Annotated in this window: 54 protein-coding genes, 1 tRNA gene and 1 pseudogene (1 of these 56 only partly in view); 20 read left to right on the top strand and 36 right to left on the bottom strand. The window is 56.8% G+C overall.

The window, feature by feature from the left end; all coding sequences use genetic code 11:
- The 6 genes from ACEQFP_RS07685 to ACEQFP_RS07660 form a co-directional block, all read right to left on the bottom strand.
- Window positions 1–186, bottom strand: the beginning of a protein-coding gene (locus ACEQFP_RS07685) for an aspartate-semialdehyde dehydrogenase (protein WP_370546482.1). Its footprint begins 825 nt before the window's first position; 186 of the gene's 1,011 nt are visible here — the first part of the coding sequence; its start codon is at window positions 184–186; its stop codon lies off the left edge, out of view.
- A 114-nt stretch (window positions 187–300) separates the two neighbouring features.
- Complete coding sequence (gene pdxB, locus ACEQFP_RS07680; protein ID WP_337977735.1) at window positions 301–1,428, bottom strand: 4-phosphoerythronate dehydrogenase PdxB; 1,128 nt, start codon at window positions 1,426–1,428, stop codon at window positions 301–303.
- Between the two features lie 138 nt (window positions 1,429–1,566).
- Window positions 1,567–2,070, bottom strand: a complete 504-nt coding sequence (locus tag ACEQFP_RS07675) for a protein disulfide oxidoreductase (RefSeq protein WP_370547285.1) — start codon at window positions 2,068–2,070, stop codon at window positions 1,567–1,569.
- Window positions 2,067–2,666, bottom strand: coding sequence for a DsbA family protein (locus ACEQFP_RS07670; protein WP_370547284.1), 600 nt, complete (start codon window positions 2,664–2,666; stop codon window positions 2,067–2,069). The genes ACEQFP_RS07675 and ACEQFP_RS07670 overlap by 4 nt, the downstream gene beginning before the upstream one ends.
- 3 nt (window positions 2,667–2,669) lie before the next feature.
- Complete coding sequence (locus tag ACEQFP_RS07665) at window positions 2,670–4,679, bottom strand: protein-disulfide reductase DsbD family protein (RefSeq protein ID WP_370547283.1); 2,010 nt, start codon at window positions 4,677–4,679, stop codon at window positions 2,670–2,672.
- 51 nt (window positions 4,680–4,730) lie between these two features.
- A complete protein-coding gene (locus ACEQFP_RS07660; protein WP_035599385.1) occupies window positions 4,731–5,099 on the bottom strand; it encodes a hypothetical protein in 369 nt (122 codons plus the stop codon).
- A gap of 137 nt (window positions 5,100–5,236) precedes the next feature.
- On the opposite strand from ACEQFP_RS07660, the gene ACEQFP_RS07655 reads away from it, so the two are divergent.
- Together ACEQFP_RS07655 and asr are read left to right on the top strand one after the other, a co-directional pair.
- On the top strand, window positions 5,237–5,623 hold the full coding sequence (locus ACEQFP_RS07655; RefSeq protein ID WP_005288355.1) for a DUF4186 domain-containing protein: 387 nt from the start codon (window positions 5,237–5,239) through the stop codon (window positions 5,621–5,623).
- 130 nt (window positions 5,624–5,753) lie between these two features.
- A complete protein-coding gene (gene asr, locus ACEQFP_RS07650) occupies window positions 5,754–6,248 on the top strand; it encodes an acid resistance repetitive basic protein Asr (protein WP_396464109.1) in 495 nt (164 codons plus the stop codon).
- Window positions 6,249–6,333: 85 nt separating this feature from the next.
- Here asr and ACEQFP_RS07645 read toward each other — a convergent pair whose 3' ends face one another.
- Together ACEQFP_RS07645 and fabB are read right to left on the bottom strand one after the other, a co-directional pair.
- Entirely contained in the window at window positions 6,334–7,080 is a 747-nt protein-coding gene (locus ACEQFP_RS07645) for a trans-aconitate 2-methyltransferase (protein WP_047059421.1), read from the bottom strand.
- A gap of 293 nt (window positions 7,081–7,373) precedes the next feature.
- Complete coding sequence (fabB, locus tag ACEQFP_RS07640) at window positions 7,374–8,585, bottom strand: beta-ketoacyl-ACP synthase I (protein WP_005288367.1); 1,212 nt, start codon at window positions 8,583–8,585, stop codon at window positions 7,374–7,376.
- Window positions 8,586–8,756: 171 nt separating this feature from the next.
- Between fabB and mnmC the strand changes: the two genes are divergently transcribed.
- Window positions 8,757–10,856, top strand: coding sequence for a bifunctional tRNA (5-methylaminomethyl-2-thiouridine)(34)-methyltransferase MnmD/FAD-dependent 5-carboxymethylaminomethyl-2-thiouridine(34) oxidoreductase MnmC (mnmC, locus tag ACEQFP_RS07635; RefSeq protein WP_370547281.1), 2,100 nt, complete (start codon window positions 8,757–8,759; stop codon window positions 10,854–10,856).
- Window positions 10,857–10,930: 74 nt separating this feature from the next.
- Here the strand turns inward: mnmC and ACEQFP_RS07630 are convergent, their stop codons facing one another.
- The 6 genes from ACEQFP_RS07630 to prmB all read right to left on the bottom strand — a co-directional run bounded on the left by ACEQFP_RS07630 (window position 10,931) and on the right by prmB (window position 15,928).
- Window positions 10,931–11,203, bottom strand: coding sequence for a YfcL family protein (locus ACEQFP_RS07630; protein ID WP_005294498.1), 273 nt, complete (start codon window positions 11,201–11,203; stop codon window positions 10,931–10,933).
- A gap of 38 nt (window positions 11,204–11,241) precedes the next feature.
- The gene (locus ACEQFP_RS07625; protein WP_370547280.1) at window positions 11,242–11,790 is read right to left on the bottom strand and encodes an elongation factor P hydroxylase; all 549 of its coding nucleotides are present in this window, start codon (window positions 11,788–11,790) and stop codon (window positions 11,242–11,244) included.
- 87 nt (window positions 11,791–11,877) lie between these two features.
- The gene (locus tag ACEQFP_RS07620) at window positions 11,878–12,678 is read right to left on the bottom strand and encodes a sulfite exporter TauE/SafE family protein (RefSeq protein WP_005288383.1); all 801 of its coding nucleotides are present in this window, start codon (window positions 12,676–12,678) and stop codon (window positions 11,878–11,880) included.
- 309 nt (window positions 12,679–12,987) lie between these two features.
- On the bottom strand, window positions 12,988–13,809 hold the full coding sequence (gene mepA / locus ACEQFP_RS07615) for a penicillin-insensitive murein endopeptidase (protein WP_370547279.1): 822 nt from the start codon (window positions 13,807–13,809) through the stop codon (window positions 12,988–12,990).
- Between the two features lie 13 nt (window positions 13,810–13,822).
- Window positions 13,823–14,908, bottom strand: a complete 1,086-nt coding sequence (aroC, locus tag ACEQFP_RS07610) for a chorismate synthase (RefSeq protein ID WP_005288389.1) — start codon at window positions 14,906–14,908, stop codon at window positions 13,823–13,825.
- A gap of 87 nt (window positions 14,909–14,995) precedes the next feature.
- Complete coding sequence (prmB, locus tag ACEQFP_RS07605; protein WP_068870614.1) at window positions 14,996–15,928, bottom strand: 50S ribosomal protein L3 N(5)-glutamine methyltransferase; 933 nt, start codon at window positions 15,926–15,928, stop codon at window positions 14,996–14,998.
- Between the two features lie 216 nt (window positions 15,929–16,144).
- On the opposite strand from prmB, the gene smrB reads away from it, so the two are divergent.
- On the top strand, window positions 16,145–16,690 hold the full coding sequence (gene smrB / locus ACEQFP_RS07600) for an endonuclease SmrB (RefSeq protein ID WP_005288395.1): 546 nt from the start codon (window positions 16,145–16,147) through the stop codon (window positions 16,688–16,690).
- 41 nt (window positions 16,691–16,731) lie between these two features.
- On the opposite strand, the gene sixA is transcribed toward smrB, so the two are convergent.
- The gene (gene sixA, locus ACEQFP_RS07595; RefSeq protein WP_005294491.1) at window positions 16,732–17,208 is read right to left on the bottom strand and encodes a phosphohistidine phosphatase SixA; all 477 of its coding nucleotides are present in this window, start codon (window positions 17,206–17,208) and stop codon (window positions 16,732–16,734) included.
- Between the two features lie 382 nt (window positions 17,209–17,590).
- Window positions 17,591–17,887, bottom strand: coding sequence for a YfcZ/YiiS family protein (locus tag ACEQFP_RS07590; RefSeq protein WP_005294489.1), 297 nt, complete (start codon window positions 17,885–17,887; stop codon window positions 17,591–17,593).
- Between the two features lie 399 nt (window positions 17,888–18,286).
- Here ACEQFP_RS07590 and fadL point away from each other — a divergent pair, with 399 nt between their 5' ends.
- Entirely contained in the window at window positions 18,287–19,606 is a 1,320-nt protein-coding gene (gene fadL, locus ACEQFP_RS07585) for a long-chain fatty acid transporter FadL (protein WP_005288411.1), read from the top strand.
- Between the two features lie 244 nt (window positions 19,607–19,850).
- On the opposite strand, the gene mlaA is transcribed toward fadL, so the two are convergent.
- The 10 genes from mlaA to ccmA form a co-directional block, all read right to left on the bottom strand.
- Window positions 19,851–20,618 carry a phospholipid-binding lipoprotein MlaA gene (gene mlaA, locus ACEQFP_RS07580; RefSeq protein ID WP_005288417.1) on the bottom strand — a complete coding sequence of 256 codons (768 nt, stop codon included), beginning with the start codon at window positions 20,616–20,618 and terminating at the stop codon, window positions 19,851–19,853.
- Window positions 20,619–20,689: 71 nt separating this feature from the next.
- Entirely contained in the window at window positions 20,690–21,904 is a 1,215-nt protein-coding gene (gene ccmI, locus ACEQFP_RS07575) for a c-type cytochrome biogenesis protein CcmI (RefSeq protein ID WP_370547278.1), read from the bottom strand.
- A complete protein-coding gene (locus ACEQFP_RS07570) occupies window positions 21,901–22,401 on the bottom strand; it encodes a cytochrome c-type biogenesis protein (protein WP_005288424.1) in 501 nt (166 codons plus the stop codon). The genes ccmI and ACEQFP_RS07570 overlap by 4 nt, the downstream gene beginning before the upstream one ends.
- Entirely contained in the window at window positions 22,398–22,952 is a 555-nt protein-coding gene (locus tag ACEQFP_RS07565) for a DsbE family thiol:disulfide interchange protein (RefSeq protein ID WP_005288427.1), read from the bottom strand. The genes ACEQFP_RS07570 and ACEQFP_RS07565 overlap by 4 nt, the downstream gene beginning before the upstream one ends.
- On the bottom strand, window positions 22,949–24,913 hold the full coding sequence (locus ACEQFP_RS07560; protein WP_068870612.1) for a heme lyase CcmF/NrfE family subunit: 1,965 nt from the start codon (window positions 24,911–24,913) through the stop codon (window positions 22,949–22,951). Before ACEQFP_RS07560 ends, ACEQFP_RS07565 begins: the two co-directional genes overlap by 4 nt.
- Before the next feature lie 6 nt (window positions 24,914–24,919).
- Window positions 24,920–25,405: a cytochrome c maturation protein CcmE gene (gene ccmE / locus ACEQFP_RS07555; protein WP_035595120.1), complete on the bottom strand. Its 486-nt coding sequence runs from the start codon at window positions 25,403–25,405 to the stop codon at window positions 24,920–24,922.
- Entirely contained in the window at window positions 25,405–25,638 is a 234-nt protein-coding gene (ccmD, locus tag ACEQFP_RS07550) for a heme exporter protein CcmD (protein ID WP_005288434.1), read from the bottom strand. The genes ccmE and ccmD overlap by 1 nt, the downstream gene beginning before the upstream one ends.
- Window positions 25,635–26,387: a heme ABC transporter permease gene (locus ACEQFP_RS07545; protein WP_005294483.1), complete on the bottom strand. Its 753-nt coding sequence runs from the start codon at window positions 26,385–26,387 to the stop codon at window positions 25,635–25,637. The genes ccmD and ACEQFP_RS07545 overlap by 4 nt, the downstream gene beginning before the upstream one ends.
- Window positions 26,388–26,564: 177 nt before the next feature.
- Window positions 26,565–27,224 (bottom strand): heme exporter protein CcmB, encoded by a 660-nt coding sequence (ccmB, locus tag ACEQFP_RS07540; protein ID WP_005288437.1) that lies wholly within the window; start codon window positions 27,222–27,224, stop codon window positions 26,565–26,567.
- Window positions 27,221–27,844, bottom strand: coding sequence for a cytochrome c biogenesis heme-transporting ATPase CcmA (gene ccmA, locus ACEQFP_RS07535; RefSeq protein WP_035595123.1), 624 nt, complete (start codon window positions 27,842–27,844; stop codon window positions 27,221–27,223). Before ccmA ends, ccmB begins: the two co-directional genes overlap by 4 nt.
- A 736-nt stretch (window positions 27,845–28,580) precedes the next feature.
- Here ccmA and ACEQFP_RS07530 point away from each other — a divergent pair.
- The 5 genes from ACEQFP_RS07530 to cspA all read left to right on the top strand — a co-directional run bounded on the left by ACEQFP_RS07530 (window position 28,581) and on the right by cspA (window position 32,499).
- On the top strand, window positions 28,581–28,790 hold the full coding sequence (locus ACEQFP_RS07530) for a DUF1656 domain-containing protein (RefSeq protein WP_005288440.1): 210 nt from the start codon (window positions 28,581–28,583) through the stop codon (window positions 28,788–28,790).
- An 11-nt stretch (window positions 28,791–28,801) separates the two neighbouring features.
- On the top strand, window positions 28,802–29,791 hold the full coding sequence (locus ACEQFP_RS07525) for an HlyD family secretion protein (RefSeq protein WP_068870607.1): 990 nt from the start codon (window positions 28,802–28,804) through the stop codon (window positions 29,789–29,791).
- A gap of 8 nt (window positions 29,792–29,799) precedes the next feature.
- A complete protein-coding gene (locus ACEQFP_RS07520) occupies window positions 29,800–31,464 on the top strand; it encodes an FUSC family protein (RefSeq protein ID WP_370547277.1) in 1,665 nt (554 codons plus the stop codon).
- 214 nt (window positions 31,465–31,678) lie between these two features.
- Window positions 31,679–31,753 (top strand) — tRNA-Arg (locus tag ACEQFP_RS07515).
- A gap of 530 nt (window positions 31,754–32,283) precedes the next feature.
- On the top strand, window positions 32,284–32,499 hold the full coding sequence (gene cspA / locus ACEQFP_RS07510) for an RNA chaperone/antiterminator CspA (protein WP_005288610.1): 216 nt from the start codon (window positions 32,284–32,286) through the stop codon (window positions 32,497–32,499).
- 173 nt (window positions 32,500–32,672) lie between these two features.
- On the opposite strand, the pseudogene ACEQFP_RS07505 reads toward cspA, so the two are convergent.
- Window positions 32,673–33,205, bottom strand: a pseudogene (locus tag ACEQFP_RS07505) (DDE-type integrase/transposase/recombinase); the annotation flags it as partial.
- 273 nt (window positions 33,206–33,478) lie between these two features.
- Between ACEQFP_RS07505 and ACEQFP_RS07500 the strand changes: the two are divergent.
- Window positions 33,479–34,723, top strand: coding sequence for a phospholipase D-like domain-containing protein (locus ACEQFP_RS07500; protein ID WP_370547276.1), 1,245 nt, complete (start codon window positions 33,479–33,481; stop codon window positions 34,721–34,723).
- A 364-nt stretch (window positions 34,724–35,087) separates the two neighbouring features.
- Here the strand turns inward: ACEQFP_RS07500 and ACEQFP_RS07495 are convergent, their stop codons facing one another.
- The 4 genes from ACEQFP_RS07495 to aphA form a co-directional block, all read right to left on the bottom strand.
- Complete coding sequence (locus tag ACEQFP_RS07495; protein ID WP_097364452.1) at window positions 35,088–36,437, bottom strand: hypothetical protein; 1,350 nt, start codon at window positions 36,435–36,437, stop codon at window positions 35,088–35,090.
- Between the two features lie 21 nt (window positions 36,438–36,458).
- Entirely contained in the window at window positions 36,459–37,484 is a 1,026-nt protein-coding gene (locus tag ACEQFP_RS07490; RefSeq protein ID WP_005288618.1) for a phospholipase D-like domain-containing protein, read from the bottom strand.
- 8 nt (window positions 37,485–37,492) lie between these two features.
- Window positions 37,493–38,866 (bottom strand): hypothetical protein, encoded by a 1,374-nt coding sequence (locus tag ACEQFP_RS07485; RefSeq protein WP_035600071.1) that lies wholly within the window; start codon window positions 38,864–38,866, stop codon window positions 37,493–37,495.
- Window positions 38,867–39,129: 263 nt separating this feature from the next.
- Window positions 39,130–39,846 (bottom strand): acid phosphatase AphA, encoded by a 717-nt coding sequence (gene aphA, locus ACEQFP_RS07480; protein ID WP_047059406.1) that lies wholly within the window; start codon window positions 39,844–39,846, stop codon window positions 39,130–39,132.
- A gap of 1,039 nt (window positions 39,847–40,885) precedes the next feature.
- Between aphA and ACEQFP_RS07475 the strand changes: the two genes are divergently transcribed.
- Both ACEQFP_RS07475 and ACEQFP_RS07470 read left to right on the top strand, forming a co-directional pair.
- Complete coding sequence (locus ACEQFP_RS07475; protein ID WP_005288633.1) at window positions 40,886–41,482, top strand: DUF1345 domain-containing protein; 597 nt, start codon at window positions 40,886–40,888, stop codon at window positions 41,480–41,482.
- Between the two features lie 111 nt (window positions 41,483–41,593).
- On the top strand, window positions 41,594–42,301 hold the full coding sequence (locus ACEQFP_RS07470; protein WP_068870593.1) for a GntR family transcriptional regulator: 708 nt from the start codon (window positions 41,594–41,596) through the stop codon (window positions 42,299–42,301).
- 59 nt (window positions 42,302–42,360) lie between these two features.
- Here ACEQFP_RS07470 and ACEQFP_RS07465 read toward each other — a convergent pair whose 3' ends face one another.
- Entirely contained in the window at window positions 42,361–43,035 is a 675-nt protein-coding gene (locus ACEQFP_RS07465) for a DUF3313 domain-containing protein (RefSeq protein WP_370547275.1), read from the bottom strand.
- Window positions 43,036–43,491: 456 nt separating this feature from the next.
- Here ACEQFP_RS07465 and ACEQFP_RS07460 point away from each other — a divergent pair, with 456 nt between their 5' ends.
- The 3 genes from ACEQFP_RS07460 to nifJ all read left to right on the top strand — a co-directional run bounded on the left by ACEQFP_RS07460 (window position 43,492) and on the right by nifJ (window position 50,033).
- Window positions 43,492–44,418, top strand: coding sequence for a LysR family transcriptional regulator (locus tag ACEQFP_RS07460; RefSeq protein ID WP_005294405.1), 927 nt, complete (start codon window positions 43,492–43,494; stop codon window positions 44,416–44,418).
- Window positions 44,419–44,817: 399 nt separating this feature from the next.
- Window positions 44,818–46,455, top strand: coding sequence for an NAD(P)-binding protein (locus tag ACEQFP_RS07455; RefSeq protein WP_005288648.1), 1,638 nt, complete (start codon window positions 44,818–44,820; stop codon window positions 46,453–46,455).
- On the top strand, window positions 46,452–50,033 hold the full coding sequence (nifJ, locus tag ACEQFP_RS07450) for a pyruvate:ferredoxin (flavodoxin) oxidoreductase (protein WP_047059402.1): 3,582 nt from the start codon (window positions 46,452–46,454) through the stop codon (window positions 50,031–50,033). The genes ACEQFP_RS07455 and nifJ overlap by 4 nt, the downstream gene beginning before the upstream one ends.
- Before the next feature lie 56 nt (window positions 50,034–50,089).
- Here nifJ and ACEQFP_RS07445 read toward each other — a convergent pair whose 3' ends face one another.
- The 3 genes from ACEQFP_RS07445 to mltB all read right to left on the bottom strand — a co-directional run bounded on the left by ACEQFP_RS07445 (window position 50,090) and on the right by mltB (window position 52,195).
- On the bottom strand, window positions 50,090–50,623 hold the full coding sequence (locus tag ACEQFP_RS07445) for a rhodanese family protein (protein ID WP_035598790.1): 534 nt from the start codon (window positions 50,621–50,623) through the stop codon (window positions 50,090–50,092).
- A gap of 12 nt (window positions 50,624–50,635) precedes the next feature.
- Window positions 50,636–50,944 (bottom strand): helix-turn-helix transcriptional regulator, encoded by a 309-nt coding sequence (locus ACEQFP_RS07440; RefSeq protein ID WP_005288659.1) that lies wholly within the window; start codon window positions 50,942–50,944, stop codon window positions 50,636–50,638.
- Window positions 50,945–51,106: 162 nt separating this feature from the next.
- Window positions 51,107–52,195 carry a lytic murein transglycosylase B gene (gene mltB / locus ACEQFP_RS07435; RefSeq protein WP_005288662.1) on the bottom strand — a complete coding sequence of 363 codons (1,089 nt, stop codon included), beginning with the start codon at window positions 52,193–52,195 and terminating at the stop codon, window positions 51,107–51,109.
- A gap of 479 nt (window positions 52,196–52,674) precedes the next feature.
- On the opposite strand from mltB, the gene ACEQFP_RS07430 reads away from it, so the two are divergent.
- The 4 genes from ACEQFP_RS07430 (at window position 52,675) to ACEQFP_RS07415 (ending at window position 56,683) form a co-directional block, all read left to right on the top strand.
- Window positions 52,675–52,866, top strand: a complete 192-nt coding sequence (locus tag ACEQFP_RS07430) for a hypothetical protein (RefSeq protein WP_005294393.1) — start codon at window positions 52,675–52,677, stop codon at window positions 52,864–52,866.
- Window positions 52,867–53,192: 326 nt separating this feature from the next.
- A complete protein-coding gene (gene cstA / locus ACEQFP_RS07425; protein WP_047059397.1) occupies window positions 53,193–55,307 on the top strand; it encodes a pyruvate/proton symporter CstA in 2,115 nt (704 codons plus the stop codon).
- Between the two features lie 45 nt (window positions 55,308–55,352).
- Complete coding sequence (locus ACEQFP_RS07420) at window positions 55,353–55,550, top strand: YbdD/YjiX family protein (RefSeq protein WP_005288677.1); 198 nt, start codon at window positions 55,353–55,355, stop codon at window positions 55,548–55,550.
- 89 nt (window positions 55,551–55,639) lie between these two features.
- Window positions 55,640–56,683 (top strand): GTP-binding protein, encoded by a 1,044-nt coding sequence (locus ACEQFP_RS07415; RefSeq protein ID WP_370547274.1) that lies wholly within the window; start codon window positions 55,640–55,642, stop codon window positions 56,681–56,683.
- Window positions 56,684–56,869: 186 nt separating this feature from the next.
- Here the strand turns inward: ACEQFP_RS07415 and ACEQFP_RS07410 are convergent, their stop codons facing one another.
- Entirely contained in the window at window positions 56,870–57,109 is a 240-nt protein-coding gene (locus ACEQFP_RS07410) for a branched-chain amino acid transport permease (RefSeq protein ID WP_370547273.1), read from the bottom strand.
- Window positions 57,110–57,251 lie beyond the last annotated feature (142 nt).

Raw genomic sequence — 57,251 nt, 5'->3', positions numbered from 1 at the left:
GAAACCGGCGGCATCCTGCACCAGGATCTGGCGACCATCGACGCGAATGCTCTCTCCGGCACTGCGCTCACTGGCCAGCAGATACAGTTCTCCCAACGGGAACTCACGCGCCTGGAGCTGCTCCAGTAACGCTTCCCCAACGGCGCCCGTCGCGCCCAATACGGCAATATTCCAGCCTTCGCTCATTTTCACTCTCCTCGGACGGCTAACGCGAACCACGCCGTCCTCTCCATAACCATCAAAAATCGCCAGTGCGTATCTCGACGCACTGGCGATAAAATGTCACTGTCCGCACGCCGTTCAGGCGACGCGCGCGCTAAATCCCAACGCCGTCAACAGCTCAGCCGTGGCGCTATCGTCGCATATCACCAGGAGCGACGACCACTCCCGCCGCGCCGGATAGTGTTTACGCAGACGATCGAACGCCCCCTCCTGCCCGGCGACGCGGCGCAACGGCGCATCGTCACGGCGCACATCATACACCAGATGCATCAGACGTTTGAGCATCGCCTGATCGAGCGCGCCCTGAATACGCACCTCCGCCACCGGCGGCGGCGGCAACAACTCGGCCAAGGCGACCCGCTCCGGCCGCCCGAGGAAGGCACTAAAGGCCTCGAACACCTGAGTGGTACCACGCGCCTTGCCTTCCAGGCTATAGCCGGCGATGTGCGGGGTGGCGATATCGACATGCGCCAATAGCGGCAGCGACAGCATCGGCTCCGGCTCCCACACGTCCAACACCACGCGGAGATCCTGCCCCGCCTGCAAGGCGCATAACAGCGCCGCATTGTCGACGATGGCGCCACGCGCCGCATTGATCAGGATACGCCCCGGCGGCAACGCCGCAAGGAACGCCTCGTCCACCAGATGCCAGGTACGGTAGGGGCCGGACTTATTCAGCGGAGTATGGAAGGTGATGATGTCCGCCTCGCGTTGCAGATCCGCCAGACTATGGAAGATCTCGTTATCGCCCCGATCGGCACGCGGAGGATCGCACAGCAGGGTCCGGATGCCCAACGCCGCCAAACGGTGTTGCAAGCGGCTGCCCACATTGCCCACCCCAACAATCCCTACCGTCTTATCGCGCAGCGCGAAGCCATCGCGCTCCGCCAACATCATCAAGGCCGAAAAAACATACTCCACCACGGCGATGGCATTGCAGCCGGGGGCGGCGGAGAAGCCGATACCCGCCTGCGCCAACCAGTCGGTGTCCACATGATCGGTACCGGCGGTAGCCGTGCCCACAAAACGCACCGCCTGATCGGCCAACAACGCCTGATTGACCGAGGTCACCGAGCGCACCATCAACGCATCGGCCCCGCGTAACGCAGCGGCGGGCAACGGACGGCCCCGCACCGCATGTACCTGGCCGAGGCGGCCAAACAACGCCTCGGCATACGGCATATTCTCATCGACTACAATCTTCATCGTTTCTCCTACCCGCTATGCAGCTTGGATTGAGCTGTGCTAATTCTGCCACTAAATCAACCGCAGGCCTAACCACAGCCGGTCACACATCGTGGGGACAGTGGCCCGACGCCCTGCTCAACGCTGGGCCAACACGGACTAGGCGAACCACTGCGCCCAACGCAGGCGTAACCATAAGCCGGGGTAGCTGCTCCAGCCCGTGGTACTGGCGACGACCTGCCCGCGCACCAGGACGATGAAGGTCGGCGTGACGCCGACTCGCCACGCTGCGCTCAAGCGGCCATCGGCATCGTTGATCACCGGGAAGTGCAGCTCGCGGCGCGCCAGATACTGCGTCAGGCGGGCGTCATCGCCCGAACGCAGCGCCAGCGTCACCACGTTCTCGCCATTGCGCGCCAATGTATCGACCGTCGGGCTGGTCACCCGGCAGATCCCACACCAACTGGCCCAGACATAGATCAACAGCGGACGCTCGGTGCTGAGTGCCGCCAGCGCTACCGGGCGTCCCGCCAGATCGGTTAACTGTGTGGGTAGCGTCGCCGGCAACTGAGGACGGCGCAGAAAGTCCATCACGCCGACAACCACTGCCAACAGTAGCAACATCACTAACGCCTGCCGCACCCAGCGGCCCCAGCGCCTCATGGCCGCTGCGCCAGCGCAGTCTCGACCGCCTGCGTCAACTGGTCGTAGTCGATCGCCCCGGGGATCAATTGGTTACCGATCACCAACGTCGGCGTCCCCTGCACCCCCAACACCTGTGCCAACAGCAACGAATCGCGCAACTCCTGAATCGTCCCTTGACTATCCGCCTGGAGATCGGCGTTGCCGCTGCGCTGTAACGCCGCCTGTATCGAGCGCGTCGAGTGATAACCGCGTTTGGCCATCAAGGCCCGATGTAACGCCAGAAAACGCTCGGGCTGTTGACGCCACAGGGTCAGCGCAAGCTGCGCCGCCTGGTGGGAGCTCTCGCCCTTGAAGGGCAACAGCTTAAAGGCGACCGCGACCTGCGGATTACGCTCGACGAGCTGCTCCAACAGCGGATCGAGGCGCTTGCAGTAGGGGCAGTTATAGTCGGTAAACACCACCACCGTCAGCGCCGCATCGCTAGCACCCAGGCGCGGCGTAGCCGGGTTATGGAATAGCAGCGTCTCCGCCTCATCCACCGCCATCGCCCCCGGTGCCGCCAGCGTTAATAGCAACAGCATCATCGTCATCATAGAATGCAATCTGATCTTCATCGCTTACTCCTTGGCTGCCGCCAATTGGGCCAGCAGTTGCTGGCGATCGAGCAGTGAGGGCAACACCACGCCCTGAGGGAGCGTCGGGCCATAAATTTGATTGAAAGGCACCGCCACCGCGCCCCGCTGGCGCAAGAAGGCCTCCAGCGACGGCGAGGGCAGCGTCCAGTCGCCGCGCAGCGCCACCACATCCTCGGCACTCAGCGCCTGCTGCACGTCGTCACGCAGTAACACATTCACCTTGTTAGCCTTGCAGGTCACACACCAGTCGGCGGTCACGTCGATAACCACACGCTTGTGCTGCTGTAACGCCTGTTGCAACGCCTGCTCGCTCAGCGGCCGCCAATCGACGCGGTCGCGTAGCGGTGTCAGCGCCGCGCCCCCATACATCACCCCCGGGACGACGGACAGCAAGGCCGTCACCAACAGCGCCCATCCCACTCCGCGTATGCCGTAACGGCGCCAGCTCGCCGCTAACAGCAACAGCGCCAATACGCCCATCGACATCATGATGATCGGCCAGCCGACATGGGCCGCCAGCAGTGACAGCAACCATAGGCTGGAAGCCAGCAGCATCCCCCCCAGGATCGCCCGCAGATGCAGCATCCAGCGGCCAGGGCGTGGCAGCCAGGTCGCCAGGCGCGGCCAGGCGGCGATGGCCAGCCAGGGCGCGCTCATCCCCACGCCCAGCGCCAAGAACACTAACCACAGTTGCGCCAGCGGAGCCGCCAAGGCGAAGGCCAGGGCCGTCCCCATAAAGGGCGCCGAGCATGGCGTCGCCAGCAGCGTGGCGAACATCCCCTGCCAAAAGTGCCCCTGTGAGGGGCTGGCCAATCGAGTCATCAACCGACTGGACAGCGTCACCGAGAAGAAGCCGAACAGATTGAGGGCAAACCCTAAGGTGATCACGCTCATCAGCGCGATAAACCACGGGCTCTGGAACTGGATCCCCCAGCCGACGGCCTGCTGAGTGAGGCGCAGGATGCTCATCAGGCCAGCCAGTAGGCCGAAGGAGGCGATGATCCCCGCCGCCGAAAGCAGAAACTGGCGACGTAACGACGCGACCGCGCGCGTAGGGGCATGCAGCACACTCCCCAACTTCAGCGCCAAGACCGGCAACACGCAGGGCATCAGATTCAGGATCAGGCCACCGGCCAGCGCCAGGAGCAGCGCACTAAGTAGCGTCGTACTCGATCCGCTTGGCAGCGGTGGTGCGACAGGCGTCGCCTCCGGAGTAACCGTGATCTCGCGCGCCACACCGGCGTCGCTAATCACCAGCGCCAACGGCACGCCACGCAGATCCGGTGCGGCCCCTTGCCAGCCGTCGCTGACGGCGACACGAGCATACAGCGTCTCCGCCTGGTGCCACAGCCGTGGGGCTGCGAACTCCGCCCCCTCGGGGCCCGCCAGGAAGATCGCAGGCTGTTGCCAGCCGCCGGGCCGCTCGACGCGTAGCGTCAAGCTTCCGGCGTCATAACCCGCACTAACCCGCGCCACCATGCCGTGGCTCAGCGGTAAAGCCCCCTCCGCCTGCGCCAGGGTATGGCGGAACGCCGCCGTCGGAGGAGCCGTGAGATCTAAATCGAAGGGGTAATCATGCAGCACGCATACGTTGCTGCACAGCGGCAGGGTCAATACCCCTTGTAAGCGCAGGGCCGAGGTATCAACCTGCAGAGGAAAGCTGACATCCTGGGTATACCCCTGCGCCGTCAGCCCCGCAACCGTAAAGCGCTGCGGCACCGGCCAGCGCCAATTCACCGATGCCGGCGGCGTACGCCACGCGATACTGGGGGCGACGCCTCCCTCACCGGGCGCGCGCCAATAGGTCTTCCACCCCGCAGCCAGCGCCACCTGCACCACCAGATCGACCCGCTGTATATCCTGTCGGGCGGCGCTGAAGCGTACCCGAGCCTGGCCGCTACTGTCACCCCGTAGCCAGCCGCTATCCGCCGCCCAACCCAGGGGCAGCCAGAGGCACAGGCCGATGGCCAGTACCCGAAAAATCAAAGACATAATTATTCTCCGCCAATAAACGTAAGAGAGGACGCGTACTCACGTCCGACGTTATTCGCGGAAGACACACAACCTAAGATGGAGACGCCGTTGCGCCGGTGAGCAGACCGGTGGCCGATGGCCGATGAGATCGCTAAGACGACGCAATGGGCAGAGAAGCAGGAGCAGGAAGGTCAGCAAGGCGAGCGCCAGATGCTCGACGGCTAGCGGTGGCGCACTCAGCAACATCTTGACCCCCAACGAACAGGCGGCCGGCGCGCTTCCCTCTTCTTGACTGTCCGAGAGAGAGAACGACGAGGCGGCCCAGGGCGGCGACACGCTAAGCTGAGGTACGCCCGCCATACGCTGACTGGTGCAGACCAGCACCACCAGGCAAGCAAGCGCCAACAACACTTTCGCCATCCTTGTCTGTCGCACCATCGCCACCCCCATGATTTACTGAGGTTATCTTACCCGAGCGAGCGTAATTCACAATCCTCTGTCTGAATACGCCTCGGCCAAACGCACAGATTGTCATCCCTGCGTAAAAGGGGCATGGTAATAGCTCCTTATCTGGCATGGAGGTTAGCGTGTTACCCCTCTCCGCCGACGTCTGGCAACGGCTACAACGCTCGAGGTTCCGACGCCGCTTTCGCCTCGGCAACGCCGAGTGGCGCTACCTGGAGCGCCAAGGCATGACTCAGGTATTGCGCCACGCTCACGACTTTATTGATGCACGCCTCGCTCCGGCTCAACCGCCCAACGATGGCCGCCAAACCCCGATGCGAGGACACCCGGTCTTTATCGCCCAGCATGCCACCGCCACCTGTTGCCGCGGTTGCCTCGCGAAGTGGCACCACATCCCGGCCGATCGCGCGTTAACAGGCGGGGAGAAGCTGTACATCTTAGCCTTGCTGGCATACTGGCTGGCCATTCAGACGCCTCCCGAACCACCAGCACGCTAACTCGAGCGTTTGTACATACGGTTACTTACCGACACCAAACACACACGGACAATCGTAACGCCAATACCTAACATATCCTCAACGGCTCCACTGCGGGGCTAATCAAACAGCGAATATTGAGGATAGCAAAATGAATAAAGTATTAGCTCTGGTTGTTGCTGCTGCGATGGGCCTCTCTTCTGCCGCGTTCGCTGCCGAACAGACTGCCGCCCCGGCCGCCTCCCCGGTCGCACACAGCGCCACCCCAGCCGCTCAGGATGCTGGCGCGGTCAAACATCACAGCAAGAAGCATCATAAGAAGGCGACGACTGAGCAGAAAGCCCAGGCCGCCAAGAAAGTCCATCACAAGAAGGCTGCCGTAGAACAGAAAGCCCAGGCCGCCAAGAAAGTGCACCACAAGAAGGCTGCCGTAGAGCAGAAAGCCCAGGCCGCTAAGAAAGTGCACCACAAGAAGGCTGCCGTAGAGCAGAAAGCCCAGGCCGCCAAGAAAGTGCACCACAAGAAGGCTGCCGTAGAACAGAAAGCCCAGGCCGCCAAGAAAGTGCACCACAAGAAGGCTGCCGTAGCTCAGAAAGCCCAGGCCGCCAAGAAAGTCCATCACAAGAAGGCCGCTGCCAAAGCCTAAACGCGCGCTCAGCATGCCCCCCCTCGACACCCGACCATCAGGCTCGGGTGTCTTTTTTTATCTCACCTCGGTCGCACGCCGATCCTCAACGACGGAGGCGGCAGATAAAGGCCGTCACGTCGAAGTTAACCCGCACATCGCGCTCCCCGCTGGCGGAGAGCAATGCCAACAAGCGTTTGGCATACTCCGGGCCCCCCTGCTCCGCCATATAGCGTGTTACATAACTGGTCGACAGGAAAAACGTCGCCAATTGCGCCACGCTCAAGGTCAAAATATTGGGGAATAGCTGACGCTGACTGTGTTGTAGATTGGGCTGGATCTGCATCAGCTCCAGCGTGTCATCGTAGTCCACTAAACGCCGATCGCGGAACGGCGCCCAACGCGTCGCCAGCTCATACTCCACCACGTCGCGCAGCGGCCCGTAGACCAACGGAAACTCATAACGGTAGGCGCAGAAGATCCCTCCCGGCTGCAACAACTGCGCCATCCGCGACAGCATCAATGGCCGATCCATCCAGTAGAAGGCGGTCGCACAGGTCAACAAGTCGACCGGTTGCGGCGGGGTAAAGAGCTCGGCCTTCGCCACATCGAAGGTCAACTGCGGGTAATTCTGCCGTGCCAACGCGACCAGTGCCTCATCGCGATCGCAACCCGCGACCTGGGAAAAATAGGTCTGCAAACGCGCGCTGGAGAAACCACTGCCACAGCCCAGATCTAACGCGCGATCATGGTGGGTACACTGGCGCGCGAGAAACTGATACAGCGCCTCGGGATAACGGATCAACGCCCGGATTTGTTGATAGGCAATAGCGTAATGGTTGAGCTGTCCCATAGTTTTTCCTTTGGGTGATGACGCCGGCGTCATCGCGCCGTGGTTATGAGTGTACCGATCCCGACGCCGGATACCAGGCATAAAAAACGCGGTTTGGCGCACAAAGTGACGTAAACAGCTAAACCGTATTCTCCCCTTGAGATCACTCCCTCACCGTGTGGTTAGCCATAAAAAGAGCGACAACAGCAGAGGCAGAGGCGTTGAAAAGAAAAACCCCCTTGCCGACAACGCGGTCGACAAGGGGGAGATATCATTACGCTACCCGCCATCGCGGGTAGGCTTGGCCGATACGCTTACTTATGCTTACGCATCACCAGCGTGGCGTTGGTGCCGCCGAAGCCGAAGCTGTTGGACATCACCACATCCAGCTCACGCTCGGTCATCTCGGTGACGATGTTCATCCCGGCAGCCTGCTCATCCAGCTCTTCGATGTTGATGCTCGGTGCGATAAAGCCATGCTCCAGCATCAACAGGGTATAGATAGCCTCATGAACCCCCGCCGCACCCAACGCATGACCCGTCATGGCCTTGGTTGAGGAGATAGCCGGCGTCTGATCGCCGAAAACTTCGCGGATGGCACCCAGCTCTTTCACGTCACCAACCATGGTGGATGTACCGTGTACGTTCAGGTAGTCAACCGGCTTATCCAGATCCTGCATCGCCATCTGCATGCAGCGTGCCGCACCTTCGCCTGACGGGGCAACCATGTCGTAACCGTCAGAGGTCGCACCGTAGCCGACGATCTCGGCATAGATGTGCGCGCCACGCGCCAGTGCATGCTCCAACTCTTCCACGACCACGATGCCGCCGCCACCGGAGATGACGAAACCATCACGCTTGGCGTCGTAGGTACGGGACGCTTTTTCCGGCGCATCGTTGTAATGGGTAGACAACGCCCCCATGGCATCAAACTCACACGCCAGCTCCCAGCACATCTCTTCCCCGCCGCCGGCGAAGACCACGTCCTGTTTACCCAGCTGGATCATCTCTACCGCATTGCCGATACAGTGTGCCGAGGTGGCGCAAGCGGAGCTGATGGAGTAGTTAACACCACGGATCTTAAACGGCGTCGCCAGGCAGGCAGAGACACCCGAAGCCATCGCCTTGGTGACCATGTAAGGGCCAACGCCACGAATACCGCGAGAACGCATGCCATCGGCACCGGCAACCTGGTTACGCGGAGAACCGCCGCCAGAGCCGACGATCAGACCGGTTCGGTTATTGGAAACCATCTCGTCCGTCAGGCCAGAATCTTTGATCGCTTCCTGCATCGACAGATAAGCATAGATCGATGCATCGCTCATAAAACGCATCACCTTGCGGTCGATCAGACCAGTGGTGTCCAACTTGATGTTGCCCCACACCTGGCTACGCATACCGGCTTCCTGCAATTCAGGCGCAAAGGTGATCCCCGAACGCCCTTCTTTCAGAGACGCCAGCACCTCCTGTTGGTTGTTACCGATACTGGAAACAATACCCAAGCCAGTAATCACTGCACGTTTCATTCATTACCTCGTGAAAAAATTATGTCATTCGGGATACGAGTCGCACTTTAGCGTACACCTGTACGCCGAGGCAAGTCCGATCAGCGCTGGTAAAACCAGATCGCGTGAAATTTGCTGCCCCGTCCACAGACCGTTAAAATCATGCACTGGCTGATTTCGCGGTAAAAAAATGTGAACCATACATCGATACAGGGTGCATCGCTGAGCTGGAATCAACAGGGTACCCCTGTTTCACAGCAGTTTGACGACGTCTACTTTTCCAATCAGGATGGACTGGCGGAGACGCGCCATGTCTTCTTACAGGGCAATGCGCTACCTCAGCGCTGGCAGGAGCCGGGCCGAGCGAGCTTTACCGTCGCCGAAACCGGATTCGGTACCGGACTCAACTTCCTCACCCTGTGGCAAGCCCACGCGGCCTGCCTACAAGAGGCGCCCGAGCACGCGCCGCGCCGCCTGCACTTCATCAGCTTCGAAAAGTATCCGCTGCAACGCGACGATCTGCGGGCGGCGCACGCCGCCTGGCCGGAGTTAGCCCAATTCAGCGCACAACTGTGCGCTGTATGGCCCGATGCCTTGCCCGGTTGCCACCGCCTACATCCGGCGCCGCACATCACCCTGGATCTGTGGTTCGGCGATATCAACACGCTATTGCCACAGTTACCCGATGGGCTAGATGGCCACATCGATGCCTGGTTTCTCGATGGCTTCGCCCCGGCGAAAAACCCAGATATGTGGACCCAGACGCTGTTCGACACCATGCTGCGGCTGGCGCGTCCCGGCGCCACCTTCGCCACCTTTACCGCCGCCGGTTTCGTGCGGCGCGGTTTGTTACAGGCCGGCTTCGAGGTCAACAAGGTCAAGGGATTCGGGCAGAAACGTGAGTGCCTGGCGGGTCGTCGCCCCCTGGCGCTCCCCGCCGCGCCCGCCCGCGCGCCCTGGTATGCCCGTCCGGCGGCGACACGCCCGGATGAGGTGGCCCTGATCGGCGGCGGGATCGCCTCGGCCCTGTGCGCCTTGGCGCTATTACGCCGTGGTAGCCGCGTCACCCTGTACTGCGCGGATGCCCGCGCTGGCGAAGGGGCTTCCGGTAATCGCCAAGGGGCGCTCTATCCCCTGCTTAACGGGCGTGGCGATGCCTTAGAGCGTTTCTATGCCCGCGCCTTTCCCTACGCCCGGCGCTGCTATGATGCGCTGGCCGAGCAGGGCATGACGTTCGCCCATCAATGGTGTGGCGTGAGTCAACTGGGTTACGATGACGCCAGCCGACGCAAGATTACGCAGCTGCTGGCCGCCGGTTGGCCTGCGTGGCTAGTCCAAGGCGGCGATGCCGCCGCCTTGAGTGAGCGCTGTGCCCTGCCGTTACCCCACGGCGGCGTCAGCTACCCGCTCGGCGGCTGGCTGGATCCGGGGCAATTGACCCGCCAGGCGCTGGCATTGGCCGAACAACAGGGCGCCGTCTTGCACTTCAACCAGCGCGTGACGCAACTGCAACGCGAGCCACAAGGTTGGCTGCTACAACTGGCCGACGGCGCGCAACGGCGGCATGGCTGCGTAGTACTGGCCGCGGGCGCCGAGATGGATCAATTTAGCCAAAGCCGTGCACTGCCGCTCTATCCGGTGCGTGGCCAAGTCAGTCATATTCCCAGCGCGCCGGCACTGGCGGGGCTACGTCAGGTGTTATGCTACGACGGTTACCTGACGCCCTGTAGCCCGGACTACGGTAGCCATTGTATCGGCGCCAGCTACCGACGAAACTGCCGTGACCTCGCCTATAGCCCACAGGAGCAACAGGAGAATCGCCAACGGCTGATCGACTGCCTGGGGCAGAGTCGCTGGCCCCAACAGGTCGATGTCAGCGCTGGCGAGGCGCGGGTCGGCGTGCGTTGTGCCGTGCGCGACCATCTTCCCTTAGTCGGTGCGTTACCGGATCAGCCTGCGCTGCAAGCCTGTTACGCCCCCGACGCGCGCTACGACGCCACGACGGCGCCATTAGCGCCCACTCATCCGGATCTGTTTATTCTCGCCGCGCTCGGCTCGCGCGGTTTGTGCAGCGCGCCGCTGTGCGCCGAACTGCTGGCCGCCCAGATCCACGATGAGGCGCTGCCGCTGGAGCAGGATCTGCTGGCGGCACTCAGCCCCAACCGTTTCTGGGTACGTAAGTGGTTAAAGGGAAAGGGAAAGGGAAAGGAGCAGCGCGAGTCCCGCGCCGTGTCAGCGTCAGCGTCAGCGTCAGCCAGCGATAGCGATGACGCTACCCGCGTACAGCGCTGATGTGCGACGGCGTTGACGCGCGCCAACGGCAACGCAGGCGGGGGAGATCATTCACCCCGCCTCAATCTCTGCCGTTATTGCGCGCGCTGGTAGAGGTCTTGCCACAAGTTATATACCAACGCCTGATCGGGTGGAGAGAGTTCACCGGCATGAATGGCGCGGGCCAAACTGGCGCGCACCGCCGCGTCCAGCTGGGCTGGCGTCGCCTGCGGCAAGGGCTCCACCTCCGCCACCGCCAGGGTCAGATGGCCGCGCAGGTAGCCGCCGGCAAACAGGTCATCGTCGCTGGCATGCTCAACCATCTCGTCGATCAGTGCCAGAATACGGCATTCAAACTCTGCAATCATTGCGTTTCCTTGGATTGGGGGATCGATTACGCCCGCCGTCACTGCAACGCTTCCGGGTAAGGGAAGGCGTCCGGACTCAGCGCTGGGGTATTGTAAAACGATTGTAACGCCTGGACAAAGCGCGCCGCACGCGGCGGGATCCCCTGCGCCAGGTAGGCCAAGACTTGCTCACGAACCCGACGCTGAAAGGCGATCCTATCGGGATCAAAATTCCCCTCCAGATTATCGCAACTCACGTTGAAAGGGTAACCGGCCGCAACGCAGAACAGCCAGTCCAACGCCTGCGGTTTCACCTCGACCACCTCGAACTGCGCCTGCGTCGCGGCATCGCGTCCGTCGGGGCAGTACCAGTAGCCGTAGTCCTCCAGACGACGTCGTGCCTCACCGGCGATACACCAGTGGGAGATCTCATGCAGGGCGCTGGCATAATAGCCATGGGCGAAGATGATTCGGTGCTGCACATCCGTCTCATCGGCGGGCAGGTAGATGGGTTCCTCCTCGCCGGCCACCAGGCGAGTCTGATACTCCTGACCGAAGGTCTGCGCGAACAGATCGATTAACTGCTGATAATGATGGGTTACAGACATGGATATCTACGACTCTCATAAAGAAGTAAGGGACGGCGCCGTGCCGTGCGCGGCGATTGTCGCACAGGCGGCAGCGGCTTGCACCCGTTACCCCCATTGCCGCAGCCAGGTCAGGATTTCATCGCCATGATTGTCAAACAGCAACTTCGCGCTCATGATCAGCGACATCGTCACGATCATCGGTCGGATCAGCTTCTGCCCCTTGGTGAGCACCATCCGTGCGCCGAGGCGCGCGCCGATCACCTGCCCCACCAGCATCAATAATCCGACGACCCAGACGACATTCCCGCCGAGGATAAAGAACAGGAGCGAGGCCGCATTGGAGGTGAAATTAAGGACCTTGGCGTGCGCCGTCGCCTTGGGGAGGGTCAAGCCAAGCAGCATCACATAGGCCAGGGCGTAGAATGACCCCGCCCCGGGGCCGAAGAAGCCATCATAAAAGCCGACGCAAGCCCCCCCGACGACAGCGAATAGCGCTATCCCGATACGCGGTATCCCCTCGCTTGCACCCAACGACGGGGTCAACAGGAAGTAAATACCGACGCAGATAACTAAGTAGGGTAACAACTGGCGCAGAATATCAGCCTGGAGGCATTGCACCAGCACGGTACCGATGGCGGAGGCCAGAAAGGTCAGTAAGATGACCCACTTCTGCTGGGCCAGATTCACCACCCGACGGCGCACAAAATAGAGACTGGCGGAAAAAGAGCCTCCCACCGACTGCAACTTATTGGTGGCCAGCGCCTGTGCCGGCGGCAGGCCGGCGGCCAATAATGCCGGCACCGTCAGCAGGCCACCGCCGCCGGCGATGGCATCGATAAAACCGGCGAATAACGCCACGCAAAACAGAATCCCGATCAACTCGGGGGAAAGCAACAGTGTTTCCATAATCCTTGCCTAAACCGTCACATCGTGTTGTGTCTGTCCTGTATCACACCGGCATTATCAGGCATAAAAATCATATGCAGCGTTATGTGATTTAGACCGCTAATTAGCGCGTTATCATGACAAACTATTTATACGACGTAACTGACTTTTATCATGTCGCCGTGTCCGCCGCTGGCTAGCGGCGCTATGCGGCTGTCGCCGAGGAGGATCTGAGGCGGAAACAGGCTGGCATCACGTCGCGCCGCGGCTTAGCGCGCGCAGTAACCTGCGCACGCCGGCTCATCAGGCCGACGTGGCGATGCCGTATGCTTAGTCGTGCAATTGTGCCAGTAACGCCTGACAAGCCGGCGGCAACGGCGGTGGGGTGCGCGGTTTAGCCGGTGCGCTGGGCGCCGACGGCGGCAAGAACCAGCTAGCCAGCTCTGCGCCGCAGCCATCACCCGGCGGGGGTGGCACCTGCGCCTCACAGGTCGTACTGCCCGGTGGACAATTCAACCGCACATGCATATGCGCCCGATGGGCGAACCAGGGACGCACCTTATGCAGCCACTGGCGATCGTCGCCCGCCGTGTCGCAAAGTTGGCGCTTGATCGCCGGATTGACGAAGATGCGTGACACCTGCGCATCCTCGGCGGCCAGCTTAATCAGCTCACCAATCTTGGGCGACCAGCGCGAGGGGATCACCCGCTCCCCGCCGACCGCCACCAGATCCTGCGGCACCGGCTGGCGTAACTGTTGTTGACTCCAGCGCTGCTGAGGCAGTTGCAGCCAAATATCCACATCTAGCCCCGACTGATGGCTGGCATGACCGCCGTTGAAGCGCCCGCCTGCCGGCATCGCCATGTCGCCGATCAGCACGGTACCCAGATGTTGCACCTTGGCCTGCTCGCTCAAGCGCTCGATAAACGCCAGCAACGTCGGATGGCCGAAGTAACGCCGCTGTTGGCTACGCATCACCTGGTAATCCGGCGAGGCCAACGGCAACGCCTGGGCGCCGATGATACAGCCGTTAGCATAACTGCCGATGGCCTGAGCGGGTCCCACCACCGGTTGAGTGATGCGCTGCCAAGGCGTCTGAGCGCATACCGGCCAGACGCAGAGCGCCAGTAATAATCCCCAGCCACATCTCATCGTCCGCACTCCTTTACCAACGCGGTACCGTGCAGACCACATCCGCACACTGCGCCCGCTGGCGCAACAGGTGATCCATCAGCACCAGGGCCATCATTGCCTCGGCGATCGGCACCGCACGGATCCCGACACAGGGATCGTGGCGGCCACGCGTCACCATGGTCGTCGCCTCCCCTTCACGCGTGATGGTTTGCCCCGGCACCATAATGCTTGAGGTTGGCTTCAGCGCCAGACGAGCCAACAGCGGCTGACCGCTACTGATCCCACCCAAGATGCCACCGGCATGGTTGCTCAAGAAACCCGCCGGCGTGATCTCGTCGCGATGCTCGCTGCCGCGTTGCGCCACCACCGCGAAACCGTCACCGATCTCCACCCCTTTCACCGCGTTAATGCTCATCAACGCATGAGCCAAATCGGCATCCAGGCGATCGAACACCGGCTCGCCCAATCCAGGCGGCACGCCCGTCGCCATCACCATCACTTCGGCGCCGATCGAATCGCCGCTTTTCTTCAGATCACGCATCAACGCGTCCAGCGCCGCCAGTTGTTGCACATCGGGACAGAAGAAGGGATTGTGCTCAACCTGCTCCCAGTCATACTGCTGGCAGGCGATCGCCCCCATGCGCGATAGGCAGGCGCGGATGGTAATGCCATGCTGCTGGCTGAGGTATTTTTTGGCGATGGCGCCGGCGGCCACACGCATCGCCGTCTCGCGCGCCGAGGAGCGGCCACCGCCCCGGTAGTCGCGCAGGCCATATTTCTGCTCATAGCTGTAGTCGGCATGCCCCGGGCGAAACAGATCCTTGATGGCGCCGTAATCCTGCGAGCGCTGATCGGTATTCTCGATCAACAGGCCGATGCTGGTACCGGTCGTGACCCCGTCGAAGACACCGGAGAGGATGCGTACACGATCCGCCTCCCGTCGCGCAGTGGTGTAGCGCGAGCTGCCGGGACGACGACGATCGAGATCGTGTTGCAGATCCGCTTCGCTCAACGCCATGCCCGGCGGCACACCGTCCACGATGCACCCCAGCGCCGCACCATGCGACTCGCCGAAGGTGGTGACCCTAAATACCTGCCCAATGCTGTTTCCCGCCATGTCACTCTCCTGGTTACCCTGACACCATCAGGGGACTGCCTCTCTTTGCACTCGGTTTAGGGGCAGGCATAGCGCCTGCGCGACGGATCAGCTGCGATAAAGCGCGAAGTGATCGGCACACGCCAGCAACTGCTGACGGGTCAACATAAATACCCCGTCGCCGCCGTTATCGAACTCCAACCAGACGAACGGGATGTCCGGATACTGCGCCATCAGATGTACCATGCTGTTACCGACCTCGCAGATCAGCACCCCATCGTCGCTCAGATAGTCCGGCGCGCAAGCCAGGATACGGCGGACCAGCTTCAGGCCATCGCTGCCAGCGGCCAGGCCCAGTTCCGGTTCATGACGAAACTCATCCGGCAGATCGGACATGTCTTCTTCGTCGACGTAGGGGGGGTTGGTGACGATCAGGTCATAACGCAACGCCGGCAGCTCACGGAACAGATCGGAGCGGATCGGCGTAACCTGTTGCTCCAGGCCATGCTGCTGGATGTTGTGCTCGGTCACCTCCAACACCTCACCGGAGATATCCACCGCGTCCACCTCGGCCTCGGGGAAGGCATAGGCACAGGCGATGGCGATGCAGCCGCTACCGGTACACATGTCTAAAATATGTTGCGGCGAGCCGCTGAGCAGGCCGGCGAAGCGGTTGTCGATCAGCTCACCGATCGGCGAGCGCGGTACCAAGACCCGCTCATCGACATAGAATTCATGCCCGCAGAACCACGCCTTATTCGTCAGGTAGGCAACCGGGATACGCTCATTGATTCGGCGGATCACCCGCTCGACGATGCGATGGCGCTCACTCAGGGTCAGGCGCGCATTGCGCATCTCTTCGGGGATATCCATCGGCAGGTAGAGGGTCGGTAGCACCAGTTGCACCGCCTCATCCCAGGGGTTATCCGTGCCGTGGCCGTAGTAAACCTCCGCGGCGTTAAAGCGGCTGACGCTCCAGCGCAGCATATCCTGAATGGTGTGCAGTTCGTTTACCGCTTCGTCGACGAAAATTTTGTCCAAAGTAGCCTCCAGCAGCGCTCGGAAAGTCATGCCTCACGGCATGGATTACAGATAGAATTGACTCGTGCCCAGGCGGGCACCGTAACGGCGTAGTGTGCCATGAAGCCACGGACAAATCAGCAAGGAATCCATTAAGACCGCGGTTTTACTTAGCGTCGCGCCCATCTGCGGTTACACTATTCGCTCTAGGTCAGCCATCAGCGAATACTCACAGCAATGAGCAAGAAACATTCCATCAGCAGCGATGACGCGGCGCTGTTCCGTACCTCTATCGCCGGAACGCGCCGATTCCGTCAAGATACCGTCACGCACCGCCCTGCACGTATTACGCGTCAGGCCGCACCGCAGAAGGTATTACAGGAGCAGATCGATGCCAGCTTCTATTTTTCCGATGAGTTTCAGCCCAATCTGAGTAGCGAGGGACCGACCCGCTACGTGCGGCCAGACATCAGCCATTTTGAGCTCAAGCAATTGCGACGGGGGGACTATTCTCCAGAGATGTTCCTGGATCTGCACGGTTTGACCCAACAGCAGGCCAAACAGGAGCTAGGGGCCTTGATCGCCGCCTGTCGGCGGGAGCATCTGTGCTGTGCCTGCGTCATGCACGGTCACGGCAAGCACGTGCTCAAACAACAAACCCCACTCTGGTTAGCCCAGCACCCCGATGTGCGCGCCTTTTATCAGGCGCCGCGCGAATGGGGCGGCGATGCCGCACTGCTGGTATTGATCGACGTTGACGAGCGGGAGACGCCGCGCCGCTAAAGGGAATGGCGGCGTCGTCATCGGGCCAAGCACACAGACGATTAGGCGATATCCGCGATCTGCGCCGGGCTGACCTGCCATTCGAAGACCCCGCCATCTTCCGCCAGGGTAACGGCTGCGATCGCCGAGGTAGAGAACATCGGTGGTGCTTCCTGTGGGCACAGGGATGAGACCAGGTAACCGACCAGCGGAAGGTGAGAGATGATCAGGACGTGCTGCGATTCTTGCGCCGCCAATGCCTCGAGGTAACTGGCGGTCACATCGGCATCACCGCCGGGCACCAGCTCGTTCAATACCTCGACCTCTTGCGGCAGCGCCAAGACTTCCCGCAATGCGGCCAGCGTCTGTTGCGCGCGGAGGTAGGGACTGACTAATACGCGATCGATTCGCGCCACTCTGTGCGCCAGCCACGCCGCCATACGTACCGACTCATCATGACCCGCCAGCGTCAACGGACGTTGCGCATCGCTTGCCGCTTCAAGCGCCGCCTCGCCATGACGCATAATAAAAACTTGCATATTGCACCGCTACTATGGGTAAACACCGACGCTACCGTGCGTGGCCCTTACACCCTGATGGAAAGAAAATATCGTTGCTCAATGCATCCTTTACCGGCATTCACCGGAAGAGCAAAGGATAACTATCGGGTCGTCGCCTGGTTATTGTGGTTGCGCGGCGCGACCGCTTGATACTGCCGGCAACGTTCTAACTCCGTGCCGTAGGAAGGGAAACTACCCCGTTCACCCACAGCTGTACAGCATTGCCGGGGAAAAGAGTTGCAGCCAGTGATCCGCCTCTCATCCACGCGTCATAACGTGCGACTGTACTGACGAGGCGAGATTCATGCGACGATAAAAAACGCACGGTTTCCCGTGCGTCCGTGATTCTGCTGAGGCTAACTTAGCGCAGACCCAGTTGGAAAATCAGCGTCTCGGCTTGGCAGCAAAATACAAAGTCGATGTTCAGCTCGTAACCCTGCTCACTCTCGATGATGCTGCTAGTGATCTGGCATGGCTCAGACTCCACGGCTCGCGCCTTCTCCGTCAGCGTCGCCAGCATGGCCTCGGCCTCTCCCTGACTGGCGAACAGATGACGATAAGATGCGGTGCAGTCGGTGTTATCCATCACGGTACCTACGTCTACGCAACAACATGCCGCCGTTTCAGTCGCGCTGCATTTATTGATGGCATCGGTCATTTCACTTATCTCCTCATGGGGGCAGAGGCCCCGATAGTCGTGCCAATGATGATCTGGCTCAAAAAATAAGATATTTACGCTTATTTTACCTCGACTACCTAGCCCGCACTAGCACCAGAGACGAGGAATTGTATGTCGTCGCGTAACGCCGATCCTCAGCGATAAATCGGCCTTTTTTTACCCATTCTCGCCATAAAACACAACAAAAACAAAGAAAAACCAACAATTAATATACAATAAGCGCATGAATCACTAGCACATTTTCATAACATTCAACCTGAAATTCGCCGAATCCTACGACTGGTCTGATTTGTTAGACCGCCGTACACCCCTACAATCCGCCGCTCCTTGTTACGATGTGTAACATTGCTTAAAAAAAGTTCTGCGAGGCTTCGGATTATGCGCCCACAAAAACTGTTTACTCGATCGGCGTTAGCCGCAGCAGTAGCTCTACTCTCTTCCGCCAACGCGTATGCCGCGGGTTTTCAGCTCAATGAGTTCTCGGCCGCGGGGCTGGGACGCGCCTTCTCTGGTGAGGGGGCGATGATCGATACACCGGCCTCCGCCAGTCGTAACCCGGCCGTACTGAGTACCTTCGACCGTCCGGCCCTTTCCGTCGGCGGCATCTATATCGATCCCGGCGTCGATATCACCGGTACCTCGCCAACGGGACAGAGCCTGAATGCGCACAACATCGCGCCAAGCGCCCTGATCCCTAACCTGCACTATGTGCAGCCGCTGAATGACCATTGGTCCATCGGTGCCTCCGCCACCAGTAACTACGGTCTGGCTACCGAGTTCAGCGATAACTACACCGCCGGTGCCTTTGGCGGCACCACCGATCTGATGACGGCTAACTTCAACCTGAGCACCGCCTACCGCCTCAATCAGCAGTGGAGCTTCGGTCTGGGTGTCAACGCGGTCTACGCTAAAGCGAAGATCGAGCGTTATGCCGGCGATCTGCCGCTGATCATCGGCAGCAAACTGCCGCCAAAGTACCAAAATATCGCCATGGGTATCCAACCGAATACCCAGATCGCCGACCTGAAAGGTCACACCTGGGGCTATGGCTGGAACGCCGGGATCCTGTATCAGATCGACGAGCGTAACCGCTACGCCCTAACCTACCGCTCCGAAGTGAAACTTGACTTCAAAGGCGACTACAGCAGCGCGCTGCCTTCCAAGGCGAACCCAATCCTCGGCCTGATCGGTCTGCCGATGGGTAGCGATGGCCAGGTCATTCCGGGCAAGCTGAGCATGACGCTGCCGGCAATGCTGGAGGTCTCCGGCTATAACCGCGTAGCACCGCAGTGGGCCATCCACTATAGCCTCGCCTATACCACCTGGAGTCAGTTCAAAGAACTGAAGGCGACCGATAACGACAACGATACCCTGTTCCAAAAAGACGAGCAGTTCCACGATGCCTATCGTATGGCGCTGGGTGCCACCTATTACTACGACGATAACTGGACCTTCCGTGGCGGCGTCGCCTTCGATGCCACGCCGGTACCGGCTGAGCACCGTTCTATCTCCATCCCGGATCAGAACCGTGCCTGGCTGAGCGGCGGCTTTAGCTACGCCTTCAATCGAGATCTCTCCGTGGACGTCGGCGCCTCCTATATGCACGGCTCCCACGTCAACTTCAAAGAAGGCCCCTATCAGTTCCGCTCTGTCGGCAAAGCCTGGCTGTACGGTGCCAACGTCAACTACGCCTTCTAAGGCTAGCTAGCGCGTTTAATCGTTCAGTAGCGCCCTTCGGGGCGCTTTTTTATGCCGCGACCTCATCTCCCCCTGCCCCGCCTTACCTGCACCGTTCATTACCCCGCCCCGCCTCACTCCCCACACCCTAGATAACGGGAATGCACTTCCCGGACGCGGGTAAGAGCAACGCATCCCCGCCCTAACAGGGGACGCGAGAGACAAAAAAGGCGCCCATTGGGCGCCGATCCTCAGCAACACGACCTCAGTTTGCCGAGTCGATATCCTTCAGATCATCCTGAATCGCCTGCGCATTCGGATTCACCTCGGGTTTAACCTGACCGCCATTCGCCAGGAAGTCGTTGTACTGGAAGTAAGCCTCACGCACCGTGATATAAGGATCGGGCGAGCTACGCAACAGCCCATCGGAATCCAACAACTGCGCACGCGTCTCAATGCCCTCCAAGGCCCACTTACCGGCCGACATCCAGAAGGTCAACCAGCTCAACGGGGGATACAGATGGTCCACGGCATCGCCGCCATCCTCACGCAAGGTAAAGCTACCGTAGACAGGCAGCACCAGGTAGGGACCATAAGGCACATGATAATAGCCCAACGTACTACCGAAACCCTGCGGATCCTGCTTACCCAGCTTCGTCGGATTCGCCATCGCGGCGACATCGATCAACCCGCCCAGGCCGAGAGTGGAGTTCAGGAAGAAACGGTTAAAATGACGGAAACCATCATAGATACGTCCTTCGGCGAAGCTATTCACCATGCTGGCCGGTTCGGACAGGTTAACAAAGAAGTTCATCAGTCCGTTACGCGCCGGACGGGGAACATAGTCGCGCCATACCACCGCCATCGGTCGTACCACATAAGGGTCGAGATAGTCGTAGTTGACACTGAACATGGCCCGGTTAAACCCTTCCAGCGGATCGGTTCGCCCTTGGGAATCCGGTTGGGAAGTGCTCGTCGCACAGCCAGCCAATACCACGCTTGCCAGAGCCACTCCCGCCAGACGATATTTCATAATTCACTCCATAAACAAGAACGCCCCTGTACGGGGCGCCCTTAATACCAACATCTCCAGCAGTGAGCCGCTTACGGCGTCTGCCTATTGAGGGTTATCGCTACCGTTTTACCGCTAGTATAGGGTAAAACTGCACTTTCTCCGAACACATTGCTCGCGCCCTCTGCCGCTCCCTCGGCCGGTGCTACCTGCACCCGCACCTGGAACTGGCTTAACGACGAGAGCAGGTGTTCCGGCATCATGGCATCGCTGTCCGACAGGGTTACCGACTGAGGGAAGTGACCTAACGGCAGACGCTTGACCGCCACTGGCAACGGGTTCTTACCGTCGGTTACGGTGATCAGCAACTGACTCCCCGGCGCTAATTGCCGCTCCAAGGCGGGAGCCATCGCGATATCGACCCGTACCTGGGCGGCATCGATCCCGGCCTGTACCCGAGCCTGAGCGATACTACGCTCGATCATGTCACGACGCCGATCGTCCGGCGGAAACAGCTTCAGCATCATCTCCCAGGCGCCAATCGCCTGACGGTACTCCCCCTGCTCGAAAGCATTAAAGGCCAGCAGACTCAGCACCTGGGTATTCTGGTGATCTTGGCTAAGCAAGCGACGCAGCAAGACCGACGCGTCACGGTTATCCTGCTCATCGCTGGATCGCGTCAGCACTTCCGCATAGCCCAGAGCCACCTCCGGTTCATTGGGCGCCAGTTTATAGGCATGGGCGAACGCCTGTGTCGCCGTCGTGGCGTTATTCAACGCCATACCGATACGTCCCAGCATGACCCAGTCCGCCACGTTGTTAGGATGCTGTTGTAACTCGGTACGCAACCCCAACCCCAGACGCGCCAACTCTTCACGATCCAGCGGCTTCTGCGCCTCATTCATCACCCGTTCGCGCAGTTGTGGCATCTGCGCCATCACCTGATGCCATTCGGCGACCTGACGCCAACCACCGGTCTTCAGATAGACGCCGAGTGATAAGGCCACCAATACCACCAAGCCCGGTAATAACGCCCAGCGACTGAGCGGGGCCGCGCGCCGAGTCTGCTCACCCGGCACGTCATTCAGCAGATTATGCTGCAGATCGGCCAGCATCTCCGCATGCCCCTCGACAATCCCCTGCGCCTCATCCTGTTCCAGCTCACGCAGGCGTTGATGATAGAGTTGGGTATTCAAACGATCGCGATCCGCCGCGCTAAGCTCGCGTGGGGTGCGCAACGCGGGGATCAAGAACAACGCCGCCGCACCCACCAGCAACAGCAGCACTATCAGCCAAAAGGTTATCATCGATGCTCTCCGTCATCATCCTGGTTGAGCAGGCGCTGTAGGCGCCGTTGCTCGGCGGCGCTAAGCGCTGAAGGCGTCACGCCCTCCCCCTCAGCCGGCGAAGCGGGGCGACGGCGGGCGAGACGCACCAAGATCCACACCCCGCCGAGGATCGCCAATACCGGCCCGATCCACAGGATCAATGTCGCCGGTGTCACCGGCGGCTCATAGGTCACAAAGTTGCCGTAACGCGCCACCATATAATCCACCACCTGCTGCTGGTTATACCCTTGCTGCATCAGCTCATACACCTTCTGGCGCATGTCCGAGGCAATGATAGAGTTAGAGTCGGCAATGCTATTATTCTGGCATTTGGGGCAACGTAACTGCTCCGTCAGCTCGCGGTATTGCTGTTCCTGCTGCTCACTGGTGAAGTTGTAGGTGTCGATCACCGCCGCCCACAACAACCCCGGCAGGAGAAGCCCCAGCGCCAGTAGCGCACTGCGTAGTGCGGTCATGATTGCCCTCCCTGATATTTCAACCACAGTGGTTCGATCTCTTCTTTCCAGACTCGCTCATTGAGATCACCGGCGTGGCGATAACGAATGATGCCGTTGCCATCGATCAGGAAGGTCTCCGGCGCACCGTATACCCCCAGATCCAACCCCAACATGCCATCGCCGTCATACAGGCTCAGGGCATAAGGATTACCCAGCTCATTCAGCCACTTGATCGCCTTCTGACGATCATCCTTATAGTTCAAGCCAACCACACGTACCCCGCGGGCTGCCAGCGTGTTCAAATACTTATGCTCGGCATAGCAGGTCGGACACCAGGTCGCCCAGACGTTGAGTAGCAGCGGCTTGCCATCGTGCAATACCGACTGGCTATAGGTCTTCCCCGGCGTATCCAGCGAGGCCAAACGGAAGGTGGGTACCGGTTTCCCGATCAACGCCGACTCCAGCAGGGTCGGATCTTCCCCGTCGGCATTACGCTGCAACTGCACCAGGAAGGCCACGACCAACAGTAAAAACAGCACCAGCGGGACAAAAAGCCATTTACGATTCATGCTGTTTTCTTCTCCTGACTCTCCGCCGTACGGCGCGAACGGTAACGCGGATCCAGCATACACAACAGCCCACCCACAGCCATCAGCACGCCGCCATACCAGATCCAACGAACAAAGGGTTTGTAGTACAGACGCACCGCCCAGACACCGTCGGACAACTCCTCACCCAGCGCAGCGTACAGATCGCGTGTCAGACCGCCATCCACCGCTGCCTCGGTCATCATGCTGCGCGCATTGGTGTAGAAGCGCTTCTCGGCACGTAGAATGGTTTCCAGCTGATCGTTACGGATCACATCGATCAACGCCTCCCCCCCGGTATAGTTGGGACCGCTGATCTCATGCACATCACGGAACACGAAGCGATAGTCGCGGATCTGTAGGCTGTCGCCCGACTTCATCCGCACATCGCGCTCGATGCTATAGTTCTGGCTAAAGGCGATACCAATCACCGTCACCGCGACCCCCAGATGCGCCAGCACCATGCCCCAATGGCTACGTGATAGCTTACCCAGACCACGCCATAGGCCGTCACGATGAGTCGCCCGCTGATACAACTCCACCAGCGTCAGCACTACCACCCACAACGCCATGACTAGCCCGACCACCGTCATCGCCACGATGCGATCCTGCAGCCACCACGGCAACAGCAACGCCAATAACACGCTGATCACCAGGGCACACAGCAGCGGTTTACGCAGCCGACCTAAGGTATCACGCCGCCAACGCACCAACGGCCCAATCCCCAACAGCAGGGCAAACGGCACCATCAGGTAAGTAAACATGGTATTGAAGAACGGCTCACCGATGGAGATGCTGCCCAGTCCCAGCTGCTTATGCACCAACGGCAGCAGGGTACCCAGCAGCACCACCAGCGTGGCCGCCACCAACAGCACGTTGTTGCCGAGCAACAGCGTCTCACGGGAGAACAGCTCATGGCGGGTATAACTACGCACCTGGCCACCGCGCAGCGCATACAGCAGCAGCGAGCCACCGATCACCACCACCAGATAGGCGAGGATGAACATGCCACGCGCCGGATCGGAGGCGAAGGCGTGAACCGAGACCAACACCCCGGAGCGCACCAGGAAGGTGCCCAATAGACACAGTGAGAAGGAGGTGATAGCCAGCAACACCGTCCAAGCCTTGAAGGTCCCACGCTTTTCGGTGACGGCCAGCGAATGCAGCAACGCGGTCCCCGTCAGCCACGGCATTAACGAAGCGTTCTCCACCGGATCCCAGAACCACCAGCCCCCCCAGCCCAACTCATAGTAGGCCCAGAACGAACCGAGGACGATGCCCAGGGTGAGGAATACCCAGGCGGCCATGGTCCAGGGACGCGACCAACGCGCCCAGGCGGTATCCAACCGCCCGGCCATCAGCGAGGCGATGGCGAAGGCGAAGGCCACCGAGAAACCGACATAGCCCATGTACAACAACGGTGGATGGAAGATCAGCCCGACATCTTGCAGCAAGGGGTTCAGATCACGTCCGTCGATGGGAAAGCCAGGCAACGTGCGAATAAAGGGATTCGAGGTAAGCAGGATGAACAGCAAAAAGCCGATATTGATCATCCCCATCACCGCGAGCACACGGGCGACCGAGTCTTGCGGCATGCGGCGGCTCAACAATGCCACCGCCAGCGTCCACCAACTCAGCAGCATGACCCACAGCAGCAACGAGCCCTCATGCGAGCCCCAGGTCGCCGCGATACGGAAGTAGACCGGCAACTGCGAGTTAGAGTTGGCCGCCACATAGGCTACGCTGAAGTCGTTGGCGACAAAAGCATACACCAGGCAGGCAAAAGCGAGAGTGATGCTGGCGAATAACCCGAAGGCCAATGGCCGCGCCAGCGCCATCATCCGCGCGTCGTTACGTGCCGCGCCCCAGCTAGGGTAGACGCTGAGCAGCACCGACACCGCTAACGCCAACGACAGAAGAAAATTACCGATCTCAGGGATCATGATGGGTTACCGCCCTGTTGATTGTTCAGTCGTACCCGCCTGCGGCATGTGATGATTCTCTTTCATCGCCGCTTCCACCTCTGGCGGGGTGTATTTCTCGTCATGCTTAGCCAGCACCTCTTTCGCCTGGATCACATTGCCCGGCTCCAGCACGCCCTGAGCCACGACGCCCTGCCCCTCGCGGAACAGATCCGGCAGGATGCCGGTATAGGTGACATCGACCACACCATGAGCATCGTACAGCTTGAAGTTGACGCGCAGGCTATTGGGATCACGCTGTACCGAGCCCGGCATGACCATTCCGCCGATACGCAACCGCTGCCCCACCTCTGGTTTTTCATGCTGTTCGCCCTTCCCCATCAAGATTTCACTCGGGGTGTAGAACAGATCGATGTTGGCGCGCAAGGCATACAACACTAATGACACCGTCACCACTAAGCCGACCAGCACGCCGATAACCAGATACAGGCGATTTTTACGCCGTGGATTCATCATGATGTATATCCTCCTTGATCGGCGTCCGCCGCCGCTGACTGCGCCTGACGCATGCGTAACTCGCGCGCCTGATGGCGACGGATTTCACGGAACAGTGCACGCCGACGCAGGGTGGTGTGCAGCACCAAACCTAACAACGGCAATAGGCTCAACGCGACCGAGAGCCAGACGTAGAAGGCATACCCCCCCATCGCAAAGAAGGCCTGCCAAGAATCGAAGAATGGAGTCATTGCGCGCGCCTCCCTCGCGAACCCGCCGACGTCAACAATGCCGTCACCCATGGGCGATGACGCTCTTGCTGTAGGATCAAGTTACGCAGACGCATCAGCGTCAACGTGATGAAGAAAAAGAGGAAGCCAAAAATGCTGAGGCGCAACGGGGCGCGCATACTCGGGTCGACGCTCTGCTGCATATTACTGGAACCTTGGTGCAGGGTATTCCACCACTCGACGGAGAAATGGATGATCGGTAAGTTGACTACCCCCACCAACACCAAGATGCCCGCGGCGCGCCCGGCGAGACGTCGATCGTCAAAGGCGTGATACAGCGCGATGACACCCAGATAGAGAAACAGCAATACCAGCTCGGAGGTCAGACGGGCGTCCCATACCCACCAGGTCCCCCACATCGGCTTGCCCCACGCCGACCCCGTCGCCAGCGCGATGAAGGTGAAGACGGCCCCGACCGGTGCCATGGCGGCGCTGACCAGATCCGCCATTTTCATCTGCCACACCAATCCCACGAAGGCGGCGATGGCCATCCCGGCATAGATCCCCATCGACCAGATGGCCGCCGGGACATGCAGGTACATGATACGGTAGCTATTCCCCTGCTGATAATCGGCGGGCGCGAAGCCGAAGCCCCAGATCAGACCGGCCAGAAGAAACAGGATACCAAGCCCCCCCAACCAGGGAGTCAGTCTGCCGCACAGCCGATAGAGCCGTTCCGGCATGGCAAGCTGATGAAGCCATTTCCACATAGCGATTTGCTCACAAATAATAATGAATGGTCCGGGCTAGCGCCCAGAATGATGAAAAGTCATTCAAAGTCAGCGTTAATCCAAGAGAAACGCCGCAAATTTTGTCCTGTTAATAGCCACAGCAGCAACAAGGTTTTAGTTATCGCTGCATGTAAAGATCGCCCTATAACTATCACCTTACTGGATACTCACGCGTAAGGCGGCAGCGGCGGCGAATGGCGCCAGTGTCATACTCCCGGCCAGCATCGCCCCCAAAATCGCCAAATACCCTCCGATGGGCATCCCCATCGACGCCGCATCGATCGCCGAGGTGGCGAAGATCAGCACCGGAATATACAGCGGCAGCACCAAGAGGCTCAGCAATACCCCGCCTTTACGCAGCCCCACCGTCAGCGCGACCCCGATCGCGCCGATGAAGCTCAATGTCGGTGTTCCGAGCAGCAGCGTCAACGCGACCGCCTGCCACGTCGCGACATTGAATGACAGCAACAGTGCGACTAACGGTGACAGAATCAACAACGGCAATCCCGTCAGCAGCCAATGCGCGACCACCTTGGCGAGGACCGTTAACGTCAGCGGGGCGGGCATCAACACCAGTTGCTCTAACGAACCATCCAAAAAGTCATCTTTAAACAGCCGCTCTAGCGAGAGCAGCGACGCCAGCAATGCGGCCACCCAGACGATACCCGGTGCGATGCGCGCCAGTAGCTGAGGCTCAGGGCCGATGCTCAAAGGAAACAGCGTTACGACAATCAGAAAGAACCACAGCGGGTTAATAATTTCAGCGCCACTACGTGCGGCGATCCTCAGCTCGCGCCGAATCACTGCCAAGATCATACCGCCCTCTCTTCACCACGCAGGCATAGCCGACGCATATTGGAATAATTCAGCTCCTGATGGGTGGTCAGGATAATCGTCCCGCCGCTGGCGGTATGACGCGCGAACAACGCGAGTAAACGCGCCACGCCACGCTTATCGATCGCCGTCAACGGTTCATCCAGGATCCACAAGGGCGCCTCACTCAACCATAGGCGCGCCAGCGCGACGCGCCGCTGCTGCCCCGCCGAGAGCTGGGCGATGGGGACATCTTCAAAACCGACCAGTTCGACTTGGGCAAGCGCCTGCCAGATAGCCTCGTCATCACGCTGGCCCAATACTCGGCAATAAAACGCCAGATTCTCAAAGGCCGTCATCACACTCTTCACGCCGGGGTGATGCCCCAGATATAACAGGTGCTGCTGGTAATGTTCCCGTTGACGACGGATCGACGCCCCCTGCCAGATGATCTCGCCGCTGTCCGGCAAGGACAACCCCGCCAACATGCGTAGCAGTGTGGTCTTCCCGGCGCCGTTCGGCCCCTCGATCTGCACCATCTCTCCCGGCTGTACCCGAAAACTCAGATCTTCAAACAACACGCGCTCATCGCGCCGACAGCCCAGGCGGGAAATCGTCAACATGGATAGATTCTGCTCTGATTGGAATCGCTGCATAATAGCATAAGCCCCCCTCTCCCCGAACCCTGTACACGCCCTGCGGCCTAACTCATTCGGGGTAAAATAATGCGCCAGATCAAGGATAATCATCGGGTCTGTCCCGCTAAGGCACTGGAAATGCCGCCCATACCGACGCAGTTCACATTTTACCGTTTGGCATGCATGCAGTCAGTCGCTAACGGGCAAGAGAGCGAGGAAAGCGCAGTGTATTAATCACGGCGAGAGGACCTAACACACCGTTATCCCCCGACAGCGATGTCATTCCCGCTGTACTGCGCTCCACTCATCCTAATCAACAATCATCATTAGGCACAATAAAGAAAGATTTCACTATTTCTTAATTAGATCAGCTTGATATATATCGAATATATATTATGGAAATAAACATTATTATCACCGATTAAAAATCGGACACGCCCTCCCCTGCGCACAACCGCCCCCAATGATGACGGGAGGCGTCCTAGCGAAGCAGAGGCGTGCGCGCATCACACTGGCACAATAGCGGTGAGCATCTATAATAGCATAATAAATATAATGATTTTTATCGGATCGAAACAAGTGCAGACAGCGAGCACCAGGCGAGACTACCTAATTACACAACACATAAAGTACCGTTTCATTATCGCACGAAATAGTAATGCGCATTATCAATAGCGTGCTATATAATACCCGCGTAGAACTACAATAACCGTAGGCCATTATGGAACTCTTTAACGACGTCGTGCTACTCAATGCCTTTATCCCCAAGCTGGTGGTATTAGGCATTCTTTGTTTCATTATCACGCAACTGTCGGTGAAATTTGCCGCACGTTATCGTCTATTAAGTTATTTCTGGCATCCACGCCTCATCGTCTGGGCTTATGCATCGGCCATCTATGCATTACTGGTTATCGCCATCCTTCATTTCTAACAGGTCATGATATGCTAAAGTCACCCGCTTCACGTACGGCGTTATTTCTCGCCATTACCTCCACGATCATTATCTTTGGCATCCATCAATACAACCAGCAGCTGAGTACTCGCCATGGCGTCGTACGGGCAAATATCATCGATATTACGCCGCAAGTAAGCGGCTTGGTGACACAGGTAAATGTACGCCACAATCAAACGGTCAAAAAGGGTGACTTACTGTTCTCCATCGACGATAGCGACTATAAGATCAATGTGCAGAATGCCCAAGCTAATCTGGCGAATGTCGAGCAGCAGTTGTTAGAGCAGAGCGCGGCGGTCCTGTCGGCCAAGGCCGCGCTACAAAACGCACAGAGCCAATACAGCTATATGCAGTCGAATTTCCAACGCATCAGTAACTTGAAGCAGCGTAACTTCGCCTCAACCAATGATTACCAACAGGCCGAGACCGATCTCAATGTGAGTAAAGGCAACGTCGCCACCGCCCAGGCACGGCTGCAACAGGCGATCGCCGCTCGCGGCGCACTCGGGGATGACAACGCACAGCTATTGGCCGCTAAGGCCTCACTGGCTAAAGCCGAACTGGATCTCTCGCGTACCCATATCTATGCGCCTAGCAACGGAAAAATCGCCACGGTCAATCTCAACGTCGGCGACTACGCCCGTCCCGGTAACGCATTACTGGCCGAGGTCGACACCGATAACATCTGGATAGAGGGAGCCTTTCCTGAAACCGTGATCGCCGGCATTCGCGTCGGTGATAAGGCTAAGGTCTACCTGATGGCCGATACCCATGTTACCTACCACGGCCATGTACAGAGCATCGGTTCGGCGATCAATTCCAAAGAGTTGCCGAATCCCGGCTTACTCTCTGAATTACCCCAGGTCTTTGACTGGGTTCGCCTGGCAGAAAACGTCCCGGTGAATATTCAATTAGATCCGGGCAGTAACATGGAGAACTTTATTCCGGGACTCAGTGCTACCGTCGATATCGTTAAATAAGGCGCCCCATGTTACTACAAAGCCTAAAGGCTCTCCGACTCACCCTCGCCGTGATGCTCTCGCTCTATCTCGCTATGCGACTGGGGATGAACTCACCGGATTGGGCGGTGACCAGCGCGCTGATCGTCTCGTTGGGGACGATCGGCCAAATCCGCAGCCGCTGGTGGCAACGCATCGTCGGTAACTTTGTTGGCGGTAGCCTCGGTTTCTTCGTCATCTGGTGGCTAGCCCAAGATCCCTTCACCATCATGCTCTGCGCCGCGCTGTTTGGCAGCCTCTGCACCTATATCAGCCTGACGAATTTCCAATATAAAGATCTGTGGCGCTGGGTGATCATCGGCTTTATCATCGTCTTTAGCGCCTCCCTCTCCAATCCCAACCACGCCTTCAGCGTATTGTTCGACCGCGTAGGGTGTGTCTTCATCGGCTCTTCGGTGATCTTCATCTTCAACCTCGTGTGGCCTTTGGAATACGCCGCATCATGGCAGAAGCAATATCACGTTATTCTGGAAAAATTGGCTATCCTGCTTAATAAAGAGGATGTGGATGCGGTCGCGCTATACTTAGATCTGTCACAAAAGATCGACCTGCTGCGCCAGTCGCTATCCCTAAACTATAGCGATTATCGCAGTATCTATGCTCAGGAGTACAACCTGATCAATAGTATCTACGCGCTGGAGAAGCTCAGTCGCCACCTCTACTCCTTGCGTATGCAACACGCCCTAGATGATCAAGCCAAAGCATGGATTAATGCCGCTATCGCAGCGGCCAAGGAACACGAAACTATCCCACCGATTGCGATGGTGCACTCTCCACGCTATGCCTCATTACTGACGCTGATCGCCGCCGATTTGCAAGGCATAGGAGACAAAAATACGACCACCGATGCGCAAAGCCGCTTTCGTTGGCAGTGGCAAAACCGGATGTTTAGCGCGGGAACCGACTCCGCCTTTACCAGCGCGCTGCTATTCTTCGTCAGTTGTATACTGAGTCTGCTACTCTGGCGTTATGGTTGGCCTGGTGGTCCGCTGGTGATGCTCTTGACGGCGGTACTCCTGGTGATGTGCCAATACGGTGAACGCATATCGCCCAAGGGTTTCGCCATTGGCTTTAGTGTCGGCACACTGTTCGCCTTCCCGATCTTTGTTTTCCTATTACCGAACCTACACAATGCCAATGCCTTTTGGCTAAGCATGCTGCTCATCTATTTCCCGATAGCCTTTGTGATGAATGGGCAATATAAAGTCCGGGCCATTCCTTTTATCGCCTTCGCCGTTGCCGTCATGGTCAACGCCAACAGCCATAACTATGTTCCTGGCAATGACTATTTCAACGGCTATACCACCTTCCTGTTTGCCTTGGTCGCCGTCATCACCATCAGTTCAGCCACGCTTAGCCTGCTGGTGATAAATGATACCGAAACACGCCTCAAGACGCAGATCGAAGGTTGGGCTAAAGAGCGGCAGCGCTTCCTCAGCCAGCGTAGCCCGGATCGCAGTAAGATACTGGCTCGTCTGGAACGTCGTACCGACATTATTATCAGTATGTACAGTAAACTAGACCCGGCACAACAAGAACAGTGGCGCAGAAGGGTATCGACGATACCGTTAATGCTGACACGTATCCAACGCTGGGAGCAAGTCGAGGTCCCCTCCTCCGCGCTAAGCGCTTGATCGTCGTGGCATCGCTCGACCTTGCGGCGTGCTGCTTTCGGCACGCCGCAGGCCGTCTATTTAGCAGACAGACTATTTAATAGACGGAACTGCATAAAAATACTGCACCCTGCCCCCCACGCCGAGGATTGGCTTGAAAAAAAGAGAAGGAATACGCTAGGATAGCTCCCGGCTTTCGCATAGATAGCGTCATAATGCCTAATCTTATTCGCGTGTTCCCTTAGTTAAATGGATATAACGAGCCCCTCCTAAGGGCTAGTTGCAGGTTCGATTCCTGCAGGGAACGCCATTACACCGTTCGCACGCATCCGCAGAAGTCCGTTAAGTTCCCACCCAGTCACACAACCCATTACCGCACTATGCCGCGCTCACACCATCCCAGGTGCAAAAAGTTAGCAATCCAGAAAACTACCACTCAACAGATGGCAGTCCCAGATCTGTCCCACATGAACACGCTGATGATATGGCTGCCGTACGCCCTTACCAGCAACCACTACCGCCCAGATTGCTTTATGCATCAGGGAAATGCCATAACACAGCAGGCTAGCCAAGAGTAACAGTGGCAGACCTCCAAGTATCAGCACATCCGGACGGCTAAAATAAAGCTTGTGCTTACCGACGCCATATGAGTTAATGACATCACGGTTTGCAGAACAGACCTTAATAAAGCAGTTTTAGTCAAGTAGCCTCAGTTCCAGTGTTATCTTCTGATTTCCCTTCATCGTGAGTCTCCTCCTTCAATGCCTTAGTAAGCTTTTCTGTCAGAGCAGACCTTTTTCGTCACCCTGAGTGACTCACAAAATTTAGAAGGTAATAACAATGTCTAATAAAATGACTGGTTCTGTAAAATGGTTCAACGCAGATAAAGGCTTCGGCTTTATCTCCCCGGCTGATGGTAGCAAGGACGTTTTCGTTCACTTCTCTGCTATCCAAAGCAATGAATTCCGCACCCTGGATGAAGGGCAAAAGGTTGAGTTCTCTGTAGAGAATGGCCCTAAAGGTCCTTCAGCCGTAAATGTAGTTGCTATCAACTAATTTTATAGGCTCGATCTCCTGCGATAACGAAGATGGCTAGAGCCGGAGTAGACAGAGAGATAGAGCCTATATAAGAAAACCGGAGCTAACGTGGCTCCGGTTTTTTTTGTCTCTAGTGTGATCGGTATCCCACCCACTAGCCAACCGGCGTGGCGACTGTAAATAGGCCCGTTTTAGCGCCATGCACTTTTTGAGATCCTACCTTATTATTTTGCAGGCGGAACACCTCCAATATCATGTTATTCGGTGATTCGTGCGGGCGTTTATGGTGGTATGCTGATAGTCATCTCTTCGTAATATCCCGTACTTTATTCAACGTTCTAAACAGATAAAGATCGAATGTTTCTGTACGGTATGTCCGATTCAATCATTAAATGAATGCGTTCTGCGTCCGTTTACCCGGTTGGATAACTTCCAGTTTTATTTCCTGTTTCTCGGCCCAATCAGCCAATGCCAGAGAAATAAACTCCGGGCCATGATCCATGTGAAACATAGCTGAATAGCCACGCTTTTCCGCGCTCCTATCGAGTACATACTCCACCTAGGGGGCTGGCAGATTCAGCTCGATTTCAATCGACAACGCTTCCCGGTTAACGTCATCAATGACATTGAACGTGCGAAAGCGACGACCATAAATCAGGACATCATACATAAAATCGACAGGCCAACGCTGGTTCTGCGCTTCCGATATGGCCAACGGCGAGGGAATAGCACTAAAGCCGACATATATACTGATATATCAGACTCTGATGATTACGCGACAAAAACATCCCACTCATAAATAATTTCATCTCGCGAAGTTCACATATAAATATCAATGCGACGATAACCCCCTGGTTTAATGATGTAAGAATAGTGTCAGGAGCTGACTGCCATGATGCTTGTTTTTTTATTCATCTTATTAAATAATACGAATTGAAAACATCAAAGATATATTTACGTGAAGTATAGATAGAACCTACCCAGAGGATAAATATAAATGAAGAAACTCACTCTTGCGACTATCATTGCCAGCATTTCTTTTTCGACCTATGCTAGCCAGGCACAACAGGCTGACTTTGAACTCATGCAAGCCATACCCGAAAATACTGAGCATGTTTTCCAACAGCCGGAGATAAGCTCCACGGCCACAGTCTGGCTAGAAATGATCAAACAGGCCAAGCATACTCTTGATATTGGTACATTTTATATTGCTAATAAACCTGGAGAAAAATTAGAACCCATTATTAATGCGATTAAAGATGCCGCCCGGCGAGGCGTAAAAGTTCGGATTCTAACCGAAGCTATGCATCTAGGAGGAAGCAGCGATCCCGTGCAACTATTCCAGAACATTGCTAACATCACTGTACGTCAGGTCGATTATAAAAAAATCGCCGGTGGCGTGATGCATGCCAAGTATATGATAGTCGATAACGAAAACGTTGCCGTCAATAGTGCCAACTGGAGTTGGATCTCGCTTTCTCAGATCCATAATATCGGTGTCCGCATTCGTAATCCCCAACTCGCCACGACAATCCTGGCCGTCTTTAACCTCGACTGGCAACTGGCTGAAAATAATAATGGGCCACAGGATCATCATCTGCGTAATAATATGCAAAAAACAATGTGGGTAACGGCACAGCGACCGGCCATGGTCAGTTATCATCATGAGACACTGCTGGTCCATCCCGCGTTCAGCCCCGTAGACATGCGTCCGAATGGGACTGACAGTGAGATCTCACAAATGATTGCTGCGATCGACAATGCCCATCATGATCTAAAAATGCAGGTAATGACATTTTCTGGGTTTAAAAAATATGGTTATGTTGGATATTGGGATGAACTCTACAATGCTATCGCCAATGCGGCGCAACGTGGTGTACATGTCAAAATCATCGTAGCGGATTGGAATAACAGCCAACCGGCCAATGATTTTATGAAAACGCTCCAGCTACTCCCCAATGTCGAGGTAAAAATCAGCACCATCCCACCTCTGAAGTCCCGTTACATCCCCTACTCACGGGTTGAGCATGAGAAATACTTCGTGGTCGATAATGACCTCAGCTGGTTAACCACCAGTAACTGGGAGTGGGGATATTTTTATACCACTCGTAATATCGCGCTCTTAATCAATGGTAAACAACCTGCACAAATCTTAGGGAGATTGTTCGATGCCGATTGGAATGGCCCTTATACACAAATGCTAGACATCAGCAAAACCTATCAATCGCCTAAGCATAACTAATACTTCCTCCTATTCCCTCAGCGTTACTCAAGTAGCGCTGAAGGTAATATCATTATATTTAAACGTTGTGATCAACATCATAAAACACGGCGTTATCGAGAGAGGGTATTGATTACACCCCAGCATGACTTATTAAAATAAGCATCCCTACCACTCTGATGAGAGCCAGCAATAACGACATTTAGAATAAGTAAAATCTTACTGCCCCCCGATCTATCACTTATCGTTTTCTATTGACAAGAAAATTGCCGGCATATACCGGCAATAATACAGCGAGGATCAGGCATCAAATTCGCAAGCAAACCAATAAGGAATGTAGCCACTAACTGCGGCACAGCAAAGCATGTGCCGCCAGATGATATCATCAGAAGACACCGCTTAGATTAACCCCAAAGCCGGTATGATCATTGCTATCATAGTCATGCTGCAGATATACCCCCTCCGTCAAATACAAATTACTACTCAGCCGTGAGGAAAGCTCTAAGCTGTACTGATGTGCATACAGATCAGAGGTTAACGGAGAGTACTTATTGTATTTAGACATATACTTCAGATCATTCCTCAAGCCAAAGGCATCGCTACTACGATCATAACCCGCGATAATCTGATTCTGCACACCTAAAAGATCAAAATTATAGCTGCCATTTACCGTCAGTAATGAAGGACGGACGCGCTCACTCCCCTTCCAGCCTTGGGCAAGGTCACCATCCAGTTTCATATAGTTAGAGTAGATATGATACTGATCAGCAATATCCAAACGACCGTACAGGGCATAGGCTGGCAAACGCCCGTTGGGCTGAGTTACCGCCTCAAACATGTTATTGTCCGGCATGCCAATATCATCACTATCGGTACTACCGATGCCCTTAATATCGGTAATATAAGATCCACCTAGACGCCCACCCACAGGTCCCAAACACCAGTCATAGTGGGTATCGAAGAGATAAGAGCCAATATTGGTTGCCTTACCAAAGATCTTTTGCTCAACCGCACTAGCACTCGCAGACAGATTATCGCCATGATAGCCTAAGGTCACCGCATAGCCTTGCAGATCCATATAGGATTCGGCACTCTTGGCAATCACGGTCTGATGTCCACGGCCGCCAAAGTCCAAATACTCCAGACCAGCACTCAGATAGACGGGCAATGTATTGTAATCCCCCAGGGTAATCACCGCCGACTTCATCTCGCTAGAGCGAAAATCGTAGAGCACACTCATGGTGGCCCATTGTACCGGGTTAATCACAATTTTAGCCTTAATCTGCGGTACTTCGGTCTGGGTGCTGTAATGACCCTGAGACTGCATAAAAGGTAAATACTTGGAGCTATTGACCTGATAGCGATCGGCAATCCAGCCAGAAGTCAGCGTGAGATCCGCAATCCCCCCGATCATCAGTAACGGAGCCGCATTATGCTTCTTATACTGGAGTATCGATTGGTTATTATCGTCCAATGCATGAGTAAACTGGTTACGCGTTAAAACCTTGGGATGGAGCTTCTGCACCGCTTTACTAACCAGGTTCTGTTTCAACTCACTACTTTCTTGACTTTCAGTGACGGCTCGCGCGGCTCGTTTCTCCAATACTCGTGTTTGCTGCTCTAATTGGTCCAATTGCTTCTGCAACGCAGCTGTATCATCCTGAGTCGAGGCATACGCCATTCCTTGCATGGCCAGCGTAGCAACAATCAGTGAGGTAATAATTTTTTTGTTCATGATTTTAAGTCCGATGCAAGATTAATGTTGTGTCTGGTGTGGCAAGGCAAGATGTGGGGAACTCACAAGTTCTGATACCCGGTAGGCGGGTGTAGCCATATCATGTGCCAGCGTCGATTTCAGCGTATTCAGTACTGTGGGCTGCTGAGTAATAATGCCCAATTCACGGTTGCGCTGTAGTGAGTTAGTCGTGAAGTTCTCCGAACCGATATATGCCTGTTTACCATCGACTAAGATCGCCTTAGCATGAATAAATGGTGCACTATCTTCCAATACCCGTAGATTAGCGCCCTGACGATATAGCTTAATCAGATCCTGCTGACTCCAAGCAAACGGCGCCTTACTGTATATAATGCTCACATCCACCCCACGCTTCAGGGCTTGTTCGAGAGCCGATACAATCGCCGGATCACTCATCTCCAAAGCATAAATATCCATACTATGCTGTGCACTATTAATAAGTTTTACCAGTGCAGAGGTAGCATTAATCGGACTCCAGACGAGTTGCGAGGCCGTTAACTGTTGTTGCGTTAGATGTGGACGCTGATGCTGCCAATCTGCATGGTAAACATCAACGATCTGCTTCACCTCTTGTGGCTCATCAGTTAAAACCAAAAAGTTACGACTATTGGGATATCGGTCAAAATCCATATTCCCTGTACTGATCAATGCCTTTTTATTGTCAAAGATAAAGGTCTTCTGGTGAGTATAGGTAAAGTCCGGATTAGTCCGTTTAACCTCGATACCTTCATCTTGAAATTCATGGATATTTTTCCAAATAGGGGCATAGTTACCATGAATTCGAGAGGTCATCAGTACGCGTACCTTCACGCCTCGTTTCTCGGCTTCTCCTAACGCTTTAATCAGCGTGGGGTCGGAGAACTCATAGATTACAACATCAATATTCTTCTTACTCTGCTGTATCAAGTTAAGAATCGGTTTCTGCTGTACTTGTGGTTCAACATACAACTGTTGCTCGGCCAGCACAGAAGATGAGATAACCAGCAGGCCAATCACTGTCGCCAGGTGAGAGATAACCTTTTTCATCTGTGCTCCTAGATAGAAACGTTAATTTCAACAGCCGTACCAATATAACGGGTTGATCCGGATTCAAAGTCAGTACTATTTGCTTGGTGTTTCCGATACCAGTTACCACCATAGATCTCACTCGAGAGATATACCCCTTTATGCAAAGGAAGATCCCAAATTAATGAAACTTGATTACGCATGGCGGCATAGGGTGTTGCACCAGATTTAGCCGCATCGCTATAATCAATCTCACTATCATTAAAGCCACCGGTAGTGTTATATACCAAAGAGACACCGTTCCACTTATGGAACAGATCGAAGTGGTGAGTAAACGCCAGAGAAACACCCCAAGGGTGACTATCAGCGAAACGCTGATTATCATTAATCTCAGCGCCAAGCACACCATCCAAGGTTTTACTGTAGGTTGCATAGATCTCATTACTACCGATGGTAAAATTGGTAAATAATGTACCTTCAGGTATCTTATGGCTCGCAGATGATCCACGGGCAGTTGCCAGATGGTTATATTCAAAGCCGCGCACATCACTGGCATAACCGATACCGGCTTTAAAGCGATCGAATAGACCACCCCGGGTAGCGTAAACCAGCTGGCTATTCCAAGCATTAATCGAGCCATTCAATGCCTTATTACCATTATAGCTGGATGAGCTGTTCTCTCCTTGCAAGGCTGAAACGGTAGCGACAATATGCTCGCCAGCATAGCCAGCAGTGAGCGCATTCCCTACCAGTTCAAACTGCCCCTCCGCTGTACTTTCATCGACATATGGCGCATTCATCAGGCCAAAGTCGATATATTTTCTACCTACGGCAAAATAGAACGGTGAGCGGTTCAGGTCGCCAATAGTAAAATTGGCAACGCGTAACTCATCTCTACCGGAGTCACTCAAGGCATAATAGGCCGCCCCGGCAAGCCAAGAGTTAAAGTTGACCGCTCCCTTAAACTTCGCGATCGAGTGCTTATAGGCAAACGGCCTAGCCTGATTTTTATCGTTAAAGTTGTCGTGATAACTCATTTTTACCGTGGCTGAAACCCCGAACAAAGCCTCTGGATAATGATCCTTTGGTAGATAACGCTTATACTTCAACATCTTCACATCATCCCCGACATGCCCTACAGGGATAGAGCGACCGGCGAAATGATAGTCAAGAAAAGGCTGCTGAGTCTGGAGCGTACGGGCTTTAATCAACTTTTCACGGATAGCTTGCGCACGCTTATTCAACAGTGCAATTTTCTCTACAATTTGCTGATGGGTTAACGTCTCCTGCATCGCGGGTGACGCTAATGGTGCCTGCTCAGCGGAGGCCGCTATCGCCTGACTCTGGCCGAAGCTCAGTCCTGCAATAGCGACAGAGATTAATATTTTTTTATCTATTTTCATGGGTTCTATCTTTGAGTTATTAACACCTATCGTCCGTCGAGTAGCTAGATAAAAAATATAGCTATGCAAATAGCTAGCATCGATACCCGACGATAAGTGTATTGCACAGAAAGAAATTAAGACCATTCCACGCTGACGTTAACTTAACCTATAGCGATGATCACCCTAGAAAAAAGTGACGACGATACTCTAACAGCTCATAGGCTATTAATGCTCGCGAAGCGAGATTGTTGTGATCGATTACCTGGAATAGTCGCTCATTATCAGAACTGTGAGTTAATGACGACACGCTCTCCAAAACGACCATTTTTTGGCATTGGCTGATTGGTTGAGTTCAATGGGCGTAGAACTCGAATGCCTTCAGCACCGGCTAAACGCGCATTGGTAATATCATTATCTGAGTCGCCATAAAACATGGTGATATGATGTTGTTTCATATACTCAACTTTAGCGTTATGTTTGGTCCCTGCAAAGATAACCGGGTTCAACTGTGCCGCAGGAATACGAAAGTCATCCTGGAGGATTTTGGTCAAATCCTCTTTGCCGCTCGTTGGCATCGGCCGGCCAGTAATAAAGTAGACATGGTCACCACGTTGTAAATGCATCGCCAGCAGCGCGCGCCCCGATGCCTTTGGCAAGGAAAAACGGTCCCATCCGCTACTGCTAGCCGCATTCCAAAAATCAGTATTTTTCAGATAGGCATTGCTGTCCGGGGAGAATTTTTGTTTTCCATGGAAAAATACCGGACTGGAAAATAACAGTGTGTCATCAATATCAAATCCTACACTGATAGGAGCCTTACCATGCAAACTCTCTGCAATCTGCTCAATGGAAATCCAGTGGATTGGATATTGCTGGGTCAATTGCGTTAAGGTCGCACCTTGTTCACTACCTTCCGGCTGCGATTGAGCGAAAGTCGTCGCAGAACACATCAATCCGGCAGCGACCAACGCGAAAGAAATCAGTGATTTTTTTAACATGATGATAATCTCTTTTTCAGTGTGTAGGGTAAGTAGCACGTTATTTAGCTACTATATTTACACAAACTGAAGTTTTATGTGACAGATTTCAAATTTCACGTTATAAGAATAACAACGGATGTTATGTTTTACACATTGAAATAACAGTAAAGTAATGGTTCATGCTGTCAGGAGTACCACTCATGGATAGTCTTCATCTAAAACAGTCTCGTGTTTTTATATCGCTATCAGTTATCATCACTCCAATAAATCAACCATTATTACATCAGCATAGGATAATTATTTGTGGTAAATAACCGGAGGATATTAATTCCTACCTTGGTCTTATTGGGAATATGCATGGATATCTATTATCTAAATAACATAAGTGCTGTAGTAAAATAACCAACATCATCAAGAAATATCGCCCCCCATTTTCTGGCTCGACGACGAGGCGATTCACTCGTGATATGGGTCAGCAATGCCCTCATCACCAGGACGTCCCCTGTACGATACTGACCCGACTATCACGCCTGTTCTGATAATGAAACTTGTATTTCAGCTAATATTGCGGGCGACTGTCCGGACAAAAAGGCAGGCCGCAGCCGGGCCGTTGCAGATCAGCGCCTGAGCGGGTATGCCAGAGGATGTGAGTAGGTCTGGTGTCTCGCCGGAGCATGCCAAGCCGACGAAGGCGACCGCCACCTTGCCTATCCCCCTCCGAGATTCGCTTCCCGCAATGAGATATGGTGTCATCCCTCCGGCTTAGCATCACGCTCGGCACCCTGGCTTGCGTTGACGCGTCGCACACGATGGAGTGTGGCGATACGCGATCCTATTCCCCGCCAGCATGCTGTGATGGAATAGCTTCTCCCTGTATTTCGTCCCTCTCGCCAGAGAACTAGCATGCTAAAATGAGGTCAATCACTGAATCAGAATGAAATCACTGTTATTTCCAAGCTTGCAGGATACTTAAGGGATGAATAGACCGTTTTTCCACCGCTGCCCAAGGATCAGACACTACCTGCATGGGCGACCCCGCTTCTTGTTTTCCCTCTTTATGGCCACGATCACCTACTTGTGCCTATTACCTTTCTTTTCTCCGGCCATTCGCCTGATGTTCGCGTGGAATGTCTTTGCCTGGCTCTACATCATCTTTCTACTGGTCAAGATCATCAACCGCAAGGCGCATGATATCCGCAAGATCACCCGGCTAGAGGATGAGAGCGCTAAGATGGTGATCTTCTTTGTGGTCATCGGCTGCTGCATTAGCGTCCTGGTCCTCTTCTTGGAGCTCGCTACGGCCGGGCAGACCAGTGGTCACCTAAAGATCCTCCACTTCATTATCACCGGATCGACCTTGATCTCTTCCTGGCTGTTGTTGCCGATGGGCTTTACCATGCACTATGCCCATCTGTTCTATGCCAACCCACGCACGGAAGAGCCTTGGCTCCTGTTCCCCGATAAGATGCTGACCCCCTCCTATTGGGACTTTATGTATTTCTCCTTTACCATTGCCGTCGCCTCTCAGACCGCCGATGTCTGCGTCGGATCCCGCGAGATGCGTAAGGTCGTGCTATTACAGTCGGTGATCTCCTTCGTGTTTAACATGACCATTCTCGGCCTATCGATCAATGTCTGCGCCAGCCTCTTTTAAACACGCGACGTTGCCGTCCGTGCTACACAGGCGGTTTAGTCGCACTATTTCCCTTGTTTAGCGTCCGCAACGACGCTAACGTACTGCTGGTTTAAACCAAAGGATGATGTTATGGAGATGGCCTCGCATGCAGGGCTCGCTAAGGCTCAGATCAGTCGCTGGATCGATGAGGGGCGATTCGGCGCGGGAGAACGCTTACCGGCAGAGCGGGAGTTAAGCGAACAGTTAAACGTCAAACGTATGACTCTACGCCAGGCCCTGCTCGCACTGGAGAACGACGCTAAAATCTTCCGCAAGGATCGCTGCGGCTGGTTCGTCGCCCAGCCCCGTTTTCGCTATAACCCTAACGCCACCACCAGTTACAAGCAGGCGGCAATCGAGCAGGGTCGCGTTCCCTCCTGGGGTTATTTGGAGCAGTCTCGGGTGAGGGATGCCCCGGCACATATCCAGACGCTACTTCAAGCCGACCCAACCCAGGGGCTCTACCGTATCCGTGGATGGGGGGCGTTAGAGGAACACCGTATCCTGTACCATGAAAGCTATATTAACCCCTTGACGGCACCCGACTTCCTCGACTGCCTGGGCGAGAATGCCCTGGCCGATGTATGGTCACAGCATTACCAACGCCAGACCATCACCAGCCACCTGGCCTTTAAGCCGACCCGCCTCAACGCCACCGCCAGTCGGGTGATCGGCGGCAATACCACGACACCGGCGATCCGGGTCGAGAAGTTTCGCGCCGATATGCTGCGTAGCCTGCTACAGATTGATATCGAATACTGGCGTTTCGACTCCGTCGACTTCTATCTCGATCTCTAACCCGCGCGTTGGGAGCCGCGACGCGCGGGGGACGTCGTCTAACGCCCCCGCGTGACGCCTCACTGGCCAAAACCGTTAAAGGCTCGGATATCCTTACCCAACGCATTCAACGCGGGCTGCATATCCTGTAACCGCAATGGTGTCTGCTCATTGCGCAGCGGATTACCGGAGATCTTGCGTACCACTTTCAACACCGGTTTATGGGTTGCCGCATCGATAAACTCCGCCTGGAGATAGACGGCGCTATCCAGCGTACGATGTCCCGTCGCCGCCTGCGTCCCGGCAATCAACAGCGTAACCGGTAATACCTCATAGAACTGCAACCCCTGTTGCTGGGTATCGATGGCGGTGATCGCCCCACGGAAGATCAGCGTCTTACCCGTCGGCTTATCCACCAGCGGATAATGGCTAGCCAGCGCCGCCTTCACCTGCTGGTTGGTATAAGCCAGGATCTGATCGAGCGTACTCTGGCTAATTTGCGCTGTCGGTTTCGGACGCGGCGCATAGATCACCGGCTGATAGATCAGGCTATTGAACTGCTTCATATCGATGCCGGGCGCACGCCAATACAAGACCGGCTGCCCCGATGCCGTACTCCCCCGCGTCACGTTTTCGTAAGGGGTAAAATAGTTACCGTATTGATCCTTACTCGGTACCGTCGAGGCACAACCGGCTAACAGCAAGCAGGCCGGCAAGGCGATACACCCTAACGTCTTTAACCTTAATCGTTTCATCTTCCACCGCTCCTTTAGTCACGGCGCCGTTACCTCAGAGAAATCCCCATCCACGACACGGCATCAGCGATACGCCAGACACAGGGCACCCCGCCTCACCGTTATCACGGGACGCGTCGCCATCTGCTATCACACACGATCTCCACACCCGCCGGCGGGATAATAAAAGCGTAGCACAGGCTAAATAGGGCGCGGCCTGGCCAAAAGAACAGGACGAACGCCAAGAAGCATCGGTGCGACGGAATGACGATAACACCTTAAATCTGCTAAAAAAATCCCCGCTGAAAGCGGGGGAAAAAGGGGCAAGTGCCTCGCCGGCTCGGCCCATTGAGGCGCTCGCCCCCTGCAGCGGTTATCATTCGCCGGCATCATAGCCTGAGTCGCTGACACCATCAGCTAATATTTATGCTAAAGATATATATCGATATTGATATATATCTTATGGTCGAGTTCAGAATGAAAGATTATAAATTCGATGAGTTACGTATTGTGCTCGCCATCGCCGGGCAAGGGAGTATCACGCGGGCGGCTCAATTGCTGCTGATGCCCCAGCCTAACGTATCGCGCGCCCTGGCCTCCATCGAGCGTCGCTTAGGGCTGCCCCTATTCAACCGGCATAAACATGGCCTGACGCCCAGCGAATTCGGCCAGCACTTCCTATTACAAGCCGAACAGCTACTGGAACAACAACGTGCCCTGCAAGCACTCGCCGATCAACATAAACGTAGCCTCGCAGGGGGCGTCACCCTCGGCGCCCCCATCGGTATCCATGCCTTCCTGGCGCGTCATCTGCTGGCCCCCCTACAGGCGCAGATGCCCGAATTGGTCCTCGACCTGCGCACCCGAATCCCGAGCGCCACCGAGCGCCAATATGGCGCCATCTTCGACAGTGACTGCGACCTGCTGATCAGCCCCTTTCAGCCACAGAATGAAAATCTCATCGCGCGTCCGCTGATCGACTTCCGCATGGGGATCTTCGCCTCCGTCGATTACCTGGCGCACCATCCGCTAACCTTGCGACAGGCCGCCGATCTGGCGCCGCACCGCTGCATCACCCTCAGCATGCTGGGCGGTCAACGCAACCTATGGCGTTTCCGCGCTGCGCACGGTGAAATACAGCAGTGTGAGGTCAACGGTGTTTGTATCTGCGATAACCTATTGCCGGCCATCGAATTGGCCCGCCAGGGCATCGGGCTGCTCTATGCGCCCTATTACGCGGTGGCCGCCGATCTTCAGGCAGGAACGCTACAGGCCTGCCTGACGGACGCCGCGAGCCTGCCGATGCGGAGTTACCTGATCTACCGCCAACGCCACACCCTGCCGCACCGCGTCCAGGTGCTGGCTGAGACGCTCTTAAACACACTGCCGCGCCATGTTCCCTGAGGGGAATACATCCCATTTACACAGATTAATGGTTAATTATATGAGTTATTTCAATTAGCTACTTTCGCCGTCTCGCACCGGCATCCGAGCTGGCAAAATCGTCCTAATAGATTGATATGTAATATTATTTATTCTATTTCTAAAAAATAGAATGATTCGCCAGCCTCGCTCAGAAGAAGAAACGGCGCCATTATTGATCTGACGCAGTTTTTACCCGCCAGTTTGGCGTAATTTTATCCACAATCTCATTTTTATTGTTTGCCGCCCCGTACCCGCTTGCCACGCCAATCGCGTCGGGCCGCTATCTTTTATCACTCGACACCGACTGCTGCGCACTGACGCTGGCGGTCTGTTTTACGGTTGTCTCTTTCCCTGTACAACAACTGATAAAGAAGCAATATGATGAGCAAAAACCAACGTGATATGACGCTGCCACCGGATCTGGGCGCCACCCTCGGCACCGGCCCCATCCGCAGCCAACGCCCTGTCTATCAGGATTCCCTGCCACCCTGTAACCATGCCTGCCCCGCTGGGGAAAATATCCAAGCTTGGCTGGCGCTAGTGCAAGAACAACGCTATGAAGAAGCCTGGCAAACCCTCATCGCCAACAACCCGATGCCGGCGATCCATGGGCGCGTCTGCTACCACCCCTGCGAACAGGCCTGTAACCGCCTGCAGGCCGATCAACCGGTCAGCATCCATGCCGTAGAGCGCTTCCTGGGCGACATGGCCCTCGAGCAGCATTGGCGCCCACGCCTCGATGCCGTCGCCAGCGGCAAGAAGGTACTGGTGATCGGCGCCGGTCCTTCAGGCCTCTCCTGCGCCTGGCACCTGCGCCGCCTGGGCCATCAGGTCGAGATCCGCGAGGCGGGGCCGATGCCCGGCGGCATGATGCGCTTTGGCATCCCCGCCTATCGCATGCCGCGCGACATCCTCGATCGTGAAATCGACGCCCTCCTCGCCACGGGCATTACCCTCACCCTGAATCATAAAGTCGAGGACGTGCTACAAGAGATGCGCGATGGCGGCTTCGACGCCGTCTTTATGGCCATCGGCGCCCATCTGGCGAAGAAGACCGACATTCCGGCGCGCGAGGCCGGCAAGATCCTCGACGCCGTCAGCTACCTGGCCGCCGTCGAACGCGGTGAAGCCCCCCAGCTAGGGCGGCGCGTCGCCATCTATGGCGGCGGCAATACTGCGATGGACGCCGCACGCACCGCGCGCCGCCTCGGTGCCGATGAGGCGATGATCATCTACCGCCGTGACATGGCCCACATGCCAGCCCACGCCTTTGAGGCGGAGGAGGCGATGGAGGAAGGGGTCAAGATCAACTGGTTACGTACCATCCGTGACATCGACAGTACCACCGTTACCGTCGAACAGATGACCATCGACGAGCAAGGACGGCCACAGCCAACCGGCCGCTTCGAAACCCTACAAGCTGACAGTCTGATCCTGGCGTTAGGACAGGACGTCGATACACGCGTACTGACGCGTATCCCGGGGATCGCCCTGCGTCCGGACGGCATCGTCGAGGTGGATGAACACATGATGACCCGCGTCCCGGGGCTGTTCGCCGGCGGTGATATGGTTCCCTCCGAGCGCACCGTAACCATCGCCACCGGGCATGGCAAGAAGGCGGCCCACCACATCGACGGCTGGCTGCGTGGCCACCCCTATCACAAGGCGCCCAGCGGGGCGGTGTTGGAGTATCCCCGGCTGCACCTGTGGTTCAAGACCGATGCCGATGCCTCACGCCAACCGGAGGTCTCCCCCGAACAACGTGCCGGATTCGACGAGATCATCGGCGGACTGAGCGGCGAACAGGCCACCTATGAGGCCGCCCGCTGCTACTCCTGCGGCAACTGCTTCGAGTGCGACGGCTGTTACGGTGCCTGTCCTGAGGGGGCGGTGATCAAGCTAGGTAAGGGGCTGCGCTACCGCTTCGACTACGACAAGTGTACCGGTTGCCGCGCCTGTTACCTGCAGTGCCCCTGCCATGCCATTGAGATGATTAGCGAGGAGGAAGCCGAATGAGCCAGCCGGATAACGAGGTCATGCTAGACGGCAATGAAGCCGCCGCCTGGGTGGCTTATAAACTGAGTGAAGTCTGCGCCATCTACCCGATTACTCCCAGCTCTACCATGGCGGAGCTGGCGGACGAATGGGCCAGTCGGGGCATGCCCAACCTGTGGGGAGACATTCCCACCATCATGGAGATGCAGCACGAAGGCGGGGCGGCCGGTACGGTACACGGCGCCCTGCAAGCCGGTGCCCTCAGCACCACCTTCACCGCTTCCCAAGGGCTGATGTTGATGCTGCCCAACATGTATAAGATCGCTGGCGAGTTGACCAGCGCGGTGTTCCACGTCGCCTCGCGCTCACTGGCGACCCAGGGGTTGTCGATCTTTGGCGACCATCAGGACGTGATGGCGGCCCGCAGTACCGGCTTCGCCATGCTGAGCAGCGCCTCGGTGCAGCAGGCGCAGGATCTGGCGCTGATCGCCCATGCGGCCACCCTGGAGTCTCGCATCCCCTTCGTCCACTTCTTCGATGGCTTCCGTACCTCTCATGAAGTCAATAAGATCCATAAGTTGAGCGAGGACGATCTGCGCGCCATGATCGACGACGATCAGGTCCTCGCCCACCGTGCCCGGGCGTTAAACCCCGATCAACCGATGATGCGCGGCACCGCCCAGAACCCGGATACCTACTTTCAGGGACGCGAGAGCGTCAACCTCTACTATCAGCGGGTACCTGGCATCGTCGAGCGCCAGATGGCGCGTTTCGGTGAACTGACCGGGCGCCACTATCACCTGGTGGATTACGACGGCCCGGCCGATGCCCGCCATGTGGTGGTGGTGATGGGCTCCGCCTCCGCCACCCTGCGTCAAACCGCGGCCCTACTCAACCGCGACGGTGAGCACTACGGGGTACTGACGGTGCATCTCTATCGCCCCTTCCCCAGTGAGGCCTTCCTTCAGGCGCTGCCCGCCAGCTGCGAGGTATTAACGGTGCTCGACCGTACCAAGGAACCGGGCGCCCAAGGCGAGCCACTGTATCAAGACGTGTTGGCCACCCTGGTCTATGGTGTGCAACATGGCCTACGCCGCGCCTTGCCACGCCTAAGCGGCGGGCGCTATGGCCTGTCGAGCAAGGAGTTCACCCCGGCGATGGCGCGAGCCGTGTTCGAACAGCAACAGGCCGCCACGGCCCGTCCCTTCTTTACCATCGGTATCCACGACGACGTCGCCGGGCTGAGCCTGCCCTGGGACGTCGATTGGAAACCGGAACCGGACGATCAGATCCGGGCGCTGTTCTTCGGCCTCGGCGCCGACGGTACCGTCGGGGCGAACAAGAACAGCATCAAGATCATTGGCGGTCAACCCGATTACTACGCCCAGGGCTACTTCGTCTATGACTCGCGTAAATCCGGCTCACGAACCACCTCGCATCTGCGCTTCGGCCCGCGCCCCATCGACTCCCCCTATCTGATCGGTAGCGCCAACTTTATCGGTTGCCATCAGTTTAACTTTGTCCACACCGTGGAGATGCTGGAGCATGCGCTGCCCGGCGCCACCTTCCTGCTCAACAGTCCCTATCCGGCCGAGGAGGTATGGGGGCATCTGCCCGCCGCGCTGCAGCGCCAGATCCGCGCCAAGTCGCTGGCATTTTACGTCATCGATGCGGCGTCTGTGGCTCAGGCCGTCGGGATGGGCAGCCGCATCAACACCATTATGCAGACCTGTTTCTTCGCGCTCTCGGGGGTGATGGCGAAAGAGCAGGCTATCGAGCTGATCAAGAGCAGCATCCGCAAGACCTACAGTAAAAAGGGCGAGGAGGTGGTGCGCAAAAACTTCCTGGCGGTGGATAAGACCCTGGAAAATCTACACGCCGTCACGCCACCGCCCCGCGATACCCAGGCCGAGGAGCAGGGCTGGCAACTGCCCGCGAGCGCCCCCCGCTTCGTGCGTGAGGTGACCGCAGCGATGTTACTCGATCGCGGCGAGCGTATCCCGGTCTCGCTGATCCCCGCCGATGGCACCTACCCCACCGGCACCACCCGCTTCGAGAAGCGCAACATCGCGCTGGAGATCCCCATCTGGCGCCCCGAACTGTGTATTCAATGCGGTAACTGCGCCTTTGTCTGCCCGCACGCGGCCATTCGCGCCAAGTTTTATCATCAAGATCGGCTCACTGGCGCACCGGATGACTTCCGCTCTGCCCCGATCAGTGCGCGTGGCTTCCCCGAAACACGCTACACCCTCCAGGTCTATCCCGAGGATTGCACCGGCTGCGGCTTGTGCGTCGAAGCCTGCCCGGTACGCCACAGCGAGCCGGGTCAAACGGAGCCCCAACGGGCCATCAGCATGCAGGAGAAGTTGCCTCATCTCAACGCAGAAAAACGGGCGCTCGACTGGTTCGAACAACTCCCTTGGCCCGATCGGGCGCGAGTGGATTTCTCCAACGTACGCGGCGTGCAGTTCCTCGAGCCGCTGTTTGAGTTTTCCGGCGCCTGTAGCGGCTGCGGCGAAACGCCGTATTTGAAAGCCCTCAGCCAACTGTTCGGGGATCGTATGATGGTGGCCAACGCCACCGGTTGCTCCTCCATCTACGGTGGCAATCTGCCGACCACACCCTGGAGCCATAACGCGGAAGGGCGCGGCCCCGCCTGGTCCAACTCGCTGTTCGAAGATAACGCCGAATTCGGTCTGGGCTTCCGCCTGGCCGCCGATCAACACCGTGCGATGGCGCAGACGCAACTCCAGGCGCTGGCCCCACAGATCGGGGAGGCGCTGGTCAGCGAGATCCTACAGGCCCCGCAACAACGCGAGAGCCAAATCCGCGCCCAACGCGCCCGCCTACAACAGGTACGGGAGCGACTGAGTGCGCTGCGCGGTGCGCAGGTCGATAACCTGCTGAGCCTGTTGGATCACCTGGTGCGCCGTTCGGTGTGGATCGTCGGTGGCGATGGCTGGGCCTATGACATCGGATCCTCTGGTCTGGATCACGTGTTGGCCTCCGGGCGTGATGTCAATGTGTTGGTGATGGATACAGAGGTCTACTCCAACACCGGGGGGCAGATGTCTAAATCGACCCCTCTGGGTGCGGTGGCGAAGTTTGCCGCGAGCGGTAAGACCATGGCGAAGAAGGACATTGCCATGCAGGCCATCGCCTACGGCGACGTATATGTGGCACGCATCGCCTTCGGCGCCAATCCGCAGCAAACACTGGAGGTGCTACGCGAGGCGGAGGCCTATCCGGGCCCCTCGCTGATCATCGCCTACAGCCACTGCATCGCCCACGGCATCGACATGCGTCAAGGGCTGTTACAGCAGAAGCGCGCGGTTTATGCCGGCCATTGGCCATTGATGCGTTACAACCCGGTATTACGCGAACGGCACGTCAATCCATTCATCCTCGATAGCCTACGGCCATCCCTGCCGTTGCTGGAGTACCGGCAACATGAGACCCGCTACCAGTCATTGATGCGCGCGCACCCGCAAGAGGCGCAACGCATGATGGCCAGCGCTCAACGGGTGGTCGATCTACGCTGGGCAGAGTATGAGGCGATGGCGCAACGTGACGAGAGCGCCTTCCCGGATACCCACTAAGCAGTACCCTTACCGCCGCCCGTGCGCTCGCCGGGCGGCGATTAGATACGTTGCGATTAGCGGCTCAGGCCACGATTCCACGGCATCTTCATCAACAGACGCGCCATACCGCAAAAACCACTCACACCGGCAAACAACAGTCCCGCGCCGACAAAAGCGGAGAGCAGGAAAAAGCCCGTCGACACGCCATATCCCAGAATCACCCCCAATAACACCAATGAGCCGGCGGCGATCTGCACCTGACGCATCAGCGGTAACGGTTGACGCCGATCCTCGATCGTCGGCAGACCGGCCTGTTTCCAGCCATTCAGCCCCCCCTGCAACACATAGGCTGGCGCCGGGGCGACGCGTGATGCCAACAGCGCCGCATGGCTATCCGAACGCATCCCGGATTGACACATGAAGATCACCGCCGTCTCCGGTTTTAATGCGGGTAAGGCGCTGCCTTGTTGCCACTGGGTCAACGGCACCAACGTCGCCGCGGCGACATGTTCACGCGCATACTCCTGCGCGTCACGAATATCGATCAGTTGCGCGCCCTGAGCCACCATTTCACTGGCCTGACGTGCGTTAAGCACATTGACTTGCATGACAACCTCCCGTTATGGGCAATAGTGTGTTTTCAGCGTGGCGATCAGTTGCGCGACGGCTGGATTCTGGATCATGTAACGCACATGGGTACCTTCACGGACGGAGTCGATCAGCCCCTCGGCTCGCATGCGTGCCAGATGCTGGGACGTCGCCGAGGGGGTCAGTCCGACCGCACGCGCCAAGTCGCCGGCACCGGTGCGGGGCTGCCCCAACAGGATGCACAGGATCAACAAACGTTGCGGATGCCCCATCGCCTTCAGTAAGGCCGCCGCCTGACTGGCACTAGCCTGTAGCTGTTGCAACTCGCTCGTCTCGCTCATCGTCGCCCCATAGTTTAGATAATACTTAATTAAGAAAATACTAAAATATAAAGCGGTACTTGGCAAGCCGATATCGCGCAATGATGTTCAGGGAGGGCAAGAAAGGGGGACTCCCGCCAGCGCGGATGCTGAGCGGCGGGAGCGATACGAGCAGAGGGCCGATCAATGTCCCGCCGAACGGGCCACCGCTTCACCCAACTGCCAGACGGCCATGGCATAGTGGGTACTGTGGTTATAACGGGTGATGGTGTAGAAGTTGGGCAAGCCATACCAATATTGATAGCCATTCCCGACATCGAGACGCAACAGGCTAGCCTGGCGATAATCCCCCAGCGATCCCTGAGGCGTCAAACCCGCCTGTGCCAGATCGCTCAGCGTATAGCGCGTCTTGAAGCCATGATCCAATCCCGGCGCCTGCCCCTTTGCCGGCACCGCCACGACGCCATTCGGCGTCCAGCCATGCCCCTTAAAGTAACTGGCCACGCTGCCGATGGCGTCCACCGGGTTCCACAGATCGACATGTCCATCGCCGTTAAAGTCGACGGCATAGGCTTGGAAGGCCGACGGCATAAACTGGCCATATCCCATGGCCCCGGCGAACGAACCGCGCAACGTCAACGGATCTTTCCCCTCTTCCCGTGCCATCAGTAGGTAGGTTTGTAGCTCGCCACGAAAATAGTCGGCACGCCGTGGATAGGCGAAGGCCAAGGTCGCCAGCGCATCGATGGTCCGCGTCTTACCCATCACTCGCCCCCAACGGGTCTCCACCCCGATGATACCGACGATGATCTCGGGTGGCACACCGTAGATCTGCTGCGCGCGCAGTAACTCGGCATAGTACTGATTATAAAACTGTACCCCATTCTGGATGTTATCCGGGGTGATAAACTTGGCGCGGTAGCGTAGCCAGGCGCCATTGGGGCCAGCGGCTGGCCGGCCCGTCGGGGCCTGACGATCCATCAAACGCAGCACGTAGTCCAAGCGTTGGGTCTGCGAGAGCACCGTGGCGAGTTGCTGACGATCGAAGCCATATTGCTGCACCATCTCATCGATAAACTGAGCGGCGGCGGGATCGCGGGCAAAGTCACCATTAGGCTGGTAGTCGTTATGTTCCGGCTGCAACACAAAGCCACCGCTCTGACTACGGCTCAAGGCCTCCGCCGCCGTCTCTGGGGTGGCGTTTTTCGCAGGATGATTGCTACAGGCACTGAGCAGAGTGATCAGGGGGATAAGTACGATTAATTGACGCATGATAATTCCATAGGATCAGGTCAAATAGATTGGAGTAACGTAATGGTAGAACATTGCCCGCAGCGAGAACATCCCTACCATGCCTGTATGCTGCCTCTCCGTTTGCGCAATCGGCGTGACCATGCATGCGCGATACCATAATCGCGCGTTATCACCCACAATAAAAAGGGTTATTTTTTATAAACTGTTAACAATGGCACATTGTTCCCCCCCACTCTGCAGAGTAAAATAACTAACGCTGACGCGCCATCGCGCGCATCATGCACCGTAGGGCGGCCTCTGCCGCTATTCGGCTGTGAAGATTGTTACATATTGCAGGCCATTGCGCGTTGCGCAAACGCGGCGTATCCATCATCATTCCGATGGGTTCCTTGCCGGCAGGCAAAACCGCTTCACGCCGCCCACGATTATCTCAACGCAGTTAACCATCGCGCCTGACCGGCAAAGTCATGCGCATGTCGACCTTCAGGTTATAAAAAATGAATCAATCTCAAGACGAAACCTATTGGAAATTCTATAACACCACCAATGGTCAATGGCGCTGGTGTAAAGTCGAGAACACCGGCTATATCATCTGTTGCTCGGAAAAGACCTTCCGCCAACGCGCCGAGTGTATCCATGATGCTCAGGCGCACGGCTACGAAAGCCCGCGAGAATTAACTCACGCCTGATCGACCGCTTCGGAGGCCGATGATGCTCGGCCTTCGCATGTTCTCTCCTCGTACTCTCTCCTCCCTTCCTCACTCGACACGGGCTCATCCCCAAGACGGCTCGCGCATACCCCTAGCCTTCTCATGCCTTCTTCCCCGCCCTATCACGTAACAAGCCCTCGCGTTACATCAATGCAGAGATGATCAGTGATCACTCCTGCAATCCCACAGCAATATTGCAAAATGTAACCATGTCGCTGGCGCGATCCACTATGCTCCACTATGCGGCGTTAACTATTTGCAACCTCATTGATCTATGCATAAAAAATAAAGGCTAAAGGAATGTTATGGATAAGATCGGCAAATACCTCATCTGGATCGTACTGGCGCTACTCGGCGCCGCCTCTCTCGCCTATATCGCCCTCCATCGTGGAGAACAGATCAACGCGCTGTGGATCGTCATCGCGGCGGTTTGTGTCTATCTGATCGCCTACCGCTACTATGGGCTGTATATCGCTCGACGGGTATTGGGCGTCGATGCCACACGCATGACCCCGGCGGTGCGTCATAATGACGGCCTGGATTACGTGCCGACGGATAAGAAGGTGCTCTTCGGCCATCACTTCGCGGCTATCGCGGGCGCCGGTCCCTTGGTCGGCCCCGTGCTCGCGGCGCAGATGGGCTACCTCCCCGGTATGCTGTGGTTGCTGGCCGGTGTGGTGTTAGCCGGGGCGGTACAGGATTTCATGGTGTTGTTCGTCTCCACGCGACGCGATGGCCGCTCACTGGGTGAGCTGGTTAAAACGGAGATGGGTAACACCGCCGGGGTGATTGCCCTGGTCGCTACCTTCATGATCATGGTGATCATCCTGGCGGTGCTGGCGATGATCGTGGTCAAGGCGCTGACACACAGCCCCTGGGGAACCTATACCGTCGCCTTTACCATTCCACTGGCGCTGTTCATGGGGATTTATACTCGCTACCTGCGCCCAGGGCGCATCGGTGAGGTGTCGATCATCGGCCTACTGTGTCTGATCTTCGCCATTATCTCCGGCGGATGGGTGGCGGAAAGTCCGACCTGGGCGCCCTACTTTGACTTTACCGGCGTTCAGCTCACCTGGCTGCTGGTAGGCTACGGCTTTGTCGCCTCGGTGTTACCGGTATGGCTGCTGCTGGCGCCACGCGACTACCTCTCCACCTTCCTCAAGATCGGCACCATCGTCGGACTGGCCATCGGCATCCTGATCATGCGCCCGACGCTACAGATGCCGGCGCTGACCCGCTTCATCGACGGCAGTGGGCCGGTCTGGGCGGGCGATCTGTTCCCCTTCTTGTTTATCACCATCGCCTGCGGCGCGGTCTCCGGTTTCCACGCACTCATCGCCTCCGGCACCACCCCGAAGATGCTGGCCAACGAGAACCAAGCCTGCTTCATCGGCTACGGTGGCATGTTGATGGAATCCTTCGTCGCCATCATGGCACTGGTTGCGGCCTGCGTCATCGATCCGGGGGTCTACTTCGCCATGAATAGCCCGCTGGCCCTGCTGGCACCCGCCGGGAGCGTCGATGTGGTGGCCTCCGCCGCGCAGGTCGTCAGCGGCTGGGGCTTCCACATCACCCCCGATGCCCTACACGCCATCGCCGAGGAGGTGGGGGAACAGAGCATCATCTCACGCGCCGGTGGGGCGCCGACCCTGGCGGTCGGCATGGCCTATATCCTGCATGGCGCGCTGGGCGGGCTGATGAATGTGTCGTTCTGGTATCACTTCGCCATTCTGTTCGAGGCGTTGTTTATTCTGACGGCAGTCGATGCCGGTACCCGAGCGGCACGCTTCATGCTGCAAGATCTGCTGGGGGTGATCTCGCCATCGATGAAGAAGACCGACTCGTTGCCGGCCAATCTGTTGGCCACCGCGCTGTGTGTGTTGGCCTGGGGGTACTTCTTGCACCAAGGCGTCGTCGATCCACTCGGCGGCATCAATACCCTGTGGCCCCTGTTCGGCATCGCGAATCAAATGCTGGCCGCCATGGCGCTGATGCTGTGTGCCGTCGTGCTATTCCGCATGAAGCGCCAAGCCTATGCTTGGGTCGCCCTGTTACCGACCGCCTGGCTGCTAGTCTGCACCATGAGCGCCGGTTGGGAGAAAACCTTCAGCAGTGATGCGCGCGTCGGTTTCCTGGCCGTGGCCAACAAGTTCCAAGCGATGATCGACAGCGGCAACATCCCGGCACAGTACACCCAGACACAACTGGCGCAATTGGTATTCAACAATCGTCTGGATGCCGGGCTGACCCTGTTCTTCATGCTGGTGGTCGTGGTATTGGGGCTCTTCTCCCTGAAGTGTGCACTGGCGGCGCTACGCAACCCACACGCCAGCGCCCATGAGGTGCCCTATCAGCCGTTGCCCACGCAAGCGCAGGCGGATACGCCTCTCTCGCCGGGCCATCGCCGCCAAGCTTAACCCCTATCCCCCGGCGCTAAAGCGTCGGGGGAGCACGGAGGAACCATGTTCGATACGCTCGCCAAGGCCGGGAAATATCTGGGACAAGCCGCCAAGCTGATGGTCGGCGTCCCCGATTACGACAACTACGTGCAACATATGCGCCTGACACATCCCGAACAGACGCCGATGAGTTATGAGGCGTTTTTTCGCGAACGTCAGGATGCACGCTACGGCGGTAAGGGCAGCACGCGCTGCTGTTAACCCCCCTCGCTGCCACGGCCATCGACGCGGCAGCATCGCTCACCAGCATGACGCCCGGCCACGCCGGGCAAGCCACACAGGAGGACACTATGCAGACCCCCGTTTCCGTCACCCTACTGACCGGCTTCCTTGGTGCCGGGAAGACCACCCTACTCAATTACTACCTACGCCACGGTACGGATCGTCGCCTGGCCATCGTCGAGAATGAGTTTGGCGCCGCCAACCTCGACGGGGCACTGCTTGAGGTCGATGACAGTGTCTCCGTCACCGAGTTGAGTAACGGTTGTGTCTGCTGTAGCGTGCGCGGTGAATTCAGTGCGGCGCTGCGCGATCTGCTGCAACGACGCCAACAGGGGGCGCTCACCTTCGACCATCTCATCATCGAGAGCACCGGGCTCGCCGATCCGGCGCCGATCGTACAGACCTTCTTCGTCGAACCCACGCTACGCGACGCGCTACGCCTGGACGCGGTGATCGCGCTGGCCGATGCCCAGCACCTCGCGACACAGTTGGATCAACACCCCGTCGTCGCCGCACAACTCGGCTGTGCCGATCGTATTCTGTTGACTAAATGCGATACCGTAGACACGGCGCATTGCGAAACGCTCTTGGCCCGCATCCGACGCATAAACTCACGTGCCGAGATTTATCAAGTCGAGCACGGCGCCTGCCCGCCGGCGCAGTGGCTGGATCTGCACGCCTTCACCCTCAACGATGAACTGAGCCTGTCCCAAGGGTGGCATACCCTCACCCCACACAGCGACGCGCCGCCGCGGCTCCGCCCATTTCGCCCCCTGCCCAGCTCCGCCATCACCGTCGATGACGCCATCCAGGCCCATCTGCTTGAAGGCGGCGTCATGGATCTTCAGCGTATCGGCCAGACGATGGAGCGTTGGGTGGAACAATACGGTCATGACATGCTGCGCTATAAGGGCATTCTGGCCATCAACGAACACCCCCAACGCCTGGTAGTACAAGGCATTCATCGGGTAGTCGGATTCGACTATGGCTCGCCCTGGCGCGCTGAGGAGATCCCCTGCTCGCGTCTGGTGATCATCGGGCGTCAGTTGCCCATCACCCAACTGCGGGTCGATTTTGACGCCGCCCAGGTTACTACGGATGCATTAAGCTGAAGGCCGCCGACGCGACGCATTCCCGAGAAACATAGACGCTCAACAGCGGGGGAAATAATAAGCAACGAAAAGTGGCAGAATGAATGCCGCCTAGGCAAATACATCAACAAACTTAACTAGGCGGCAGAGGAAACATCCGAAGACTTTATTTGAGGTTAAAACAACCTTTACCCGTTTAATAACTTATTACTCCTTGATTGCACGCTCCACCATCCACGCCAAAGCATAAGCGACCATCAGAAAGGGAATATTAATAAATACATGATACCAGCTGCTCATTTCTCCCCAAGCCAGGGAACGTACCAGGCTCATACCAAAGAAAAAAACCACTGTTAACAACAAGGTATAATCACCATGCCCCCGATAAGCCGGCATGAATACCCAACGCAACGAGCCACGAAAACCAGAATAAATAGCAGTCAACATAATATTTCTCCTTGGATTAAACAGAACCTATACCTTTTGGTTCTAAGACGCCCCATTAATCTCATGATGAAATGCTGCGTTCAAGTCAAAATACGGAAATTAACGCTGAAAATAGAATTTCTCGTAATCGTCGCGCAGTTAT

Source organism: Edwardsiella sp. A.80236 (genome assembly GCF_044540725.1).
GTDB classification, from domain to species: Bacteria; Pseudomonadota; Gammaproteobacteria; order Enterobacterales; family Enterobacteriaceae; genus Edwardsiella; species Edwardsiella tarda.
The sequence above is the reverse complement of the archived record's forward strand: the minus strand, read 5'-3'. Positions and strand labels throughout refer to the sequence as shown.

Coding starts and splice junctions, on each gene's coding strand:
- ACEQFP_RS07630 (WP_005294498.1), bottom strand. CDS start 11,203: ATGATTGCAGAGTTTGAATGCCGTATTCTGGCACTGATCGACGAGATG.
- mltB (WP_005288662.1), bottom strand. CDS start 52,195: ATGCGTCAATTAATCGTACTTATCCCCCTGATCACTCTGCTCAGTGCC.
- ACEQFP_RS07465 (WP_370547275.1), bottom strand. CDS start 43,035: ATGAAACGATTAAGGTTAAAGACGTTAGGGTGTATCGCCTTGCCGGCC.
- ccmA (WP_035595123.1), bottom strand. CDS start 27,844: ATGTTGACGATTTCCCGCCTGGGCTGTCGGCGCGATGAGCGCGTGTTG.
- ACEQFP_RS07520 (WP_370547277.1), top strand. CDS start 29,800: ATGTTACTACAAAGCCTAAAGGCTCTCCGACTCACCCTCGCCGTGATG.
- ACEQFP_RS07620 (WP_005288383.1), bottom strand. CDS start 12,678: ATGGAAACACTGTTGCTTTCCCCCGAGTTGATCGGGATTCTGTTTTGC.
- ACEQFP_RS07440 (WP_005288659.1), bottom strand. CDS start 50,944: ATGAGCGAGACGAGCGAGTTGCAACAGCTACAGGCTAGTGCCAGTCAG.
- ACEQFP_RS07430 (WP_005294393.1), top strand. CDS start 52,675: ATGAATCAATCTCAAGACGAAACCTATTGGAAATTCTATAACACCACC.
- ACEQFP_RS07415 (WP_370547274.1), top strand. CDS start 55,640: ATGCAGACCCCCGTTTCCGTCACCCTACTGACCGGCTTCCTTGGTGCC.
- ccmI (WP_370547278.1), bottom strand. CDS start 21,904: ATGATAACCTTTTGGCTGATAGTGCTGCTGTTGCTGGTGGGTGCGGCG.
- ccmD (WP_005288434.1), bottom strand. CDS start 25,638: ATGACTCCATTCTTCGATTCTTGGCAGGCCTTCTTTGCGATGGGGGGG.
- ACEQFP_RS07420 (WP_005288677.1), top strand. CDS start 55,353: ATGTTCGATACGCTCGCCAAGGCCGGGAAATATCTGGGACAAGCCGCC.
- ccmB (WP_005288437.1), bottom strand. CDS start 27,224: ATGATCTTGGCAGTGATTCGGCGCGAGCTGAGGATCGCCGCACGTAGT.
- ACEQFP_RS07655 (WP_005288355.1), top strand. CDS start 5,237: ATGGAGGTTAGCGTGTTACCCCTCTCCGCCGACGTCTGGCAACGGCTA.
- ACEQFP_RS07475 (WP_005288633.1), top strand. CDS start 40,886: ATGGCCACGATCACCTACTTGTGCCTATTACCTTTCTTTTCTCCGGCC.
- ACEQFP_RS07445 (WP_035598790.1), bottom strand. CDS start 50,623: ATGCAAGTCAATGTGCTTAACGCACGTCAGGCCAGTGAAATGGTGGCT.
- ACEQFP_RS07500 (WP_370547276.1), top strand. CDS start 33,479: ATGAAGAAACTCACTCTTGCGACTATCATTGCCAGCATTTCTTTTTCG.
- ACEQFP_RS07545 (WP_005294483.1), bottom strand. CDS start 26,387: ATGTGGAAATGGCTTCATCAGCTTGCCATGCCGGAACGGCTCTATCGG.
- aroC (WP_005288389.1), bottom strand. CDS start 14,908: ATGGCGGGAAACAGCATTGGGCAGGTATTTAGGGTCACCACCTTCGGC.
- aphA (WP_047059406.1), bottom strand. CDS start 39,846: ATGTTAAAAAAATCACTGATTTCTTTCGCGTTGGTCGCTGCCGGATTG.
- ACEQFP_RS07645 (WP_047059421.1), bottom strand. CDS start 7,080: ATGGGACAGCTCAACCATTACGCTATTGCCTATCAACAAATCCGGGCG.
- mepA (WP_370547279.1), bottom strand. CDS start 13,809: ATGAGATGTGGCTGGGGATTATTACTGGCGCTCTGCGTCTGGCCGGTA.
- ccmE (WP_035595120.1), bottom strand. CDS start 25,405: ATGAATCCACGGCGTAAAAATCGCCTGTATCTGGTTATCGGCGTGCTG.
- fabB (WP_005288367.1), bottom strand. CDS start 8,585: ATGAAACGTGCAGTGATTACTGGCTTGGGTATTGTTTCCAGTATCGGT.
- ACEQFP_RS07525 (WP_068870607.1), top strand. CDS start 28,802: ATGCTAAAGTCACCCGCTTCACGTACGGCGTTATTTCTCGCCATTACC.
- ACEQFP_RS07495 (WP_097364452.1), bottom strand. CDS start 36,437: ATGAACAAAAAAATTATTACCTCACTGATTGTTGCTACGCTGGCCATG.
- nifJ (WP_047059402.1), top strand. CDS start 46,452: ATGAGCCAGCCGGATAACGAGGTCATGCTAGACGGCAATGAAGCCGCC.
- ACEQFP_RS07490 (WP_005288618.1), bottom strand. CDS start 37,484: ATGAAAAAGGTTATCTCTCACCTGGCGACAGTGATTGGCCTGCTGGTT.
- ACEQFP_RS07570 (WP_005288424.1), bottom strand. CDS start 22,401: ATGACCGCACTACGCAGTGCGCTACTGGCGCTGGGGCTTCTCCTGCCG.
- ACEQFP_RS07460 (WP_005294405.1), top strand. CDS start 43,492: ATGAAAGATTATAAATTCGATGAGTTACGTATTGTGCTCGCCATCGCC.
- ACEQFP_RS07530 (WP_005288440.1), top strand. CDS start 28,581: ATGGAACTCTTTAACGACGTCGTGCTACTCAATGCCTTTATCCCCAAG.
- ACEQFP_RS07590 (WP_005294489.1), bottom strand. CDS start 17,887: ATGACCGATGCCATCAATAAATGCAGCGCGACTGAAACGGCGGCATGT.
- cstA (WP_047059397.1), top strand. CDS start 53,193: ATGGATAAGATCGGCAAATACCTCATCTGGATCGTACTGGCGCTACTC.
- ACEQFP_RS07670 (WP_370547284.1), bottom strand. CDS start 2,666: ATGAAGATCAGATTGCATTCTATGATGACGATGATGCTGTTGCTATTA.
- mlaA (WP_005288417.1), bottom strand. CDS start 20,618: ATGAAATATCGTCTGGCGGGAGTGGCTCTGGCAAGCGTGGTATTGGCT.
- ACEQFP_RS07560 (WP_068870612.1), bottom strand. CDS start 24,913: ATGATCCCTGAGATCGGTAATTTTCTTCTGTCGTTGGCGTTAGCGGTG.
- fadL (WP_005288411.1), top strand. CDS start 18,287: ATGCGCCCACAAAAACTGTTTACTCGATCGGCGTTAGCCGCAGCAGTA.
- ACEQFP_RS07485 (WP_035600071.1), bottom strand. CDS start 38,866: ATGAAAATAGATAAAAAAATATTAATCTCTGTCGCTATTGCAGGACTG.
- asr (WP_396464109.1), top strand. CDS start 5,754: ATGAATAAAGTATTAGCTCTGGTTGTTGCTGCTGCGATGGGCCTCTCT.
- ACEQFP_RS07410 (WP_370547273.1), bottom strand. CDS start 57,109: ATGTTGACTGCTATTTATTCTGGTTTTCGTGGCTCGTTGCGTTGGGTA.
- ACEQFP_RS07660 (WP_035599385.1), bottom strand. CDS start 5,099: ATGGTGCGACAGACAAGGATGGCGAAAGTGTTGTTGGCGCTTGCTTGC.
- cspA (WP_005288610.1), top strand. CDS start 32,284: ATGTCTAATAAAATGACTGGTTCTGTAAAATGGTTCAACGCAGATAAA.
- smrB (WP_005288395.1), top strand. CDS start 16,145: ATGAGCAAGAAACATTCCATCAGCAGCGATGACGCGGCGCTGTTCCGT.
- ACEQFP_RS07455 (WP_005288648.1), top strand. CDS start 44,818: ATGATGAGCAAAAACCAACGTGATATGACGCTGCCACCGGATCTGGGC.
- ACEQFP_RS07625 (WP_370547280.1), bottom strand. CDS start 11,790: ATGTCTGTAACCCATCATTATCAGCAGTTAATCGATCTGTTCGCGCAG.
- pdxB (WP_337977735.1), bottom strand. CDS start 1,428: ATGAAGATTGTAGTCGATGAGAATATGCCGTATGCCGAGGCGTTGTTT.
- ACEQFP_RS07665 (WP_370547283.1), bottom strand. CDS start 4,679: ATGTCTTTGATTTTTCGGGTACTGGCCATCGGCCTGTGCCTCTGGCTG.
- sixA (WP_005294491.1), bottom strand. CDS start 17,208: ATGCAAGTTTTTATTATGCGTCATGGCGAGGCGGCGCTTGAAGCGGCA.
- ACEQFP_RS07470 (WP_068870593.1), top strand. CDS start 41,594: ATGGAGATGGCCTCGCATGCAGGGCTCGCTAAGGCTCAGATCAGTCGC.
- ACEQFP_RS07565 (WP_005288427.1), bottom strand. CDS start 22,952: ATGAATCGTAAATGGCTTTTTGTCCCGCTGGTGCTGTTTTTACTGTTG.
- ACEQFP_RS07675 (WP_370547285.1), bottom strand. CDS start 2,070: ATGAGGCGCTGGGGCCGCTGGGTGCGGCAGGCGTTAGTGATGTTGCTA.